Source organism: Candidatus Pelagibacter sp. PS_40, assembly GCF_059417765.1.
The window spans coordinates 981924-1039594 of sequence record NZ_CM182064.1; the positions used below are offsets into that span (position 1 = coordinate 981924).

Consider the following 57671-nt stretch of genomic DNA (forward strand, 5'->3'; position numbering starts at 1 on the left):
TTTATTAGATGCTGTTAAAAATTTGGATATCAAGCAAATAGAGGATACAGTAAAAGACAAATTAAAGAACAAGCTGAAAGGTTTGATTAACTAAATGAATACTTTTTTATTTATCAACATTATTATTGCATCATTAAATATATTCATTTTAGTTTATGCATATTCTTTAAATTTTTTTCCAATCAAATGGAGAAAAAAAATAAAACAAGATTCAATTGTTGGTTTGGCAATTATATTTATAACTATGCTTGATATGTTTGTGTGGGTTATATATTCCTATTTTAGGTTGTTTTCAGCTTCTTAGATCCACTTGTGAGAGTGTTATAACTTGAATTAATATCCTGTATCTCTCCAACCACCTGTATTTGACAAGATCTCACCAGGAACAGCTATAACAGAATATAAAGTATCACTGTCTTCACTAGGCCCTGCAACGTTTGCGTAAAGTTTGTCACCAAATATTACTAATTCAGATAAAACCCCTTCTCTAATGAATGTACAGTTGCTTCCGTTAGCTTCTGCGCCTTTAACAAGTTTATGTGAATTATTAGTTCCACATTCATCATCTGCTACACAAATATATGCATTTCCAATATTACATCGATTTGATCCTGGAGGCGGTTCATAAACTGGAAAATATACTTGTCCTTTAAATAAAGTTGGTGGGGCAGATGCTTTTCTGTGTGAATTATTATCACCTTGTGTATCTAAATGGATTACCCAGGCACTTTCTGCAGAATCTGGGCAAAGACTAGCATCAGTATCTCCTGTAACATCTGAGCAAACAGTTGCATCATCAATCGATTTAGCATTATCAGCTCCTTGATGAGCTGTGGATGTAAAAGCTTGATCATCAAATGAAGGAATAGTCACTCCATTTAAATGTTTAAAATAAGGATAATCAAAATCTCTAATCCCATATAAAATATTATCCATATTTCTATCTATATCTCCAAGTTTATTAAAGTCTCCAGTACCACCAAACAACCAAAAATCTTTTGTGGTAACTCCTACACCTGCATCCATTGAGAAAAAAGTATATCTTTTATTGGTAGTACTTGCGTTTAATCTAAATAAGGTTGTTTGATCAAATAATTTAGCATCATTTTTTGTAGAGTCTGTTAAATTTATTTTAGTAATTTTTCCTTCTCTATCATTAATATAAACCATTGCCCCACGCCAAGGAATTCCAAATCCAGTATCAGGAGTGATCACAAGTGGGGACGTTGGAACCGCATTATTAATATTGCTACCGTAAGGTGTTTCAATTATATCATTTCCAAGAGCCACGCCTGATGGCGATGTATCAACAATTGTAATTGGTCCACCATTTTGATCTCCACCGTAAAGTTTTCCTGGCTCATCCATATTGTCTAATTCAACCATAAACAAAGCAGAGCCCGCACATAAATTATTATTAGCCATTCCTGCACCCATAATTGCAACATATTTATCATTTGCTGGGTCTTCTCTCTCTGCTTCAATGTCTGATGGTAATCTTACAATTCTTGGTGTTGACCAAGTTTCACCTAATTTACTATAGTCAAAGAATGGATCAATTCCAGAAGATGATGTGCATGAGGTTTGAACAAATATATTTGTTGTTTCTCTTGTTTCATTTACACTTCCACCTGGATTATAAATTTTATCTTCATCAAAAGTAATTACAAATTGGCCATCGATCATTCTTGCATCTGAAAATTCTACTGGCAAAAATTCACCATCAACCATTTCTGAAACATTTATCATGTTTTCAGGTATGGATTGATTATTTGGGGTATTAAAAGATATATCACTAAAAGTGAAAGTTCTTCCTATGTAACAAGAAGCAGTTCCAGCAGTTTTAAATTCTCCAGTCACATCTGCATCAGACTGACATACAGCAATTGCATCTTGATTAGTAGTCGTCTCCGAGTCGATGGCTTCATCAGCAGTAACAGCTTCATTAAAATTTGATTGCGCTTTTAGGGCTTCATCTGAAGCAGATATTTCTGCAGAGCTTGAAAAATACTCTAATTCTCTAACTTCTCCTTCGTTGTCCATGATATATACAACATTATTAATATAATCATTATATACACTGAACATATGCATTGGTCCTAAACCATCTCTTACTAGTGGAGTGGTTACATCTAATACTGAAAAACCAGATCCACCTCTTCCAAACGGTTGGAATAATATGGTATGCCAACTAGCGGAACCTTCGACATCACCCTCTGGAGTTAAGCCTTTCATAAACACATCATGGACAACTGGAGAGCCGTCTACTCCAAACACTGCATTACTACCTCCCTTAAATCCATCAATTGCTCCATCAAGTCTGGAGTTAATTAATGTAGGTAATTTTCCAATTAAAAAGGGTGGTAAGAATGCCCATTCTTCATTTCCTGTTTCAGCAGAAAAAGCATGGAGTAATCCACTGTTAGAACCTGCATATAAAATATTTCTTCTACTTTGTTGTGAAGCTTTAAAGGCTTGATAATTATTTATAGTTCTAAAGTAAGCTTCTTGGTTATTATCAGTAAATTGGGTATTTCCATCTGGTGCGCCAATTTCAATTAATTGAGAATGATATATATCTCCAAGAACATGGCTTCTTAATTCTGTAGTGTCACAATCTCCATCATAATCAAAAAAATCTTGACCAGCTAAAAAACGTAGAATTCCATCTCGCTCATCATCTGTGGTATCATCTCCACCACATTTTGATGTTGAGGAATGATAATTTCTAAGAACATATCCTAGTCTTTCCATCTCAGGTTCTAAAGTTGGTGCAGTAGCCTCATTAACGTTATCCCAATTTCCTAAATAATCTAAACTTTGATCTGCAATGGGTGTCCATATATTTCTGCTATCAGCTGTACCAGGATCTGTAGGCCCGCCAGCTGCTTGCGTTCTTACTCGAGCTGCTGCATCCCAGTTTCCTGGTGCGTTAGGATCATGTTCAACTGTTCCATCTGCATTTAAAGTTTTCCTCAATATGGTTCCTTTCCACTCTCCAAATTGTTCATAAGCAAATTGCGCTTGGTATAATGAACCCCCTTGTTGAATGGTTGCTGTAATGGATGGTGCGGTAAATGCTAATCGCTCAGCTAAAATTTGTCTAATTTTCTGCTGAAGCTCAGTCTGAAGTTCCAGAGGTGTAGTGGCTACAATAGTTTGTTCACAATCTTCACCACCTGCTGCATCACATGAACCAACTAAAGCTAATTCATTAAATCTATTCATACCACTAGCTTTTATTCCATCTCCATAAGCAACCATCAAAGTTTTAATTCCTAATTCCTCTCTCATTCTCGTAAGTCTGCCTGCCGTCCGCCCTTGAAAACTAGTTGAAGCAGTTCCTGTACCAGACATCTCACCATCACCAATAACAATTACATAATTTAACTGACAGTCAGAGTTTGGGTCATGAGGAGAAACTGGACCAAAAAAATAATCATGAGCAATCTGAGAAAATGCTTCAGAGTCTGTGCCCCACTCCACTCCTAATCTCTCAACAACAGGAATAGCGTTATTAGCACCCTCTGGACCAATTCCAACATTTAAACAAGAATTACCAGTACATATTCTGCTTCGACCAGCAGGATGATTGCCGGACCAACCTCCATAATAATTGCAAGAAGTACCACTACCATGGCAATATTTGCCACCTCTTATACCAGTTTTTCCCTGACTACCTTCGCCAGCGTTCCAGTGACCAAAACCAAAATTAGCACCACTAGTTAAAGTACTATCTGTCAAAACGGCAATAATTGCTGCTTTTGCTCCGTCTAGTCTTGTTATTTTTGGCCCACCATATTGAATTTGCCAAGCTGTATTTCTATTTGCAGATGTAAAATTAGCTTCTGTTAATTCATCAACATAACTATTATGACTAAATAAAATTCTCCCACCAGATTTACTTATAGCAGTTAGTGCATTTGTAACTCTAACGCTATCAGCAGCTAAATTTCCAGCAGCTTGACCAGCGTTTGAAAGTGAGCTAGCGGTTCCTAGACCGGTAATACGTGTACAAATGTTGTACCCAGCAGTCCATTGTACTCTTACAAGTTCTCTTCCGCTACCTCCTACAAAAAAAATATCATCGTCATTGCTAGATAACTCAAATTGTGTAATTTGGTTTATAGTTGAGTTACGGCTAGCACGACACTCCTTTTTTTCACCCCAGGCATATGAAATTACATTTTGTCCTCCAACATTTCTTGTTGCATATTCATAAAGATTCCCATCATCAGAAATATACATTCTTGTAGAGTCGCTATTTAATCTATAACGGTTTCCGTCATATATTCTGCCAAACACATCCGTTTGACCTTTACCTCTACCTGTAATTTCTTCGCAATCAGCTTGATTTAGATTACAGGTCATTTGAAAAGCATTTTTTCTACCCGATCTACCAAAAACTCCTACAATAATATGTCCTGCTGCATTAGCACTAATGTCCATACCGCGAATATGTTTTACACTATTTACCGTTAGTGCAAGTCTACATCTATATTGTGTATCAAGGGCAATAACTGCAACAGAAGAGGACCTATCATCAAATTGAACAGCAAATAAAAGATTTTCGTTACTGATATTAGTTCCTGGAACAGTTACTCCTGTTACATAGCGAGCTTCATGATATTTTCTAGTTGTAGAAATAAGATGATTAGTTGTTCTGGATCCATCCCTTAAACGGTAATCACATCGTTGATCAGTATTACTTCCTGCCCACCAAGTATCTCTTGTATAAGATCCGCCTGATTGATTGGTTCCAGTAAAGTTAATTCTCTCACCGGCAGAATTAAAAAGATATAATCCTCCCAGCGATTTATCGGCACTTGTTAAAACCCTATTTCCATTTCCATCGATTGCAGCAGAGCTTATAACAGGAATACCATCTCCTAATGTACGTCTCATACTAGCGGAGCTATCTAATAAAATTAAAATATTAGCTGGTACATCCCCTTCACCTGATCCAGGTGGCAATGGTTTTGCATAAGATGTTTGATTAAAATTAATAATTAAAATTAATAAACTAAATAATTTAAATAATATTTTCATAAATTAAAAAAACTTTATGACATTAGGTCCGAACAAAAATGAATCAAACTCTGGCTTTGTAATAATTAACATTTCATAAATTCCACTTGAATCACTAACTCTACCATAAATGACGTCATCACCAAAAGATGACAAAGATATAGCCCCTGTCCACTCTTCATCAAAATCTACTTCACTTTTGTACCCTAAATGTGTTTTTGCAAAGTCTATGATTTTGTTATTTTTTGCTTCACCCAAAGCACCTTCAATTTCAGTTCCAATGAGTTTTCCTTCTTTAATAAATACTTTTAAAACACTATTTTCTAATTGAGAATTTTCACATAAATTTAAACTGTCATATTCTTTAACGTAGGTAGCAGTTGGATCACCACCACCCGGAGGCTCGTCTAAATTATCATATTTTTCAATGATGCTTGAAACTGGGGTACCAATTTGTTCTTTTAAAAATTCACACGCCCCACTCATGGTTAATGAACTGAAATATAAAAAAAGTGATAACAATCCAATAAAGATATTTTTCATTATCATTAATAATAGCCAATATTTTAAAAGATTGTAATTAAAGTAATGATTATGGTGCTCATTTTGTGTTTAACTAGATAAAATAATTAAAGTTTCTAAAGGAATTAATATTTCAGGATCCTCAAATTCGCCTAATTCTGCGCCCTTAGGCATTAAATATCCACAACCATATATTCTATAAGCTGTTCCTTGTCTTTGAGCGTTAGTAGAGGTTTTTTTAAGACTAGCCCCCGCTCCTTTAAAGGTAGAGGAACCAACATTAATTGAAAAAAACTCATATCTATACCTTTTTAAATATTCTTTTTCTTTTTCTGCATCATCTGCCTCTAATCCTACATCACTTGGGGTATTTAAAATTGGCTCAATTAAACTTCCAAAATTTTGATTAGTAAAATGATCTGTAACTAAAGATAAATTTCCCCCACTATCATTTCTGATTAAATTTCTAAAACTTTTAAAACAAGGAGTTTCTACAGGAGTAAGAGTATTTCTAGGAGTATCTCTTCCATCTGTGTTTCTTGCAAAGCCATCAATTGCTGTAGCTGTAAGTTGCTCAATATAATTATTGTGAGCAGTGATCTCTGTAGGTGTAGATCCAACTGGTGGTGTGGTAATCGTACTCACTTCTGTCCAAGGTCCAATCATTCTATTAATTATTCTTTTCTCTGCTTCAATTAAGGCATGTTCAGCAACATAAAAAGTTTGTTGATATTGATCACTAGTATTATTGCTTTGATGATCCCCTGAAGAAATTACAATTAAAGCGCCTCCCATCAACGACATTACTAATAACATCACAAGTGATAAAATTAGTGTAAATCCATTTTGATTATTTTTTTTCATTAAAATATATCCTGTCCAACAATATTTCTTGTGTATACGGTCACCACTACATTATCCCTTAAGTTTCTATCTGAAAAAGATCTTATCGCTCTAGAAAATCCACTTAATTGTCTTTCATTTCCTGTCCTACTTTCAAATCTAAAGAAAGGCTTTTCAGAAATAAATGCGATCCTAATATCTACTGCTCTAATTTTATATAAATTTCCCCTCGAAGCTTCAGAATTTGTATTTGGGTAAGGACTTAAAACTTTTCCATTTTGATCTAATGCAATAAATTCCATATCTTCAACATAATCTCTTACTAATTCATTGTGATAACACTCGGAACAATCTGAAACCCAACTTCCAGTTTCTTGACCAATATTTTGTTGCCAACTAATTTTGGATTTGTATATGCCGTATCTTGGATTTATAGGGCCATCAGCATTAGAACCATCTGATAATGGATTTGCAAAATAAGTTAGCTTATATCTTTTGTAAGGTTGAGTAGCATCATTTTGATTAAAATCATCATAAACAATATGAATTTTATCACAGCAAGTATCATCTAAGTTATGTTTTGGAGTTGGAGTAGCAATAGCATCACCAAGTGAATGTCCAAGTTCATTTGGAATTATCACAATTGGGTCATGGCTATCTTTCACCGTAGTAGCACCACCAACGAACTCTAAATAACTTTCTACTGGAAAACCCAAATCATTATCACCTAAATAATATTTAAATCCTGCCATTCGTGTATCACGAATTAATAACTCGATTAAATCTCTAGAGGATCTGCTTACTTTAGCTTTTTCTAACACTTGAGTATAAGTTGAATTTACAATTGAATAAGTTGTATAAATTGCAGCCATCATTATCGATGACACCACCACACTAATTAAAATCTCAATTAATGTAAGACCAGCAATAGATTTTAAATTTTTTTTATTCATTGTTTAAGTTTATAGTCTGACTGAAAATATATAAATTTTCTTTTTTTACCTTCATTTAATTTCATCTCCACTCTACCAATGTACAAAGGCTCATCTGTTATAGAATCTAATTTATAATCACAAGCATCCCACTTACATATTTCAAATACTTGCAATTTTTTTTCTTCAGTTGTGCTTTTACATTTTAAAAATCTATTTTCTTCAAATATAGTATTCCACTTAGCTTGTTTATTTCGAGGAGCATCCACTTGTTGAGTTTCATAGATGTTTTGTTTATTCTCAACTGGTGTAGTGGTATCAGAACTACTTCCACCACAGCTCAGATCTGCACTCCAACTATTGTCACTTAGATGCTTTGAAAATGTATTTAATGTGTCTCCATCTAGTGATGCGGTCCCATCAGTACTATAGATTATATTTTCATTATCAGAATTTACTCCATAGAAAGAATTTTTACTTCCAATGACGTCTTCTACTATCATCTCAGTTAAAAAATTTGCCTTAGTTCTATCTCCTGAATTATCTATTGATTGAACGGAAAAATTTGTCATTTGTAAAATTGAAACAAATCCAATTCCAATAATCACAACTGAGACAAGTGCTTCTATTAAAGAAAGTCCAGAAATATTATGTTTTTGTTTTTTCATCTTGTTATTGTTTAACCCAATCAGAATTTCTTGTATCCCATTTTTCAAGTATCACATTGCCAAATCTTGACCATTCAATAACATATAAATGATCATGCTCTGAAGCAGGTGTTCCATCGCTATCAACATCGCAACTTGATCGATCATTTGTTCTTCTGCAAATAAATAAAGTATTATCTACAGATCTTGCTACATCCCCCTCTTCAGGCAAGGATGATTGTAATTTACCTGCGCCACTGTACCATTTCTCATTTTTACTAAAACAAATAGCTCCGTCATCCCCTTCCCAAGAAGTTGCCATATTATCATAAGTAATTTGTCTTACTTCAACATTATCAGCACCTTGATCTGGATCATCATCCCAATATGCATCGTCTGTTATATTACATCGATCACCAATTTTTGCCCACCAGTCACTAGTTCCATCATTTAACAAACTTGCTAGTTTTTCTGGTTTCATTCCTTTTGATGTAACAATTAAATTTCTTTCTGCGCCATTCACTTCTTCTAATATATGTACTTGAACAAATGCATATTGACCTCTTTGAACTTGTGAATTTATTCCTTCGATTAAAGATTTTATGCTAAGTACTGCGCTTCTAGTCTCTCTATCTTTTCGCCATTCAGAAAAATTGGGATAACCTATGGCTGAGATGACGCCAATAAGTACAACGACAACAATTAATTCAAGGACGTTAAATCCTTTAATCTTCTCGTCCTGCACTCGCATCTATCTTACCTGCCTTAACTAATTCTTCTAATGATTTAGTCATAGTAATCATACCATCTCTCACAGAAGTTTGCATGATGCTAGGTATTTGATGAATTTTAGCTTCTCTAATTAAGTTTTGAATTGGAGGCGTACACTTCATCACTTCAAACGCTGCACAACGGCCTTGACCATCTTTTGTTTTAAGAAGTCTTTGAGTAACCACCATCTTTAAAGAAGAAGATATCTGTGCTCTTATTTGAGCTTGTTGCTCAGGTGGAAAAACGTCAATAATTCTATTGATGGTATTAGGAGCACCACTAGTGTGAAGGGTTCCAAAAACTAGGTGTCCTGTTTCAGCAGCAGTTAATGCAAGTGAAACTGTTTCTAAATCTCTCATCTCCCCAACTAGAATTACATCTGGGTCTTCTCTAAGTGCAGCTTTTAATGCACTAGAAAATGTTTTGGTTTGTTTTCCTACTTCTCGATGAGACACAATACTTTTTAAATCTTTATGAATAAATTCAACTGGATCTTCAACTGTAATAATATTTGAAGTTCTAGTTTTATTAATCTCATTTACAATTGCTGCAAGTGTTGTGGACTTACCAGACCCTGTTGGTCCAGTTACTAAAACTAATCCTTTATGCATATCGACAATATCATAAAGAACTTGGGGTAAATCAAATTGATCCATTTCAGGAATAACGCTCTCTACTCTTCTTAATACAGCAGCTGGTCCTTGAATAGTTTTATAAAAATTAGCTCTAAATCTTAATCCACTTAATGTAACTGATGAATCTAACTCATGAGTTTCACTAAACTTTTTCATTTCAGTTTCGTTACAATTAGTAGATATTAGATCTTGAAGATCTTGTTCTTTAACAACAATTTCTTGAATTTTGTGTATTTCTCCAGTTTGCCTAAACGCTAATGGCCAACCAGTTCTAATATGAAAATCTGAAATTTTTTTATTATTTTTTGCTAATTCTTCTAATTTTTCAAACATGATGAATTTTTACATACAAATATTAACAAAAACAATGTTTACTTAGTCATCTGTGTTCAAAATAAGTTTTTTCTTTTATTTGGAGGTAATGAAGCAATCAGAATGGGGACTAATAGATGTTATTGTTAATAATGAAAGAGTTTTAATTTAATTACAGAACTTTCCAATCTGTTTCAAAAGTAACATAGTTAACCTGAATGCATCGTCTTTCCTTAACTATTTTTTTCTTTTCCATACCATGCCAAGTGTTGGGCCCACTAGTAAACATGTAGCCATAGTTATTTTTGTAAGGAACTGTTTTAACTTTTTCTAATTTTTCATTATAAAAATCTGTTCCAAGATCTTCAGACTCGTTAGCATTATTTATAAAAATTAATCCAGACATCAGTTTTTCTTTGATATCGCAGTGGGGCTTTAACCAAAAACCCTCCCTATCACAAATAACTTCAACTCTAACATATGAGTTCGATAAATCTCTATCGATCATTTTTGAAATAGTTCCATGAACTTCCTTGGATTGAAGTTCTTTAATAAATTTTACTAAGTTTGGAAATTTTTTTTCATTTTCTTTTGTTACAAAACATCTAAATTTAATTGCCTCACCGCCCGAAGCTATTCCCTCTCTAAACTCTGCAGCACCACCATCAATTGCTCTGGTGCCATCATAATTAAGATTGTGCTTACTGACATCTGGAATATCAGCTTTAATAATTTCCTCAATGGCCCCGTCAGATAGTGCATTATTATATTCCCAGTGATCAAAAGGAAATTCATGTTTTTTTGCCTGATTTTGAATTGAATTTAAGAATGACATTAAGAATTAATTTTTTGTTTAATAATATTTGCTACTCTATTCGTTTCATCCAATTTTTGATAGTTCCAATTCTCTACTTCTTCACCTAAATTTCTAATGATATTTAGTTCTCTAAATAAATTTCTAAATCTTTGAAATCTTTTGTCATTTTTTTTAGGTGAAATATTAGCTACGTAGATTGGTTTTCCAGTTAAAGCAGCTTCTGATATCATGGAGCTAGAGTCACATGTTACTACAATTTTTTCTGAAATTGCTAAAGCTGATAGATAAGCTTTCTTATCAATAGTTTCAATAACTATATGATTTTCACCAAAATAATCTTTTGCATATTGAATTATATTTTTTGGTGTTCTCATTGAAGGGATCACAACTAATTGAAAGTTGTTCTGTTTATTTAAGTTGTTTAAATTTTCAAAAATAGCTTTAATATTTTCTCTTGAATATTCATAATACTTTGTAGGACCACCCATTATTAAAGTCCAAATTTTTCTTTCATCTTTTTTAATAAATGAATTTAAATAATCTTTATTTTCATTTATTTCACTTTCAGTAAGGTAATGAATTGCACCTTTTGTACTGATAACATTTTGGCCTTCAATTCCATCATGTTCTGGTGCCACAATGAAATCAAAATTTTTAAAATTAACTTTTGGATTTTGAATATGAATATTAATAACTCTTTTATTAGAATTCTTTTTTAAATGAATAGATGGAATTACACTTTTTCTTCCACATGAAATGATTACATCAAAATCAGAAGATTCTACTTTTTTATAAACATTACTTGAAACTGGTGTTAGCTTTGGGGGAAATAATTTCCAAAAATTATTAAGTTCAATCTTCTCGTGTATAAAATCTAAATCTAGGGCCTTTGCTAAACCTTCTACTTGGCTGATCATGCCGTGCATACCCTCAGTCAATAATATCCCTTTTAATTTTGTCATTTATCCTTATATAACTTCTGCATGAGTGAAAATCCAATTAAACACACAAAAGTGTTAATAATAGGGTCAGGTCCAGCTGGCTATACAGCCGCTGTATATGCTGCCCGAGCAATGCTAAATCCTATTCTAGTTTATGGAGTTCAGCCTGGTGGGCAATTAACGACAACAACCGATGTAGAAAATTATCCTGGGTTTTCAGATGTAATTCAGGGTCCATGGTTAATGGATCAAATGAGAGATCAAGCAAAAGCAGTTGGAACAGATCTAATTGAAGATCATATTTCTTCAGTTAATTTAAAATCTACACCCTTTGAAGCTATTGGAGATAGTGGACAAAAATATACAGCTGACAGCATAATTATTTCAACTGGTGCTCAAGCAAGATGGTTAAACTTAGAATCAGAACAAGCTTATAGAGGCTTTGGAGTTTCAGCATGCGCAACATGTGATGGTTTTTTCTTTAAAGAAAAAGTTGTAGCAGTTGTTGGTGGTGGAAACGCTGCAGTTGAAGAGGCAATGTTTCTTACAAAATTTGCATCAAAAGTAAAATTAATTCATAGAAGAGATACTTTAAGAGCAGAAAAATTACTTCAGAAAAAATTAATGGAAAATAAAAAAATTGAAATAATTTGGGATAGTGCTGTTGAAGAGGTTATTGGGGATAGCGAACCTAAAAATGTTAAAGCTATTAAGATTAAAAATTTAAAAACTAATAAAATTGAAGAAATGAAAATAGATGGCTTATTTATTGCAATTGGTCACGACCCAGCAACAGCTTTATTTAAAGAACAGTTAGAAATGGATAAAGAAGGTTATTTATTGACCAAACCAGATTCAACAGAGACGAATATCCCTGGAGTTTATGCTGCGGGTGATGTTAAAGACAAAACGTTTAGACAAGCTGTAACAGCTGCAGGAATGGGTTGTATGGCTGCACTTGAAGCTGAAAAATTTTTATCCCACTAGATAGTTGGATCTATTTTAAAGATCCTTCTAAAATATATTTTAATATACGAAAAGCTTGTTTTTGATCTGACGCAACAGCAGCAGCAGAGCTATCCACTTCTTTAAGGGCATGTTGGTGATCATCGTTATGAATAACAATCATAGATTTATTAAGTGCAGTAGCATAACCTGCATCAAAAGCTGCATTCCATTGTTTAAATTTTTCACCAAACTTAACAATAATTACATCACAATCTTGAATAGATTTTTTGGTTCTAATTGAATTAATATTAGCGCCTTTTCTATCTTTCCAAAAATTTTTTTCTTCAGCTCCTAGAATTTCTACACCACAATTGTCAGAGGCTTCATGGTCAGTGACAGGAGAGGTAAATTTAACATCTAATTTCTCTTTTTCACAAAGTTGAATAATTTCTTCTCTCCAATTACTGTGAATTTCACCTGCTAAATATACGTTTAACATTAGTTTAAGCTTTTACAAAAAGTAGATATTTTTTCTAAAGCTTTTTTAAGATTGTCCATTGAAGTTGCATATGAAATTCTAAAAAAACCTTCTAACCCAAATGCAGAGCCCTGAACAACTGCTACACCACTATTTTCTAATAAAGACTGAACAAAATCAGTATCTGTCTTAAGCTCTTTACCACTTGTATCTTTTTTTCCCATCAATCCTTTGCAGCTTGGAAAAACATAAAATGCTCCATCTGGATTTAAACATTCAATCCCATCAATTCCATTTAATGCTTTAACAACAAAATTTCTTCTCTCTTGAAATGAAGTTGCTCTCTCTTTAATAAAATCTTGAGTTCCATTTAATGCTTCAACAGCTGCAGCTTGACTAATTGAAGATGGATTTGTTGTTGATTGCGATTGTATTTTAGCAATTGCTTTAATAATATCTTTAGGACCAGCCGCATACCCTATTCTCCAGCCTGTCATTGAGTAAGCTTTACTAACCCCATTCATTGTAAGAACTCTCTCTTTCAAGCCATCAATTTGTGCAATAGTAAAAAATTTAAATCCTTCGTATGTTACGTGTTCATAAATATCATCACTTAAAATATGAACATGAGGATGATTTGCTAAAACATCTGCAATTTCTTTAATGTCACTTTCAGTATAACAAGCACCCGTTGGATTTGATGGTGAATTTAATATTATCCACTTTGTTTTTGGTGTTATAGATTTTTCTAATTTAGCTGGATTAATTTTAAATCCTTGTTTTTCATTACACTCTAAAATAATTGGAGTTCCACCAGCTAATAAAACCATGTCAGGATACGAAACCCAATAAGGCGCAGGAACTATAACTTCGTCTCCTTCATTTAGAGTTGCCATCATGGCATTATAAATTACATGTTTTCCGCCAGCACCAACTGTAATTTGATCAGTTGTATAATCTAGATTGTTTTCTCTTTTAAATTTTTTAACAATGGCATCTTTTAAAGCAGCAGTTCCATCAACTGCTGTATATTTAGTATCACCATCATTAATGGCTTTTATAGCCGCTTGTTTGATATTATCTGGTGTATCAAAGTCAGGCTCTCCTGCTCCAAGCCCTATCACGTCTTTTCCAGCAGCTTTTAACTCTCTTGCCTTTTGAGTTACAGCAATAGTTGGTGATGGTTTAATCTTTTTTAGACTGTCTGATATAATGCTCATTGAAATAAATTTTTATTCTAATAGTTTTATAGATAATGCAAAATACTTATCAAGATTTAATTACTGAAATCCAAAGCAAAAACCCAGAAATTCACCAAAAACTGGAAGGTGGGCAAAAGTTTAAACTTGTAACAGATTTTAAACCGGCAGGTGATCAACCTGAGGCAATTAAAAAATTAGTTAAAGGTGCAAATAAAGAAGAGTTAAGTCAGGTTTTACTTGGTGTAACTGGTTCTGGAAAAACTTTTACAATGGCTCAAGTTATTGAACGAACTAATAGACCTGCTCTTATACTTGCTCCCAATAAAACATTGGCTGCTCAACTTTATGGAGAGATGAAATCATTTTTTCCAGAAAATGCTGTTGAATATTTTGTCTCTTACTATGATTACTACACACCAGAAGCATACGTTCCAAGATCAGACACTTATATAGAAAAAGAGGCCTCTATTAATGAACAAATAGATCGAATGCGTCACTCAGCAACGAGGTCGCTACTGGAGAGAGATGACGTAATTATTGTATCCAGTGTTTCTTGTATTTATGGACTAGGCTCAGTTGAAGCTTACAGTAAAATGACTTTAAGTTTAAAGAAAGATTACGACTACAATAGAGAACAATTAATAAAAACTTTAGTACACCTACAATACAAAAGAAATGATCAAAGTTTTTATAGAGGCACTTTTAGAGCACGGGGTGAATATATCGAAATATTTCCATCACACCTTGAAGATAGAGCATGGAGGTTAAGTTTATTTGGAGATAAACTAGAAAAAATCGAAGAATTTGATCCTTTAACAGGAGATCTATTAAAAGATTTAGATGTTATAAAAGTTTATGCGAATAGTCACTACATCACTCCAAAACCTACTATCGAACAAGCAGTAATAAAAATTAAAAGAGAGCTTGAGGTTACTCTTAAGAAATTTAAAGAACAAAATAAACTTCTTGAGGCTCAACGATTAGAAGAGAGAACAAAATTTGATTTAGAGATGATTGAGGCTACTGGTTCTTGTGCTGGTATTGAAAACTATTCTAGATTTTTATCAGGACGAAAACCTGGAGAGCCACCTCCTACTCTATTTGAATATTTTCCAGACAACACACTTATATTTGTAGATGAATGTCACGTTACTGTTCCACAATTAAATGGAATGTACAAAGGGGACAGATCAAGGAAAAGTAATCTTGCAGAATATGGTTTTAGACTACCCTCTTGTATGGATAACAGGCCACTTAAATTTGAAGAGTGGGACGCAATGAGAACGCAGACAGTTTTTGTATCAGCAACACCTGGTCCATGGGAGTTAGAACAGACTAAAGGTAAGTTCGTTGAACAAATAATAAGGCCTACTGGCTTAATTGATCCACCAGTTGAAATCAAACCAGCTAAAAACCAAGTCGATGACGTAATGCATGAGTGTAAGAAAACAATCGATAAAAATTTTAGAGTATTGATTACAACTTTAACTAAAAAAATGGCTGAAGACTTAACTGAATATTTTCACGAAAATGGTATTAGAGTTAGATATTTGCATTCTGACATTGATACACTTGAGAGAATAGAAATTATGAGAGATCTAAGACTAGGAGTTTTCGACGTCTTGGTTGGTATAAATCTTTTAAGAGAGGGGCTTGATATACCTGAGTGTGCATTAGTTGCAATTCTAGACGCTGATAAAGAGGGATTTCTAAGATCTGAAACATCACTAATCCAAACCATAGGAAGAGCAGCAAGAAATTTAGATGGTAGAGTCATTCTTTATGCTGACAAAGAAACTAAAAGTATAAAAAAAGCAATTCAAGAAACTGATAGAAGAAGAACAATTCAGGTAGCCTATAACAAAAAACATAACATTGATGCAACCTCAATTAAAAAAGAAATTAGCGATGTTTTAGAAAGTGTTTATGAAAAAGACTACCTAAAAGTTGGAACAGGTGACAATATTGGTGGCAATTTAAAGAAACATTTAAAACAATTAAATAAAAGAATGAAAGATGCTGCAACAAACCTTGAATTTGAAGAAGCTGCAAAAATTAGAGATGAAATAAGAAACCTTGAAGCGTCAGAGTTAGAAATTGTATTAAATCCAAAAGTAAAACACTATAATCAAGAAAATAGAGTGTATCCAAAAGGTAGATCAAAGATGGGCTTACCTGGTACAAGAGCACAAAAAGGTAAGAAAAAATGGAAGCAAACAAAATAATTATTACAGGGGCTGCAACAAGAATAGGTGCTGCTATTGCAAAGAAACTCTCAGGTCCAGGAGTTGAAATGGTTATTCATTACAATAGCTCTAAATCTGAAGCTGAAAAATTACAAAAAGAATTATCAAAAAATAAAACAAAAGTTTACTTGGTAAAAGGTAATCTTGCAAAAGAACAAGATTTAAAAAAAATTATAAAATTCTCAAAGTTAAAATTAAAATATTTTGATTGTTTAATTAATAATGCTTCATTATTTGAAAATGATAGTCTTAAAAATTTTTCTTCTAAAAGCTGGAATCAGCATATTGATGTAAATTTAAAAGCACCCGCGTATCTTACAAAAGAATTTTCAAAAAATGTTAAGGGTAAAAATAACAATATTATAAATATAATTGATCAAAGAGTTTTTAAGTTAACTCCCTTTTTCTTTTCTTATACTTTAAGTAAAACGGGACTTTATACTCTAACAAAAACTAGTGCCATGGAATTAGCTCCAAATATAAGAGTTAATGGAATAGCTCCTGGTCCTACTATTAAAAATAAAAGACAAACTGACATGCATTTTAAAAAGCAGTACTTGGCAACTCCTTTAAAACAGCAGGTAAATGTACAGGATATATGTTCTGCTGTTGACTTTTTTATCAAAAACAGTTCAATTACAGGTCAAGTAATAGCAATAGATAGTGGACAAAGTTTAAACTGGCAAACACCAGATGTAATCGGAAAAGAATGAAAAAAACTAATTTAAATATTATTAAAATAGATAAAAATAAAAGTTTATTTAATTACGAAAAAAAAATTCTTATTAAAGAGTTAATTCTAGATTTAAAGCTTGGTTATTATGAATTTGAAAAAGAAAAAACTCAAAAAGTAAAATTCAGTTTAGAGATTGATTATGAAGATAGAAAACCAACAAATGATAAGGATATTAAATCAATTGTTAATTATGGTCAGGTTGTAAAATTAATTACAAAACTCGCAAAAAAGAAACATTATAATTTTTTAGAAACACTTGCAGAGGATGCTTTTGATGTACTGTTTAAAGACAAACGAATTGGAAAGATTATGCTTCAAATTGAAAAATTAGAAATTATTAAAGAATGTGCATCTGTTGGTATTCAAATTACCAAAAAAAGAAGTCATGAAAAGTTCTGAATTAGGCAAAGACGTAATTAGAAAAGAGCTCCCATTAATTCCTAAAAGCCCTGGAGTTTATCGAATGCTTGATCATAAAGATGTGATTTTGTACGTAGGTAAAGCAAAAAACCTTCCTAATAGATTAAAGAGCTATGTGGCAGAAAAAAACCATATTATTAGAACAGCAAGAATGCTCTCTCAAACTTTTAAGCTAGAGATAACAACTACTGCCAATGAAAGTGAAGCTCTACTTTTAGAGGCTAATTTAATAAAAAAACATAAACCTAAATTCAATATATTACTCAAAGATGACAAGTCATTTCCCTTTGTTTTCATCAGTAATAAAGACCAATGGGCACAAGTTACAAAACATAGAGGGAAAAAAGATAAAGAAGGATTTTACTTTGGACCGTTTGCTTCAGCAGGAACTGCTAATTGGACTATTAAGATGCTTCAAAAAATATTTCAAATTCGAGTTTGTGATGATAGTACCTTCAAGAATAGAAAAAGACCCTGCATTCTTTATCAGATAAAAAGGTGCTCTGGTCCTTGTGTCGATTATATTGATAAAGAAGATTATAAAAAATCAGTAGATCAAGCAATTCAGTTTGTATCGGGAAAATCAAGGGATATACAAAAAAACCTATCTAAACAAATGGAGGAAGCTAGTGAAAAGCTAGATTTTGAAAGAGCTTCTATTTTTAGAGATAGAATTAAATCTTTAAATATAATTCAATCCTCACAAAGAATTAATGAGGCAAATTTAATTGATGCAGATGTAATTGCTGCATACAAAGAATCTGGTAAAACGTGTATTCAAGTATTTTTTTATAGGTCTAAACAAAATTGGGGCAACCAAGCTTATTTTCCAAAACATGATCCTGATCAAAGCTTATCTGAAATAATGTCTTCGTTCTTGATGCAGTTTTATGAAAATAAAAATGTTCCAAAATTAATAATCATTAATACAGAAATAGAAGACAAAAAATTAATTGAAGAAACTTTAAGCAAAAAAGAAAATAGTGCGATTTCTATTAATGTAGCAAAAAAAGGCACTAAAGCTAAAGTAATTGCTATGGCAGAAAAAAATGCCAAAGAGTCACTTAATAGAAAAATTTATGAAACAAATAATAATAAAAATTTATTTGAGGGTGTTGCTAAAAAATTTGATCTTAAAAATGGCCTAAACTTAGTTGAGGTTTATGATAATAGTCACATCTCAGGAACAAATAGTGTGGGTGCTATGATTACTTTTGGAAATGAAGGATTTGTTAAAAAAAGATATAGAAAATTTGATATTAAGACAAAAGGTAATGAACAAGACGATTTTGCAATGTTAAAAGAAGTACTTACGAGAAGATTTAAAAGAGCAATGTTAGAAAAAGGAAATTATTTAACTCTTCCTGATTTAATTTTAATTGATGGTGGTAAAGGTCAATATTCATCTGCCAAAGAAGTGTTAGATGAATTTGGTTTACATGATCTTCCTATGATAGCCATTGCTAAAGGTAAACTAAGAAATAGTGGAGATGAAACTTTTTTTTACAAAGGAAAATCATTTAAATTTGATAAGAATGACCCCACTCTATTTTTTATGCAGAGACTACGTGATGAAGCACATAGATTTGCTATCACCTCTCATAGAGCAAAAAGAGCAAAAGGAATTACAAAATCCTTGCTGGATCAAATTGATGGTATTGGATCGATTAGAAAAAGAGCACTATTGAACCATTTTGGCTCTGCTAGAGCAGTAGAATCTGCAAGTTTTGATGAAATTAAATCAGTTGAAGGTGTTGAGGAAAAAGTTGCAAAAAAGATATATAACTTTTTTCACGAATAATTATGCTTAAAAAAATTCCAAATATTTTAACAATAGGTAGGATAATAATTGTACCTTTTTTTGTTCTAGCATTTTATTTACCTGGTTTTTATGGTGATTTAACTGCATGCGTATTGTTTGTAATTGCTTCATTTACTGATTTTTTGGATGGAATGTTGGCGAGAATGATGGGTGAAGAGTCTAAGTTGGGTGAATTACTTGATCCTATAGCAGACAAAATTATTGTTGCTACTGCACTTATATTGCTTGTCATGAGTGGAACAATTAAACATTACGAGGTTATTGCAGCAATTATAATACTTACACGAGAAATACTAATTTCAGGCTTAAGAGAGTTTTTAGCTAGAGGACAAATTAAATTACCAGTAACTAACTTAGCAAAATTAAAAACTTTTTTACAAATGGTTGCTATAGCTCTTTTACTAACTGGTGAAACTGGTAATAAAATTTTAAATTTTCAAGATTATAATGCTCAAACTATTGGCATAATCCTGCTTTGGCTTTCTGCATTTTTAACTTTGTATACTGGTTATGAATATTTAAGAAAAGGCATTGACCATGCAATATCTGAAGATAACAAAAACTAAGCTGCTTTTCTTTTTCTAACTAATGCTTGGTAACTTTCATTTAAGTCAATTATAGTTTCGCAAACTTTAAACTTATTTTCAGCAATACATGAAACTGGCGTAACCTCTGCTGCCGTACCTGTTAAAAAACAGCCTACAAAATTTGATAATTCAGCTGGTGCAATTTTTCGTTCATTGACTTTTATTCCTTTAGATTTTGCAATTTCAATTACCGTTCTTCTTGTAATGCCGTCTAAAAAAGAATCTGGAATGGGTGTGTGAATTTCTCCATTTTTATCTTTAAAAAAAATGTTAGCACCTGTTGCTTCTGCAACATTTCCTTCATGATCAAGCATTAGAGAATCTGTATAGCCTTGTTGTTCAGCTTCATGTTTTGATAAAGTACAAATCATATATAATCCAGAAGCTTTCGTATCCCAAGGTATCGTATTTGGCGCAGGTCTTCTCCAATTTGATATATTCAATTTAATACCTTCTATTTTTAGTTTTGGATCAAAATATGAACCCCACTCCCAAGTTGCTATGGCAACATGAATTTTTGTTTGTTGAGCAGATATAGCCATCATCTCGCTACCTCTCCATATTGTTGGTCTAACATATCCATCTTTGACACCCTGAACTGAAATTATTTTTTTTGATGCTAAATTTATTTCTTCTTCAGTATAAGGAATTTTAATACCCATTCTTTTTGCAGAATAAAAAAGTCTAGATGTGTGTTCTTCTAATTTGAAAATTGAATTATCATAGACTCTTTCACCTTCAAAAACACAACTAGCATAGTGAAGGCCATGATTTAAAACATGAATTTTAGCATCAGCCCAATCAACGAGCTCGCCATTAAACCAAATTTTACCTGATCTTTTATCGTATGGTATCATGAATGAAATAATTTAAATTTTATCTAAAATTATCTTTGTATCTATAATATGTCAATATAACTTACCCATAATGAAAGAACTTTTATATTTAAAGGATACTCAGTTAAAGCAGCTGATTGAAAAGTTATTTACAAGTTACCGTGAGTCTTTTTCAGATGCCAAGAAAACATTAGATAAATACTCTATAGGTATAGCTCACCACAAAGTTTTACATCTTTTATCAATGTATAAAGGGATTACAATTTCTGATCTATTAAAGAAGTTAAAGGTTACCAAGCAGAGTTTAAATAGAGTTTTAAAAGATTTAATTAAACTTGATGTGGTTTTTTTTGAAAAAGACCAACAAGACACAAGAGTAAAACACATTTTTTTAAATGAAAAAGGAGAAAAAATTTTTGACGAAATATTTTCGATACAAAAAAAAAGAATTTATAATGCTCTTTTAAATTCAAGTTCAGATCAAGTCTTAAACTTTGACAATGTTTTAAAGAAAATAATTAATGAATGATTTTGTAGCCCATATTTTAGTTGTAGATGATGATGAGGGAATTAGATCCCTAATTAAACAATATTTAAATGAAAATAATTTTCTGGTTACTACATCAAATAGTGCAGAAAATGCAGAAGAAAAAATTTCAATAATTAAATTTGATTTAATCGTTTTGGATATAATGATGACAGGCAAAAGTGGGTTGGATTTTATCAAACAAAATAAATCTAAAATTGATACCCCTATAATTTTATTAACAGCTAAAGGAGAAGCTGAAAATAGAGTTGAAGGTTTAGAGATAGGCGCTGATGACTATTTACCAAAACCTTTTGAGCCAAAAGAACTTATTTTAAGAATAAAAAATATTTTAAATAAAACAAAAAGAAATGATGAAAAAAGAATTATAACCTTTGATAATATTAAAATTGATCTTAACAAACTTTTAATCATAAAAAATGATATTGAATATAAAATAAATAGTACTGAAAAAATTATATTAGAAAAAATGATTAACAATCCTGGCAAAACCTTTTCAAGAGAGGATATTGGCAAACTAACCGATCTTGATAAAGAAAGGTCAATAGATGTGATAATTACAAGACTTAGAAAAAAAATTGAAATGGACCCAAAAAATCCAAAATACTTACAAACTTTAAGAGGTGCTGGCTATGTTTTATGGATTGAATAATTTTGTAAAAAATTTACTGCCAAAAAGATTATTTTATAGAGCTTTATTAATCGTAGCAGTTCCAATAATTGTTCTTCAAGTAGTCATATCGATTGTTTTTTTTGATAGTCTTTGGATTAAAACAAATAAAGGTATGACAAGAGCCTTAATCGGTGAGATGAAAACATTCATAACAGCTTACGATAATGGAAAATATAATAATAACGATCTGTCAGGGTTATTTTCAATTTATTTAGATCTTAATGTTCAATTTAAAAAAGATGATTTATTTGAAAAAGCTCAAAAAGAAAGATGGTTTAGTCCAATAGATAGAACACTTAGAAGAGAACTGAAATCTAATATGGGCACTCAAAATTTCTGGTTCGATACAACAAGTTATAAAGAGCTTATTCATATAAATATTAAACATAACGAGGGTTACTTTGAATTTTTTATTCCAAAAGACAGGGTTGCAAGCTCATCTGCTAGAATATTTGCGTTATGGATCACTATACCAGCTCTACTAATGATAACCATAGCTATACTATTTCTAAAAAATCAAACCAGACCAATTATAAACCTGGCTAAAGCTGCAGAAAGATTTGGTAAAGGAGAAAACATTGATGAGTACAGGCCATCAGGTGCCTTAGAGATCAGACAAGCAGGTTTGGAATTTGATAAAATGAGAAAAAGAATAATGAGACACCTCAATCAAAGATCTGAAATGTTATCTGGCATAAGCCATGATTTAAGAACACCCTTAACAAGACTAAAACTTCAGCTATCTTTTATGAAAGATAAAGATTTATCAAAAAAAATGTCTTTAGATATAGATGAAATGGAAAAAATGCTTAATGAATATCTGCAGTTTACAAGTTCATCATATTTAGAAAAAGATGAAACCTTTGATATTTCAGAATTAATCGAAACTACAATAAAAAATTATAATAATGATAAAATAACCAAAAAAATAATTCCAAGAGTTTACATGAATGGAAGAAAGAATTTAATACAAAGATCTTTAAATAATTTAATTGATAATTCAATTAAATATGCTGAAAATATAAATTTTCATTTATCAAAAAAAGACAGCAACATAATAATTACTATTGATGATGATGGAGTCGGTATTCCTAAAGAAGAGTTCGAGAATGTTTTCAAACCATTTTATAAAGTAGATAAAAGTAGAGGGGATTCTAAATCTAGTGTTGGTCTTGGATTGTCAATTACATCTGACATAATCAAATCCCATGGAGGAAATATTTTATTAGATAAATCTCCTTTAAACGGCCTTAGAGTTAAGATTTTTTTACCTTTGTAGATTTTTTATTTGGACTTTTTTTTTCAAATTTGTTGATTTTTTTTTCTAAATTTTCAACTCTTTTAATTAATATATCCATTTCTTCTTTGCTAGTTAATTTCATTTTAAAAATGATCTCTTCTCTTTTAGATCTTAAAACATTTATTATTTCAGAACTTAAATCTTTATAAGAAATTAGCCCTTGTTCAAATAGCTTTGTTAATTTATCAATTACAAATTTTGATTTTGTCATATATTCGCTTATAAAATTAATATACTTTATACGTAGTTTTTTAAAAATGTTTATTAATAATTTTGACCCAGTTGCGTTTCAAATATTTTCATTAGAAATCAGATGGTATTCTTTGGCTTATATTGTGGGTATTGCACTTGGTTGGCTGTATTGTAAAAAAAAATTAATAAAAGACTCTCATATTCTTCAGCTATTTGATGACTTTATAACCTATCTCATTATAGGTATGATTTTGGGAGGTCGGCTTGGTTATACTTTATTTTATAATCTAAAATATTATTTAGATAACCCTATAGAAATATTGATGGTTTGGAATGGAGGAATGTCATTTCATGGTGCTTTAATTGGAATTATAATTGCATCAATATTGTTTTCAAAAAAACACAATACAAATTCGTTTATATTTTTAGACTTGGTTGCCCTATCTGCTCCAATTGGAATCTTTTTTGGTAGAATTGCCAATTTTATAAACTCAGAGCTTTATGGAAGAGCTACAGACCTTCCTTGGTCAGTTCAATTTGTTCTAATAGATAATATCAAAAGGCACCCTTCACAATTATATGAGGCTTTTTTTGAGGGAATAATTCTTTTCTTTGTACTTGGGTATTTTTTTAAAAAAGATTATTTAAAAGTACCTGGAAAAATCTCTGCTTTATTCCTGATCTTTTATTCTCTATTTAGATTTTTTATAGAATTTTTCAGATCTCCAGATCCACAAATCGGTTACTTAGTTTTAAATCTAACATTAGGTCAATTGATAAGTGTTCTTTTTTTTCTGACTGGGGTTTACCTTTTATCTTTAAAAAATGAAAATTAAGAATAATCAGTCGTTTACCCTAGATAAGTTTATAGAGGAGTCTCTTTATAATAAAACATCAGGCTACTACATGAAAAAAAATCCCTTTGGCAAAAAGGGTGATTTCATAACTTCACCCAACATATCTGTATTATTTTCAGAAATGATTGCAATTTGGGTGGTTTCATTTTGGCAAAATCTAGGTTGCCCTAAAAAATTTAATTTAATCGAATTAGGGGCCGGTAATGGTGAAATGATGAAAGTTTTAGTCAATACCTTTGAAAAATTTCAAATATTTAAAAATTCTTGTCACATTAAGATTTTAGAAAGAAGTAAATTGCTTCGAAAAAAACAAAAAATTAATATCAATAAAAAAAATATTCAATGGTTAAATGATTTAAGCGAATTAGATAATTCGCCATGTATTTTTTTGGCAAACGAATTTTTTGACGCCTTACCTATTAAACAATTCATAAAGAAAGAAAGAAAATGGTTTGAAAGACATGTCAGATTTTTTAACAATAAATTTGAGTATTTTGATGTTCCTTTTGATATGGAAAAATTTGTAAATAAAATTAAATTTAAAATTACAAAACAACAGAACTTTATTGAGTATTCACCACAATCAACCGAATACCTAGAAATTATCTTCAATAAGATTAAACGTAATAATGGTGGAATTTTAATAATAGATTATGCGTATACTGATAAAAAAATGAAAAATACCCTGCAAGCTGTATCGAAACATAAATATTGTGATGTACTAAAAGGGTTTGGTAATTCTGATATTACCTACAATTTAAGTTTTAGTTTATTAAATAGAATAGTTAAAGAATTAAGCTCACTTACCTCAATGAATACTACTCAAGGTGAATTTTTAACAAAACTTGGTATTCTTGAAAGAGCAGAAATATTGTCCAAGAAAATGTTATTTAGTGAAAAAGCTGATATTTATTTTAGAATAAAAAGACTTATAGATAAAAATCAAATGGGTGAATTGTTTAAAGTAATGCTAATAACAACACATAAAAATAAATTTAAATTGGGGTTTTAAACTGATTAAGTCAAAGAAACTCAGTAAATTTAAAAACTTACAGCATGCTTTCTTTAATAGAAAGGGTGGAAAATCTCTAGGTATTTTTAAGAGCTTAAATTGTGGCCCTGGGTCCTCAGACAATAAAAAAAATGTTTTAAAAAATCTTCAAATCGTTCAAAGGAAAATTAAAACTAAGCTTAAAAAAATTATTTTACTCAAGCAAATTCACAGCAATAAATTTCATTTTATAGATAAAAATCTAAAACTTAAAAATTATAATTTTGAAGGAGATGCGCTAGTCACAAATAAAAAGGAATTTCCTATAGCTATATTAACTGCAGATTGTGCTCCAATACTTGTTTATGATGAGAAAGAAAAGATGATTGCTGCAATCCATGCTGGCTGGAAGGGTGCTTTCAAAGGGATAATTAAAAGAACCTTAAATTTTATGATCAAAAAAGGATGTGATCCTAAAAATGTTACTGCAGTTATTGGTCCATGTATTTCAGTAAAAAATTATGAGGTAAAAAAAGATTTTATTAAAAAACTCATTAAAAAGGATGGAAAAAATAAAAAATTTTTTAAAAAAATTCAAAATAAAGATTTCTTTGATTTAAAGAAATACGTCCTTTCTCAATTAAAAGCCTTAAATATAAAGAAAATTGATATAATTAATAATAATACATTTAATCCTAAAAATAATTTTTTTAGTGCACGAAGATCTATTAGCCGCAATGAGAATGATTATGGTAGAAATATTTCTGTAATTATGATTAATTCATAATATCTCATGAAATTATTAACTGGAAACAGCAATAAACCTCTTAGTAAAAATATTGCAAAATATTTAAAAACTAAGCTTGTAAACTCAAGTATAAAAAAGTTTTCTGATGGAGAAATTTATATAGAAATTAATGAAAATATTAGAGGTAATAGTATCTTTATAATTCAGTCTATTTCATCACCTGCAAACGACAACCTAATGGAATTACTACTTTGCATTGATGCTTTAAAAAGATCTTCAGCAAAAAATATTACTGCCGTCATTCCTTATTTTGGATATGCACGACAAGACAGAAAAGTAGTGCCTAGAACTTCTATTTCTGCAAAACTGGTTTCTAATTTAATTACTAAAGCAGGTGCTGACAGAGTTGTTACTGTAGACCTTCATGCAGGACAAATTCAGGGCTTTTTTGACATTCCTGTAGATAATTTATTTGCTACACCAATTTTTGCAAGACATGCTAAAAAAAATATTAAAAGTAAAAATATTATTTGTGTTGCACCAGACGTTGGTGGAACTGAAAGAGCGAGAGCACTTGGTAAAATTTTAAATGTGGAACTTGCTATTGTGGATAAAAGAAGACCTAAACCAGGACAATCCAAAGTTATGAATGTTATAGGAAATGTTAAAGGGAAAACCTGTATTATAGTTGATGATATAATTGATTCAGGTGGAACTATAGTAAACGCTGCGAAAGCTTTAAAGGATAGAGGTGCTAAAGAGGTTTATGTTTATATTACTCACGGAGTTTTAAGTGGAGAAGCAGTAGATAAAATTAAAAAATCAGTTATTAGAAAATTAGTAATAACGGATACAATTGATAATCACGATAAAATTAAAGATGTTAAAAATATAGAAGTTTTGCCTATTTCAGCACTTATGGGTGAGGCAATTAAAAGGATCTCTAACTCAACATCTGTATCCGATTTATTTAAATAATTATCTTGAGTTATTAAGAAACTTGGGCTAAAAGCCATCTTTTTATGAATTCACTTGATGCAAATACTAGAAATACTAAGTCAAAAGGAGATGTCCGTTCTCTTAGATCGGCTGGAAATATCCCTGGCATAATCTATGGGGGACCAGATCAAAATCAAAAAGTTACTGTATTAAAAAAAACATTAAAATCTTTAATAGATAAAGGAAGTTTCTTATCAAACATAATAACTCTTAATTTAGATGGCAAACCTCAAAATGTTTTACCAAGGGAAATTACTTATAACGTAATATCCGATGAGCCAACTCATATTGATTTTCTAAGAGTTGTACCAGGTGTAAAAATTAGAATAGAAGTGCCTGTAGTATTTATTAACCATGAAACTTCACCAGGCCTAAAAAGAGGTGGAGTACTAAACATTGTGAGAAGAAAAATAGAATTAAAATGTCCAAGTGAGAAAATTCCATCTGCAATAACTATTGACTTAGATGGAGTGGATATTGGGGAAAGTTTCAAAATATCTTCAGTAAAATTAGAAGAAGGTGTTACACCAACTATTATTGGAAGAGATTTTGTAATTGCAACTTTAGCAGCACCTACAGTGATGAAAGAGCCAGAAAAACCAGCTGAAGCTGAAGCAGAAGCAGCAGAAGATGGTAAAGAAGCAGCACCAGCAGCTGAGGGTGATAAAAAAGATGGTGACGAAAAAAAAGCCACTGAAGAAAAAAAATAATCAACTTATCATAGTGAAGACTCCTAGATACGATTTAAAAAAAATATGCTTTTATTTGTAGGCTTAGGAAATCCAACACCTGATAGCGAAAACAACAGACACAATATTGGTTTCAAATTAATTGATGCTCTTAATCAAAAATTTGGTTTGTCTAAACAAAAACCAAAATTTAAAGGATTATTAACAACAGGCAATATTGAAGATAAAAAGGTTTATGCAATAAAACCCTTAACCTTTATGAATAATTCTGGAATTTGTATAAGGGAATTAATTGAATACTTCAAAATTGATGCTGAAGATGTGATTGTCTTCCATGATGACCTTGACCTTGAATTTGGAAAAGTGAAAGCAAAATTTGCAGGATCAAGTGCAGGACATAATGGAATTGAGTCTATAGATAAATTTATTGGTAAAGATTATTCAAGAGTTAGAATAGGAATTGGAAGACCCAAAACTAAGGCTGATGTTGCAGATCATGTATTAAAAGATTTTGATGAAGATGAAATGATACAACTAGAAAAAATTACTAAAAATATTATTGATTCAATGGCTATATTAATTGATAAAAAATTAGATTTATTCTCAAGCACTGTAAATAATAAATAATGAGTTTTAAGTGTGGAATTGTTGGCTTACCTAACGTTGGTAAATCTACACTATTTAATGCACTTACAAATTCTAGTAAGGCACAAGCTGCAAACTTCCCTTTTTGCACGATAGAGCCAAATGTTGGTGTGGTTCCTGTGCCAGATGAAAGACTAGACAAATTGGTAGAAATATCAAAATCAAAAAAAAAAATTAATACTACTATTGAGTTTGTCGATATAGCCGGACTAGTAGCGGGCGCCTCTAAAGGTGAAGGCTTAGGAAATAAATTCTTATCTCATATAAGAGAAGTCGATGCAGTCATTCATATGATCAGATGTTTTGACTCTGATGATATTCAAAATGTGAACCCAACTGTTGATCCAATTAGAGATTTGGAAATTATTGAAACAGAAATGATGTTGGCTGACCTTGAGTCAATACAAAAAAGATTAGAAAAAAATAATAAGAAAAATGTAGATGAGGAGCAATTAAAAATATTAGAAATTGCTTCTGACTGCATAAATAATTCCAAAGATATTCAAATACTTTATGAACAATTTGATAAAAAATTAATAAGCCAAAGTGGTTTATTGTCTTTAAAGCCTAAAATTTTTGTATGTAATGTTGATGAGGCAAGTGTTCAAAATGGAAATAAATACACTCAAGCATTTATTGATAAATATGGTGAAAAAAATACCTTAATAGTTTCAGCCGATATTGAGAACCAAATAAATCAATTAGAAAATGAAGAAAAAGAAAATTATATGGAGATGATTGGATTAAAAAGAACTGGTTTAAATATGTTAATTCAAAAAGGTTACAATATTTTAGAGCTAGACACTTATTTTACATCTGGGCCTGAAGAAACTAGAGCTTGGACTATCCAAAAAAATTGTACTGCACCAAAAGCAGCTGGTGAAATACACACTGATTTTGAAAAAGGTTTTATAAGAGCTGAAACAATTGCTTATGAAGACTTCATAGCTAATGATGGTTGGGTCAATTCAAAGACAAATGGAAAAATGAGACTTGAAGGAAAAGATTATATTGTCAAAGATGGTGATATATTAAACTTCAGATTCAATACGTGACCAAATTTTCTTCATACTAAAGTAAACTAGAATAGTTAAAATAATTAAATACAAGATAGCCTTAAAGCCCATCTTGTGTCTGCTTTCTAAATGAGGTTCAGCTGCCCACATTAAAAATGTTGTAACATCTTTTGCCATTTGCTCTTTAGATGCTGTAGTTCCATCACTATATTCTACCAAACCATCTGATAATGGTTCTGCCATCTTAATATTATTTCCATACATAAACTTGTTATAGTAAACACCATCATCAAGCGTTACACCACTCGGTGGATCTTCGTAACCAAGTAGCAATGAGTAAATATAATCAACCCCACCAGTTCTAGCTTTTGCTAGCACAGACATATCAGGAGGATAAGCTCCTCCATTTGCTGCTTGAGCTGCTTTAACATTTTCATAAGGCATGACAAATTTATCAGATAACTTAGCGGGTCTTACAAACATTTCTCCATCATTATTGGGTCCATCTGTAACTTCAAAACTTGCAGCTATTGCTTTAGCCTGCTCTTCTGTAAACTCTGGTCCACCTGGCTCAAATAAGTTTCTATAACTTACATATTTCATTGAATGGCACGATGCACAAACCTCAGTATAAACTTGATATCCTCTTTGAAGTGAACCTCTGTCAAATTTTCCAAATAATCCCTTAAAACTCCAATCTGTTTTTAAAAGATCGACTTTTTCTGCAGCATTAACTGTAAGAGTTCCTACTAATAAAAAAATAATTGAATAACTAATTTTTAAAATATTTTTCACTTAATTAATTTAAACTTTCTTTTTTTTTAACAGCTGATGCCATTGGCATCCCTCCAAGCACTGGTTCTGTAATACTTAAGGGTAATGGTATGGTTTTTTCTTTAAATCCTAATACCGGTAAGATTATTAAAAAGTGAATAAAGTAGTAAGCTGTGGCAACCCTGGCAATCAATAAGTAAAGCCCTTCAGCTGGCATCGCACCTACGTAACCTAGAACTAATACATCCACTACTAGTATCCAATAAAATTGTTTGTAAAGAGGTCTAAATACTGCTGATCTAATTTTTGAAGTATCCAACCAAGGCAGTGCAGCTAAAATTAAAATTGCCGATAGCATTGCAACTACTCCCATTAATTTATCAGGAACTGATCTTAGGATTGCATAAAATGGTAATAGATACCACTCTGGAACGATATGGGCTGGTGTTACCATTGGGTTTGCTTCTATATAATTATCTGCATGCCCTAAAATATTTGGTGAATAAAAAACAAAAAATGCAAATACAATCATAAACATTAATAGTGCAAAGCCATCCTTGATCACAATATATGGATGGAATGGTACTGTATCCTTAGAAGGTTTTTTAACATCAATCCCCACTGGGTTATTGTTTCCAGGAACATGAAGCGCCCAAATATGAAGAACGACTAAGCCCAAGATTAAAAATGGTATTAAGTAATGTAATGTGAAAAACCTTGTTAAAGTTGGGTTATCTACAGAATAACCTCCCCACAACCAATTAACTATTCCCTCACCCACTAAAGGTATGGCGCTAAAAAGATTTGTAATAACTGTTGCTCCCCAAAAACTCATCTGACCCCATGGTAAAACATATCCCATAAATGCTGCTGCCATCATTAAAAGGTAAATTATTATTCCAATAATCCAAATAATTTCTCTTGGAGATTTATATGATCCATAAAACAAAGATCTAAATATGTGAATATAAACTGCTAAGAAAAACATTGAAGCACCGTTTGCATGAATATATCTTATTAACCAACCATAGTTAACGTCCCGCATGATATGTTCAACACTTTCAAAAGCCATGTCAGCATGAGCAATGTAGTGCATAGCCAAAGTTAAACCGGTAACGATTTGTGTAATTAAACAAAAAGTTAAAATCCCACCAAATGTCCACCAATAATTTAAATTCTTAGGTGTTGGATAATCAGTTAAATGACTAGCGAGTGATAAAAGTGGAAGCCTGTCATTAAACCATTTTCCAAATTTTGAACTAGGAACGTACTCGTGATCACTCATAATTATTTATTATCCAATTTTAATAGTGTTGCTGTTAACAAATTCATATTTTGGAACTTCCATGTTTGTTGGAGCAGGACCTTTTCTAATTCTTCCAGAGATATCATAATGTGAACCATGACAAGGACAAAACCAACCATTGTAGTCTCCTTTATCATTTAAAGGGACACATCCTAAATGCGTACAGACACCTAACATAACTAACCATTCTGGATCTTTTGCTCTATCCTCATCTTTTTGAGGGTCTTTTAAATCTTCCATTTTAACAGCTCTTGCTTCAGCTACTTCCTCGGGTGTTCTTCTTTTAATAAAAACTGGTTTTCCTCTCCAGAGTACAGTGATTGTTTTTCCAGGTTGAACTGAACTTACATCAACTTCTGTGCTAGCTAATGCTTTAACAGATGCATCTGGGTTCATTTGATCAACAAGTGGCCAAACAACAGCTCCTACCCCAACAGCACCTACCGCATATGAGGCTGTAAATAAAAATTCTCTTCTTTCAGGTTTTTTTTCAGACATCTTTAATTTTTTGTATATTGTTATCTAATATATGATTTCATATAAGAAAAAAGTTTTTTTTCCACTGAAACAATGACACATAAAACATGAATTTGAGACCTAAAATAGCCTTATATGAACCTGATATTCCTCAAAATACAGCTGCTATTATCAGAACATGTGCATGTCTAGGGGCTGATTTAGAAATAATTGAACCATGTGGTTTTTTATTCAGCGATAAAAGATTTAAAAGAGTTGTGATGGATTATATGGATGAAAAAATGATAAGATTTTATCAAAGTTCAGATGAATTTTTTAAATCAAAAAAGAATGAGAGAGTAATATTATTAACAACTAAATCAGCAGATTCTTATACTGACTTCAAATTTGAGAGTAATGATACACTTTTATTTGGAAGAGAAAGTGCTGGCGTACCAGACCATGTTCATAATTTAATTAAGTATAGGTTAAAAATACCCATGATGGACAATAAAAGATCTTTAAATATAGCCTCTTCAGTTGCTATAATTCTTTCAGAAAATTTAAGGCAAACTAACTTTAATAAATAATGGACAAAGAAATTAAAAAAAAACTTGCTTCTAATTGGTTTAAGTTGCTGCAAAACACAATTTGTAATGACATTGAAAAACTAGAAGGTAAGAAATCTAAGTTTAAATCTAAAACTTGGAATAGAAGTGAAATTAAGGATGAAGGTGGTGGAGAGTTTAGAATTTTAAAAAATGGTAAGATTTTTGAAAAAGTTGGTGTAAATTTTTCAGAAGTGCATGGAAAGTTTTCAAAAAAAATGAGTAAAAAAATCCCAGGTGCCTCTAAAAATCCAAATTTTTGGGCATCAGGAATTTCTATTGTAATGCATATGAAAAATCCTCATGTTCCAGCAATTCATTTTAACACTAGATTTATCTACACAACACATGGATGGTTTGGTGGTGGTATGGACGTAACCCCTTGCATCCAAGATCTTAAAGAAAAAAGCTTCCTTCATACTGAATTAAAAAAAATGTGTGATCGACATGATAAAAAATTTTATAAAAAATATAAAAAGTGGTGTGATGAATATTTTTATTTACCCCATAGAAAAGAAACAAGGGGAATTGGTGGTATTTTTTTTGATTACAAAAAAAAAGATTGGGAGAAAGACTTTAAATTTGTAACAGATCTTGGAGTTACCTTTCAAATGTTATTTAACTCGATAATACAATTGAAACACAAAAAGAAATGGACTGTAAAACAAAAGGAGATACAATATATTAAAAGAGGTAGATATGCTGAGTTTAACTTACTATATGATAGAGGAACAAAATTTGGCCTACAAACAGGTGGTAATGTTGAGGCAATATTAATGTCTTTACCTCCAATAGCAAAATGGAATTAAAATGGATAAAGAACCAATAACAGCAGATGGTCTTGAAAGTTTAAAGGAAGAGTTAATTTTTTTAAAAGAAAAAAAAAGACCTCAAATAGTTGCTGCGATATCTGAAGCAAGATCTCATGGAGATCTGAAAGAGAATGCTGAATATCATGCTGCAAAAGAAGAACAATCTCATAACGAAGGAAGGATTACAGAAATAAATGATATTATTGCAAGAGCAAATGTTATTGATGTAACCAAAATGAGTAATGATGGCAAAGTCATCTTTGGCTCAACTGTAGATTTAGAAAATTTGGATACTGGAGAAAAAATTACCTATAAAATAGTTGGAAAAGACGAGGCTGACCTTCAAAAAAAACTGATATTTTTTCAATCACCTATAGGTAGAGGTTTAATTGGAAAAAACAAAAATGATTTAGTTGAAATTAAAACTCCCGCAGGTGTAAAAAACTTTGAAATTAAAGATGTAAAGTACGTTTAATTACTTACTATTTTTTGAAGTTCTTTATCTGAAATTTTAAAATCATTACTAGTCCAGACTTCTTCTATTGCTTTTAACTTCTGTCCCAGCTCCTTTCCCTCAGGAATTTTATATTTTTCCATCAAAGTACTAGCTTTAAATGGCATAACAGGCATTTCTTTTTTTTTAAAAATTTCAATCATTTTAATTAACTTATTGTCTACTTTTTTGGATTTAAAAATTTTAAAATAAAGAACATCTAATAATGCCTCCCTGCCATTAAAATAAAAAATTTTATTTAGATTTTTTTCTGAAAAGGTTTGGTTCGTATTTTTTTCTAAATTAAACTTATTTAAAAATATAAGTCTTTTTTGATCTTTTTTGGATAAATTAAATTTATAAATAAAGTAATCTACATTATCAGTTCCATCAATAATCATTAAAGATAATAAGAAAATAAAGTCCATTTCAAGAAAGTTTTTTTTTGCAAAACTATTCATTTTATTGAATAGAGAAATATTTTTTATTTGTGGAAAAATAAGATTTATAATCTCTAAACAATCCTTATCCTTAGTTAACTTTAGAAAACCATTTGATTTTAATAATTTTTGAAATTCATCTATTAATCTTTCTGAGGAAATACTTGAAACACCACTTAGGTTTTTTTTAATTGCTTTAATAACTTGTGGGTCATGACTATGCTTAGAATAACTAAGAAAAAATCTGACATATCTTAATACCCTTAAATAATCCTCTTTAATTCTGGTTTCTACATTTCCAATAAAATTAATTTTTCCTCTTTCTAAATCTTTTTTTCCATCAAATGGGTCAAATAAACTTCCTTCAATATCCGCGTAAATAGAATTGATAGTAAAATCTCTTCTAGAAGCATCTTCTTTCCAGCTATCAGAGAACTCTACTTTTGCATGTCGTCCATCTGTATCAATGTCTTTTCTCAATGATGTAATTTCAAACTTTATATCATTAATTAACGCTGTAATTGTTCCATGTTCTATTCCACTCTCGTAATATTTTATGTCCTTTTTAGTAAGAGCCTCACAAACCTCTTTTGGATTTAAATTAACTGCTAAATCTATGTCATCATATGCTTCTTTATTAATAATCTTTCTTACACATCCACCTACATACCGGATTTCACTATTGCTAGAGTATGAATGAATTGCTTCAAATATTTTTGAAACCTCTGTTTCCTTTTTAATATTTTTGAAGCCTAAATTTATGTGATTAAGGTTTTGAGATCTAAAAAAAATTTTATCTAATAAGCTATTCATATATGGCTGGCCCACAAGGATTCGAACCTCGGATCTCTGTACCAAAAACAGATGTGATACCACTTCACCATGGGCCAATATTAGTTGCATATATCACAAAAAAAAAAAATTATATAGTTTTTGATTCAATACACCAGTGGTTATTAAATTTTCGTTTATATTGGCTGCATGCTTTTTTGCAGGCCTTTTTGGAATGAAAATAAGCCACTATTGAGGATCCTGATCCGGACATTCTAACAAATAGGGTGTTGGGTAAACCATTGAGGTAGGATTTAATTCTCTTAAGTTCTGGATATTTATTTAAGGCAACCTTTTCAAGATCATTGTCCAAATTTTTTAAATATTTTGCTTCAAATAGTTTCTGTTTAGGAGGGTTAAATTGAGGTTTAGAGAATGAATCAACTTTAGAATAAATATATTTTGTAGAACATCCAAAGTTAGGTTTCGCAACCAATATATGAAATTTAATTTTATTTTTGAATTTTTTAATATCTCCATTAGATAAAAGAATAGCAAGTGATGGCTTTATACCTAAAATCACATCTGATCCTATTTCATTACTTATTTTTTTTGAGTCATTTTTTTTTATTTTAATTAATTTTTTTTCAATAAAAAAATTTAATAGACTGGCAGCATTCATAGACCCACCTCCCATTCCGGCTTTTTGAGGTATATGTTTTATAACTTTAATTTCAAATTTTTTATTATTCAAAAGTTTTTTGTTATCTAAAATTTTTAACAATTTTGAAATAGTATTAATTTTACTGATGTTTTTAGAAAATCTTCCAATAAAATTGATTTTATGCTGTTTTGTATTGCTTTCTGTTATTGTAATTGAATCATGTAAATCGATAAAAGAAATTAAACTTTCGATATTATGAAGCTTTGATTTTTTTCCTGTAACGTTTAGAGCTAAATTTATCTTTGCATAAGACTTTATCTTAAAACTATTCATAATTTAGGAATTTTTTAATCCCTCTAATAATTTATTTTTAATAGTTTTTTTCATGGCATCTTCAGTCTCATCTAAATTTAAAACAGCTTGCCAAAAATATCTTGCTTGAATTTTTCTATCAAGCTGCCAAAGAATATCACCGTAATGATCATTAACTACTGGATCCTGAGGCATTAATTCAACTGCTCTTTTAAGAAAATTTTCTGCTTTTTCATATTCGTCAACTAAGTAATATGCCCAACCGATTGAATCAATAATGTATGGATCGTTACTTCTGGCTTCATAAGCTTTTTCAAGCATTTTAAGAGCAGTATCAATTTTATGCTCTCTTTCCAACCATGAGTAAGCTAAATAATTTAATACATAAGCATCATCTGGGTTGGCTTCTAGAGACTTTAATAAATCTTTATCTGCTTTTACATAATCTCCAGATCTCTCGTAACTTCCTCCACGCCTATATAATATTTCAGCGTATAAGTCAGAATTAGCGTTCATTTTTAAAAGTATTTGATCATAAAAATTTATTGCTTCAATATATTTTTTTGCATTTTTATGCATATTTGCAATATCAAATATAATTTTTTTATTTGGGTTTTTAATTTCTTTAAATTTTTCATTGATAAATTTTAGAGATGCTTCTTTATTATTTTTTTTTAAAATAATTTGAGACTCTTTTTTTAACTTAAACCAATAATAAAATTCATGCTTTTTATCAAATGCTTCAAGAGTTTTTAATGTATTGGAATAATCATCACTCAAATAATAATTTTCAGCTAATAAAGACAAATTGAAAATAAATTTAGGATTTAAATAGTTTGCTATATTTAAATAAAAATTTGATTTCTCATAATCATTCTGAGAGGAATAGAGATTTGCTATTAGAAAAAATAGTTCACTAACAATGTCATTCGAATTTGTACATGAAAAAATTTCTTGGAAATTATCTAAGTTTTTATCTTCTATCCATTTTTTACCTTGAGAAATTAATACTGATGAATTTAAATAATCAAAATTATTAGTAACTTTTTTTGCCTTATCGTAATTATCTTTCTTGATTAAATAACTGATCAAAAAAAATACATACCTTGAATAATCAGCATCGTTTTGTGAATTAATTAATGTATTGAAATATCTCTCTGTATCTTTATCATTTAAATAACATCTTTGAAAAACTTCGTTAATAAATGAAAAATTTCCAAACGTATTTGTTTGTTTCACTAATTTTTTTTCTTCAAAAACTGATAAATATTGCTTGAAGGTTTCTGCAATGATTAATGAAAGTCTATCATTGTTAATAAATTCATATGATCTATCAATATAAACTTTACTTTTTTTAAAGTTTTTTTTCTTTAAACTATCAACCGCCAGCAACAAATTAGCCTGAAAAAAGTCAGAGTTGTTTTTTGTTGAGTTCTGTTTAACTTGATTAATTGCTTTCTCAACTTTGCCATCAAGTACTAAGGAAAATACATACCTCTCAAGATAGGCATCATGCTGTTTTATTAATATTTTTGATGAATTAAAAAATTTTAAAGCTTCTGTATTATCTAGATTTTCATAAGCTACAATTCCTGAAAAATAATTAGACAAATACCTTGCATTAAAATCATTTAAACTGGTATTTTTTGAGTATAATGGACTCTGATAAAGTATTAATATTAAAAAGAATTTAAAAAACTTTACCAACATTTGGCCATTCTATGTCTAAAAAAGTAATAAATCAAAAAACGAATTTTGACTCTGAGTTCTTAAACTCTACTGGATCTGACTTTATTTTTGATGAAAAACCAATCAATAGACTAAAAAATACTAGTAATGACTTAAAAAAAGATCTGAGTATTCAAAAAATAGATAAAGTTAAAGAGCTTGAGAATCTTAAAGAACAAATAAACTCAATTAGTGATTGTAACTTAAAGAATAATTCAAAAAAAATAATTTTAGGAGATGGAAATATTAATAGCCCTATAATGTTAATTGGTGAAGCTCCAGGCGTTGAAGAAGATAATGCCGGATTAACTTTTATGGGTGAGGTAGGAGATCTTTTAAAAAAAATGCTAATTGCAATAAATATTGAAAAACAAAATATTTATACAACATATGCTGTAAACTTTAGGCCCCCTGAAGATCGAAAGCCAAACTCTACAGAAATTAAAAGATATTCTCAATTTTTACAAAAACATATTTCAATAATAAATCCTAAAATAATAATTCTTATGGGTAGTACTGCTATGGAATCTTTAACTGGTTTAAATAGTAAAATTTCTATTGAAAGAGGAAAATGGAAAGAAGTAATTGTAAAGAATACAAGTTACAACGTTATCATAACTTTTAACCCCTCTTATCTTTTAAGAGCTCCTGAAAATAAAAAACATTCATGGGATGACTTAAAAAAGATTAAACAAAAAATCTTAGAACTAAACCTATCCGTTTAATGAAAATCTTAGCAGGTGTTGATGAAGTTGGTAGAGGAAGCTTAATCGGACCCGTTTATGCAGCAGCTGTCATATTAAATAATTCTATTGATAAAAAATTATTAAAAGATTCAAAAACTCTAACAAAAGACAAAAGAGAAGAGCTTGAAAAATATATTAAAAAAAATTCTATATGGGCTATAGGTCAGGCGTCGACTAAAGAAATTGAAAAAATTAATATATTGCATGCAAGTTTACTTGCAATGAAAAGAGCCATTCTTAAATTGAAGATAAAACCTTCACTTGTTTTAATTGATGGTAACAAACTACCTGATTTAAAAAACTATAAATTAGAATATGTAATTAAAGGAGATCAAAAAATTCCAAGCATTTCTGCTGCATCAATTATTGCAAAAGTCAGTAGAGATAAATTTATTACAAAACTTTCAAAAGAATTTAATAATTATGGATGGGATACAAACTCTGGTTATGGAACCAAAGAACATTTAAAGGCAATTAAACAATTTGGTATTACCAAATATCACCGTAAAACATTTTCTCCTGTTAGTGATCTTCTATAAATCCTAATAATAGCAACACAAGATCTGGTTGTTTAAGAAATAATAAACACAAATTGAATCCATTTAATTCAATCACAGGTTGACCGTGGAATCTGTTTGGAGTCTAATTGTTTTATACAAAATGGAAAACAATTTTAAAAATAAGATTATTAATGGTGACAGTCTCGAGGAATTAAAAAAAATTCCAAGCGAAACCTTTGATCTTGTTTTCGCTGATCCACCATACAATTTACAATTAAAAAATTCCCTTACAAGACCAGACAGAAGCAAAGTCAGTGCTGTCAATGATAAATGGGATCAGTTTGAAAGCTTTAAAAAATATGATGACTTTACAGTTGCTTGGCTTTCTGAATGTAAAAGAATATTAAAAAAAGATGGAGCCATCTGGGTTATCGGAAGCTATCATAATATTTTTAGAGTAGGCACTGCAATACAAAATTTGGGTTTTTGGATTTTAAATGATGTTATCTGGAATAAGAATAACCCAATGCCTAATTTCAGAGGAACAAGGTTTACAAATGCTCATGAAACTTTAATTTGGGCTTCTAAAAGTGAGAAGTCAAAATATACTTTTAACTATCAATCTTTGAAATGTTTAAATGACGATCTTCAAATGAGATCTAATTGGAATTTACCTATTTGTAATGGTGCAGAAAGACTTAAAAAAAATGGTAAAAAAGTTCACTCTACTCAAAAACCAGAATCTTTATTACATAGAGTTTTATTGGCATCATCAAACAAGGACGATTTAATTCTAGACCCATTCTTAGGATCTGGAACAACTGCAACGGTTGCAAAAAAATTAGGTAGAAAATATTATGGTATAGAGAAAGAGAAGACTTATTTTAAAGCAGCAGAAGAAAGGTTAAAAAATACAAAACCTTTAGAGGATAATTTCTTAGACACTTTAAAAAATAATCGATCTAAGCCAAGAATACCTTTTGGATCACTAGTAGAGCTTGGAATAATAAAGCCTGGAACAAGTATTTTTGATCAAAAGAAAAAAATAGTTGCTAAGATTATGGCAGATGGAAGTATCAAGCATAATCAAGCTGAAGGATCAATTCATAAAGTTGCAGCAACAATACTTGGTTCTGAAAGCTGTAATGGATGGACTTATTGGCATTGTACAGTGAATGGTGTTTCTGTGCCAATTGATAATTTAAGACAAAGATTAATTTCTAAAAATTAGTCTTTATAAATTTTACCAAGATAACTGTTAATAAATTTTTCATTTTTAACCAATTTTTTTATTACTAGATTTCTAATCCAAATTATTAATGGATTGGATAAATGAAAAGCAAAATAATTGAGTTTTGATTTCATATCAATCATCCTTACTCTTTTAATTCTTTCATAGTTAAATTGAGTGTATTCATTTTCTAAATTTTTATAAAGTTCATTGGCAACCTCTATTGATTGAGAGGCGCCTTGAGCAAAGGTTGGAGGTAAAGCAAAAAAGGCATCTCCAATGATAAAAGTATCTTTATTTTTTGGTTCATTGACATCGGAACTCACAAATATTGGAAAACATTTAATACTTTTTAGATTGTTCATTGTTTCGGTGGGTACTTGCTTTGATATTTCAGATACAATAGATGCAGCAAAATCTTTGTTCTCAAATAAAGAATAATCAGATAACTCTTTAGTGCTAAGCTTTTTTCTAAGAATGGTAATAAAATTAAACTGTCCTTTGCTATTAACTGGATAAAGAACTGAGTGTAAATTAGACCCTAAAAACAAAGATATATTCTCTGGGTTAATACCCTTAAGGGCACCCTGGTCTATTGTTGCTCTTAAGGCAATAGAGTTAAAATACTTTGGTTTAGTTTCTTTATTGGCAATTAATGATTTTGTTTTTGAAAAAGTTCCATCAGAGATAATTAAGTAATCACATTTAACAGATAAACCATCCTCAAAAGAAACTTCTTTATTTTCTGCTTCTTCATTAATTTTTATAACTTTTTTATTATAATGAATAATATTTTCATGAAGCCCATCTTTTAAGAAATTAACTAAAGTAGAGCGCTGTAAGGTAGTATATTTTGTATTAGTGCTGTTAAACATGGATATATCTAAATCACATATTTTTTTATTATTTTTTAAAGAATAAAAATCTAGTTTATTGGGGTGAAATTTATCTTCTATCCTGATTTTTTGAAAATTTATTTGATTTAACAGTTTGATGCTATTAGCTGAAAGTTGAATTCCATATCCTTTTTCCAAATTAACAGAAGCATTTTTCTCATAAATTGTGACTTGATAATTAGAGTTTTGACTTAAAAGATTTGCAATATACAGACCTGAAATACCGGCTCCTATTATTGCTATATTTTTCATTAAATCTTTTTTAAATAATTAAAAATTTTTTTAGTAAATGTGGGCAAAGTATAATCTTCAAGCTTAGAGCTATCAATCCAAGAAGAGTTAGAAATTTCACCTTTTAACTTGGAAAACTTGATTATTACATTCATATTCATATTGGATATCTTGAAGTTTAAAGCTTTTGCTAAATTATCAGGTTTGGATATTTGCTTCATGGGAAATATTTGCAAATTCTTTAAAAAATTAAATTTAGTATTTTTGATTAACAAAAATTTATTATTTTTTTTATAAACTTCTAATAAATAAAATTTATCAATCTTCTTTTTTCTTTCTTTTATTATTTCAAAATCTTTTTTTTTAAAAGACTTACAATTTTTAATTAAAGGGCATTGGTGACATAAGGGATTTTTAGGTCGACAAATCAATGCGCCTAGCTCCATTAGTGCTTGAGCATAATCGCTTGCTCTAGTTGAATTACCTAATATTTTTTTATTCTTAACAAGATTATCTTTTGTAATTTCTTTGGGTAATTTTAAATTTAATAATCTTTTAATTACTCTTTCAATATTTCCATCTAAGGGAATAAATGGCTTGTTAAAGGCAATTGCCATTATTGCATTAGAGGTATAGTCACCTATTCCAGGTAATAATTTTAATTCATCAATCGTGTTTGGTAACCTTCTATTAAAATTTTTTTCTAATATTTGTGCAGTCTTTTTTAAGTTTTTTACTCTTGAATAATAACCAAGGCCCTCCCAATATTTTAAAAGCTTATGTTCCTTAATTTTTGATAGAGATTTAATATCTGGAATATCTTTTATAAAATTATTAAAGTATGGAATCACAGTTGCAACCTGCGTTTGCTGTAACATAAATTCACTTACTAACGTGTAATATTCTCGCTTAACTTGTGATAACTCTTTTCTCCATGGGAGTGATCTTTTATTATTATCGTACCAATAAAGAATTTTTTTTGTTAGTATGGATTTGGTCATATGCAATTTAAAAATAATACTAAGCAGAGGTTTAAAACTATTCAAGGCTTAAGGTCTTTTAAAGACACTTTGCCAAAAAACATTAAAAAAATAATCAAAAAAAAGGGTCATATATTTTCTGAAACACTTAATAACTGGAAGTACATAGTTGGAGATGATCTTTTTCAAATATGCTATCCCAAATCCTTTAAAAATTCGAATAAATTTGGAGTAAGCACTCTTCAAATAATGGTAAAGAGAGGACATGAGATTGATTTAGAGTATTCTAAAAAAATAATAATGGATAAAATGAATAGTTTTTTTGGCTATGCCGTTGTTGAGAAATTGAAATTCATAAGCTTTGATGACGCCCAAACAAAGTTCAAAAAATTAGACACTAATGAAAATCATGTGACAAATATTAAATATGCAGATAGGATAAATAGTATTAAGAATGATAAAATTAAAAAATCATTACTTGAATTAACAAAACTATTTAAACAACGATGAAAAAATTCACCTCAACATTATTTATAATATTTTTAATCTTCTCCACTAAAGCGCTTGCTGCAGATAATGAAATGGTCAAAAGAATTTCTGAAGGAAAAGAAAGTGCGAAAATAACAATAATTGCATACGAGTCATTGACTTGTGGTCACTGTGCAAATTTTCATAAAGATGTATTACCTGAACTTAAAAAGGACTTCATTGATAAAGGATTAGTAAAAATAGAATTTAGACATTTTCCATTAGATTTAGCAGCTTTTAATGCATCAAAAATTGCTCAGTGTAATAACGATGGTAATTCAAATATTTTGAATATTTTATACTCTGGGCAAAAAAAATGGGCTAGAGGAAAAACTCCAGAAGAAGCAACGGGTTATTTAAAAAAATTCTTAGAAAGTGAAAGTGTAAACTTAGATTTTGAAAAATGCTTAAGTGATAAAGCTATAGAAGATTACGTTTTAAATGATCGAATCGATGGGGTAAAAAAATTTGAAGTTAATGCTACTCCTACGATAATAATTAATGATAAAAAGTTTGATAAAGCCCTAAATTATAAGAATTTAAAAAAATATCTGGAAAAACTGATATAAGTTAGTCCATGGAGTTTAAAAAAATCCAATTAAACGGATTTAAATCATTTGCTGAAAAAACAAATTTTCTTATAGAGCACGGCTTAACCGGCATCGTTGGTCCAAACGGTTGTGGGAAATCTAATATTGTGGAATCCTTAAGATGGGTTATGGGTGAAACCTCAGCTAAGAGTATGCGTGGTTCAGGTATGGAAGATGTTATCTTTAATGGCACATCTAATAAATCTTCTAAAAATATAGCAGAGGTTTCTATTAGTGTAGATAATGCAAGTCATGATGGTCCAATGCAATATAAAGATTTAGATCATATTGAAGTTAGAAGAAAGATTGAAAAAGATAAGGGTTCAAAATTTTATATAAATGACAAAGAAGTTAGAGCTAGAGACGCTCAAATGTTTTTTGCAGATTTATCTACGGGTGCTCATTCACCATCAATGATTAGTCAGGGACGAATTGGAGCTTTAGTAACTGCTAAGCCTACTGACAGGCGTGCAATCTTGGAGGAAGCAGCTAATATTTCAGGGTTACATGTGAGAAGACATGAGGCTGAACTTAGATTAAATGCTGCAGAGACAAACTTAAAAAGAGCTGATGAATTAAGAAGACAACAAGAAAAACAATTAGCAAACCTTCAGAAACAAGCTGAAGAAGCAACGAAATATAAACTTATATCTGAAGAAATAAAAAAAATTGAAGCAGGGCTATATTATTTAAAATTATTAGACATTGATAATGAGATTAGAATAGAAAATGAAATTAACAATGAAGCTGAAGAAGAGGTAAGTAACTTCAATCAACAGATTGCTCAATTTGAAAATTTAATTAAAAATGAAACAGATAAAGTTTCTCCCTTAAGAGAAAAAAATATAGAAAATCTATCCAAAATTCAAAGATTAAATTTAGAGCTACAAAATTTAGATGAAGAAAATGTTAGAACTCAAGATGAAATTGAAAATATTAAAAAATCCCTAAAAACTATCGAGGAAGATATAGATAGAGAAAAAGGGATTGTAATTGATGCTAACTCAAATGAAAGACGCCTAAAAGAAGAGAAAGCTGAATTAATAGAAATAGATTCTAAATATTTTGAAACAGAAAAATTATCAAATGAAGATCTTGAGAAGGCAAAAAACCTATTAAAAGATGAACAAAAATCTGTTGATGAAATTATAAACATTTTTGCTGATGGAAATATAAATATTGCTATTGGGCCAATTAAAAATGTTAAAAATACAATTACCAGAGCTAAAGAATTGATTAATAACAATGAAATTAATCAAGCACTTACTTTACTTGATAGATGTCAAATTGAAATAGATGGTTTTTTAGATAATCTTGAAGATGAAGAGAGTAAGAAAAAGCTTTCTAATATTAATGAAAAAAATGAAAATATAAAATTATTGCAAGAAAAATATGCTGATAGTTTTAGTAAAAATCAATCAATAAAAAAAGAGTCTGTAAAAAGAAATGAAAGAATTAAAGCTATAGAATCAGAAGTTGAAAGTTGGAAAAACTTACTCTCTAATTCTGAAAAAATGGTTTCTGAGCTAACTGAAAGAAAAAATAAATTACTATCACAGTTAAATGAGCGTGATCAACAACCCAAAGCCCAAGCAGAAAGAAAAGGGCAAATTACTGAGGGTCTAAGAATTTCACAAAATGAAAAAATTGAAAATGAAAAAATAATTGAAGAAACAGATAAAAAGATAAACTCTTTAAGACTTGAGTTAAATGACGTTCAAGAAAGATCTATTCAAATCAGAGAAAGAAAAGCAAGCTCAGGAGCAACTGTCGAAGGTTTAAAAAAACGTAAAGAAGATCTGTTAGAAAGAGTTAGTTCTGAACTTAATCTTGAAGAAAATGATATTCTAGAAAATTCTAATTTAAATGGTGTTGAAGAGCTACCTGACTCTGTTGCGCAAGAAGATGCTTTAGATAAAAAAAAAAATGAAAGAGAAAAATTGGGATCAGTTAACCTTAGAGCTGATGAAGAAACTAGTAAATATGAAATAGAAATTAAAAAAATGGAACAAGATAGAGAAGATCTTGTATCTGCTATTATAAAATTAAAAGAAAGTATTAATGAATTAAATCAAAAAGGAAGAGAAAGACTGTTAGAAGCTTTTGAAAAAGTTAATAGAAAATTTAATGAAGTTTATACAAAATTATTTAACGGTGGAAATGCAAAACTAGAGTTAGTAGACTCTGATGACCCTCTTGAAGCTGGTTTAGAAATGCTGGTAAGTCCTCCTGGTAAAAGACTTCAGTCTATAACTTTATTATCTGGTGGTGAACAAGCTTTAACAGCCTTGTCTCTTATTTTTGCAGTGTTCCTTACTAACCCATCTCCAATCTGTGTTTTAGATGAGGTTGATGCTCCACTAGATGATGCTAACGTAACAAGATTTTGTGGACTTCTTGATGATTTAACTAAAATAACTGACACTAAATTTATTATCGTAACTCACCATGCTCTAACTATGTCAAAAATGAATAGACTTTATGGAGTTACAATGCCTGAAAAAGGTATTAGCCAACTTGTTGCTGTTGATTTACAAAAAGCAGAGAGCATGGTTGCTTAACAATTTGAATGCCAAAAGATAGCCTTAAAACTCGCTTGGAGATTGCAAAAAATAAGCTTTCTAAGAAAAATCTGTATAAAAATGAAGAGGCACCCTCTTCTATTGGGACTGCCTTTAAATTAAGTACAGAATTAGTGTCCGCGGTGGCAGTTGGGACAATTATAGGGTTTATTTTAGACAAGACCTTTGGTACTAAGCCCTGGTTAATATTAATATTTTTTTTTGTAGGTGTTGTTGCTGGAATTATAAACGTATTCAGATCTGCAAAAAATATGCAAAAATAGACTTAAAAAATTATGGCTACAAACCCAATGAACCAATTCGAAGTTTATAGAATTGGACCAGAAATTAAATTAGGCGCAATAGATATTTCTTTCACAAATGCAAGCTTGTTTATGGTGATTAGTTCTCTTGCAATCTTACTAATTTTTAATTTAGGGTCAAAAAAAAATTCTTTACTACCAAGCAAGATGCAACTTCTTTCTGAATTAAGTTACACTTTTGTTTCCAAAATGATTAGTGATACCGCAGGATCAAAAGCAAAACCTTACTTTGCGTTTATCTTCTCAATATTTATGTTTGTGCTATTTTGTAATATGTTTGGGATGATCCCTTATGCCTTTACAGTAACTAGCCATATCATTGTTACTTTTATCTTGGCTTCATTTATTTTTGTGGGTGTAACAATTATTGGATTTATGAAACATGGATTAGGATATTTAAAACTATTTGTACCTAGCGGAGTACCTGCAGTACTATTACCACTAATAGTTGTTATAGAAATAATTTCTTACTTAAGTAGACCGGTTAGTCTTTCAGTTCGTTTATTTGCAAACATGATGGCTGGTCATACAATGATGAAAGTTTTCGGAGGCTTTGTAATAAGCCTTGGAATAGTTGGTGGATGGCTTCCACTGAGTTTTTCGGTTGCATTAACTGGCTTGGAAATACTAGTTGCTTTTCTTCAAGCATATGTTTTCGCAATCTTAACCTGCATCTACTTGAATGATGCATTAAATTTACACCATTAACTAACATAAGGAGGATATAATGGAATTAGAAGCAGCAAAAATGATCGGAGCAGGACTAGCAGCAATAGCTCTAGCGGGTGCCGGTGTTGGGATCGGAATTATCTTTGGTAATTACCTTTCTGGCGCGATGAGAAACCCATCTGCAGCTCAAAAACAATTTCCTAATCTTTTATTAGGTTTTGCTTTAGCTGAAGCAACGGGCCTATTTGGATTAGTTGTAGCGTTAATTATTTTATTTGCATTTTAAATTTAATGATTAAAAAAATATTTTTTCAGTCGATATTTTTAAGCTTCCTGTTTTTTATGGAAGCTTTTGCAGCTGAAAGCGGTGGAATGCCTCAATTAAATCCAGAGTTTTGGGTTTCTCAAATTTTTTGGTTAATTATTACTTTTGGAATTTTATATGTTGTTTTATCTAAACTTATACTTCCAAAAATAAGTGCCAATCTAGAAACTAGAAAATCTCAAATTTTAGAAAATATTGAGGCTGCGGAAAAACAAAGAGAAGAAGGTGAACAAAAAATTGAAGAATACGAAAAGATAGTACAATCTAGCAAGAATGAAGCAAAAAACTACTTTAAACAAGCTAGAGAAAAAGTACTGAAAGATATTGGTGTAAAGAAGGAAATACTGGAAAAAGAGCTTGATGAAGAAGTTAATAAAGCTGAGATTGAGATAAAAACTTTTAGAGATAATGCACCAGAAAAAATCAAAAAAATTGCTGTAGAGACCTCTTCGGACTTACTGCAGGAGCTAATAGGAGCTGAAGTTAACAGTAGTAGTATTTCTGCAATAGTAGAAGATCTTTCAAGAAAAAAAATGGATGAATATTATGGTAATTGATGCAACTTTTTGGGTAGCTATATCCTTTTTAATATTTATTGGAGCTTTAGTTTATTTAAAAATACCTCAAAAGATTAATGAACTTTTAAATAAGCTTATCCTTGATATTAAAAATGAAATAGATGAAAGTGAAAAACTAAGACAAGAGGCAAAGGTTTTATTAGATAACGCTCAAAATAAACTTGATACCGCACAAACTGTGAGCAATGATATTTTACAACAAGCCAAAAAAGATAGCGATCATCTTATAATCGAAATGAATGATAAATTTCATAAATCTTCAGAAATTAAAAAAAGTTTAGCAGAAAATAAAATTTCACAAATGAAAGAAGCTGCACTTAAAGAAATAAAAGATGTTTCAATTAAAATTGCTGTTGATTCTGTTAAAAAAATTATTAACACATCTGTTGATAAATCAAAACTTGATGGTCTTTTTGAAAAAAACCTTGAAGAAACAAAAATAGCTTTAAAAAAAATAAGCTCATAATTACCTTACAATTTTTTAAAAAAACTATAAATTAACCCAATGAAATCTATTGTCATTGGTTCTGGATTTGGTGGTATAGCTGCAGCATTAAGATTAAGAGCTAAAAATCATAAAGTAACTCTAATTGAAAAACATCCTGATTTAGGGGGAAGAGCCAGGGTATTTAAAAAAAATGGTTTTACTTTTGACGCTGGTCCAACAGTAATTACTGCGCCATATCTAATTGAAGAGCTTTTCACTTTATTTAATAAGAAGTCTCAAGATTACATAAAACTCACTCCCTTAAAAATTTGGTATAGATTTATTTATGAAGATGGAGGTGTATTTGATTACTCTGGTGATGAAGATCAAATGAAAAAACAAATTGAAGAAATAAATAAAGATGATGTCAAAGGATATGAACAACTTGTAAAATTTACAAAAAAAATATTTGATAAAGGCTTCACAGAACTAGCTGATGTTCCATTTGATAAGCCTCTTGTGATGATGAAACAATTGCCTTCTTTACTAAAACTTAAAAGCTATAAATCAGTTTATTCATTAGTTTCTTCATATATAAAAAATGAAAAATTAAGACGTATGCTAAGTATGCATCCTCTATTAGTTGGCGGAAACCCCTTTACTACAACATCAATATACGGATTAATTCTATATCTCGAAAAAAAATGGGGCATACATTACTCAATGGGTGGAACTGGGAACATAATCAGTGGCTTAGAAAAATTAATGATTGAACAAGAAATTGAATTAATCAAGGGACATGAGGTTACTGAGATAATTTCTGATAATGGGAAAATTAGTGGAGTAAAATTAGACAATCAAAAAGAAATACTTTCAAATAATGTAATATGTAATGCTGATCCTCCTGCTGTATATGAAAAACTTCTAAGTCTAAATAAAACAAGCCCTCTATTTAAATGGAAACAAAATCGAATGCAGTATTCTATGGGTCTATTTGTTTACTATTTTGGAACAAAAAAAACATACCCAGATGTTGAGCATCACACAATCAAATTTGGTGATAAATATAAAGAACACCTGTGTGATATTTTTGATAATAAAAAATTAAATGATGACATAAGCTATTACCTTCATAGACCATCAGCTACAGACAAATCAATGGCGCCTGAAGGAAATGATTGCTTTTATGTTCTTGTACCCGTCCCAAACAATCAATCCAAAATTGATTGGAAAATTGAAGGTGAAAAAATGAAGAATTTAGTAATAGATAAAATGGAAAAAGCATTACTACCAAATCTTAGAGAAAATATTATTGAAGATTTCTACTTAACGCCAGATTATTTTGAAAATGAATTGAATACCAAATTTGGATCAGGTTTTTCGATCCAGCCAAAATTTACTCAATCTGCATATTTTAGATTTCATAATAAATCAGAAATTTATGATGGATTATACTTTGTTGGAGCAGGAACGCACCCAGGTGCAGGGGTTCCAGGTGTACTCTCTTCAGCAAAGGTTTTAGATAAAATATTATAATGTCAAAAAATAATTATTTATCTATTTATGCCAAGTCGTTTAACTGGGCAGGTTTTTTTTTACCAAAAAATATTTATGAAAAATGCTCATCTCTTTATGATTTTTGTCGAACAATAGATAATATTGCTGATGATAAAAATGAACTAAATATTAAAAAGAAAAATTTATTAATTTTTAAGAATGATTTTATAAATAAAAATTTTGATAATTTGATAATAAAAAATATGTGGATCCTTATGGAGGAAAATAAAATTTCAATCAAGATTGTTGAAGATTTATTTGATGGTATTGAGTCTGATTTAAATGAGGTAGTTAAATTTAACAAAAAAAAAGAATTGTTAATATACTCTTATAGGGTTGCTGGTACTGTAGGCTTAATGATGGCAAAAATTTTAGGGGTACAAAATAAAAACTCCATGAAATCAGCAATAGATCTTGGTATTGCAATGCAATTAACAAATATTTCAAGAGATGTAATTGAGGATATGAATAATAATAGATTTTATATTAATCATGACTTCGAGACTATAAAGAATACATTAAGTATGGCTGATTTGTTCTACGAAAGCTCTTTTGCCTCTATAAAAGAAATTCCTTTTAGGTTTAGGTTTGCAATACTTGTTGCTAGAAGAATTTATAGAAAAATTGGTGCTAAAATTTTACAAAAAGAAAATATATACAATTACAATAGAAGCGGAAAAATCTATGTAGCTAATTTAGGTAAGTTGTACCAAACATTTCTATCTATATTAGACTTGATAAAACTCATATTTATAAATGAAAAAAACCACCTTAGAAATAAAGAGCATCTTTTAATCAATGAAGAAATAGATTTAAATGAAAGAATTTGATTATATCATAATTGGAGGTGGATGTGCAGGATTGTCACTTGCGTATGAGCTAGACCTTCATAACAAACTAAAAGATGCAACTTTAGCAATCATAGAGCCACGATTAGAATACAAAAGAGATAAGACTTGGTCTTATTGGAAGACCATAGATCATAACTTTCAGGATTGTGTTCAGAAAAGTTGGAATAATTTTTCAATAAATATACCTGGAAAAACAAAATTTTTAGAGTGCAACGGATTACCTTATGAAGCTATAGATAGTGATTTATTTTATGAAAAAATAAATACACGATTAAAAAAAAATAAAAATATTAGCTTTTACAAAAATACTAATGAAATAGACCTAAATAGTGCTTTTATCTTTAATAGCGTTCCCCTACTGGATTCTAAAGAGGATAAGCTCTGGCAACATTTTAAAGGTATTGAGATCGAAACTAAAAAAAATGTATTTGATGATGAAATTTTTAATTTGATGGATTTTGATTGTGATCAACGTGATAGTGTTCATTTTTTTTACACATTGCCTTATACAAAAAATAAAGCTTTAATTGAAACTACATGGTTATCTAAGATAAAAAATGATTCTTTAAAAGATTATGATGAACAATTAAAAAATTATATAACAAATCATCTTAATATTAGAGATTATAGGGTTACCTATAGCGAAGTAGGTGCAATCCCATTATTTCATCCCACAATTTCTAATGAAAGAAATAAAATGAACATTGGTACTGCTGGGGGAATGACTCGATTGAGTACTGGTTATACCTTTTTAAATATACAAGAGCACAGCAAATACATAAGAAAAAATATTCACACTATCAAAGAGAGTAAAAGATATGAAATTAATAAAAAATATAAATTTTTGGACGAAATATTTTTAAAAGTTCTTAATTACCATCCTGAAAAAATGGCAAATATATTTTTTGATATGTTTAACAATTCGCCTGAGACAATTATTAAATTTTTGTCTAATAAAAGTACTTTATTACAAGATTTATTTATAATACTTAAAATGCCTAAATGGCTTTTTATCAAAATATTTTTTAAAAATGATAAATAATCAAATTAAAAAAATTAATTTCTTTCATTCTATTATTTTTTTATTTTTTTCTACTTCACTTGCTCTTATTTTTGATCAATTTAAAAGTCTGTCTATATCTCCAATTATTTGTCTATTACTAATCCTATCAATTGGAATCTCACATGGTGCATTGGATAATCAAAAAGGTAAAAGGCTGATAAAATTATATAATATTAATAATATTTATTATTTTTACTTAATTTATTTAATAATTGCTGCTACTATAATTATTATTTGGCTGCTTGCGCCAACTTTATCACTGATTATTTTTTTAGTTGTTGCTGCCTATCATTTTGGTAAAGAAGATACAGAATTTCTAATAACTAAAAAATCTAACATAGATATAATTCTTTATTTTCTAAAAGGAATATTAATTATTATTGCACCCTTAATGTTTCATTTTGTTGAAACAATCAATATTTTTAAATTATTATTAATACAAAATGAAAGTTTTTATTTATTTTTAAATTTTATAGAAAATAATTATATAATTTCTTTTATTTTTTTAATCTCCTTACTCACAAATATTTATTTTTTTTTAAAAGATTTTAAACTAGTTAACTTATTAATATTTTTTGACTTCACTTCAATTTTAATTTTAAATTACTTCTTTACACCTTTGGTCGCCTTCACATTATATTTTTGCTTTTTGCATTCTTTTAGGCACTCTCTCTCATTAATTACTGAATTAGATAAATATAATTTTAAAAATGGGCTATTAATTTTTATCAAAAAAGCTGCGCCCTTGACGATTTTGACTGCTATTTTCTATTTGTTAAGCTTATATTATCTTTCAAATCACTACCTAGTAAACGAGGCAATATATAAAGTTATATTTATTGGTTTGGCGTCCTTAACCTTTCCACATATATTGCTTGAATACTTTCTAGAAAAAAATGAAAAATAAAGAAATTAAAATATTATTATCAGCACCACGTGGCTTTTGCGCTGGTGTTGAGCGAGCTATAGAAATTGTCAAAAAAAGTATTACAAAATATGGAGCTCCAGTTTATGTGCGTCATGAAATAGTTCATAACAAACATGTTGTGGATAGTCTTAAGGCAATTGGTGCAATATTTGTAGAAGAACTTGATGAGATTAAAGATAAAAGTAGGCCTGTAATATTTTCCGCTCATGGTGTTCCAAAGTCAGTACCACAACAAGCAAATAGCTATAAAATGGAATATATAGATGCTACTTGTCCACTTGTATCCAAAGTACATAGAGAAGCAGAAAATCTTTATAAAGCTGGATACCATATTGTCCTTATAGGACATATTAATCATCCCGAAGTTATAGGAACTATGGGGCAATTGCCTGAAGGCTCAATTGATTTAATTCAGGATGAGCATGATGTTGAGACTTATGAGCTAAATGATAATAAAAAAATTGCTTATGTTACCCAGACAACACTCTCAGTTGATGACACAAAAAATATAATTAAAGCTTTAAAAAAAAAGTTTCCTAAAATTAAAGAACCATTTAAAGAGGATATTTGTTACGCAACTACTAATCGTCAATTTGCTGTAAAAAATATAGCTAAAAAATGTGACATGTTTTTTGTTTTAGGAAGCAGAAATTCTTCAAATTCTGTGCGCCTAGTTGAGGTAGCTGAACAATCAGGGTGTCCTCATTCTGAATTGATACACTCCGATAGTGAAATTCCATTTGAAAAATTAGAAAATTGTAAAGTTATTGGTATTTCCTCTGGAGCTTCTGCACCAGAAATTTTAGTTGAAAACTTTATTAACGAAATTAAAAGTAAATTTAAAGTAAAAATTGAAATAGTTGAGATCATAAAAGAAAACATTGTATTTAAAGTTCCAGGAAAATTGAATTAAATGGCTGTATACACGAAGTTAATTAAAAAAGATATTTCATCATTAATTAACAATTATCAAATTAATAAAATAGAAAAATTCCAAGGTATAAAAAAAGGAATTGAAAATACAAATTATTTATTAAAAACAAAACAGAATAAATTTATTTTAACAATTTTTGAAAAGCGGGTTAAAAAAAAGGATCTACCTTTTTTTATGAATTTAATGGAGAAGTTAAATCATAAAAAAATTATTTGTCCTAAACCTTTAAGAACTAAAAAAGGAACACATATAACCAATATTAAAACAAAATCAGCCTGTATTGTAACTTTTTTAGAAGGCAAAGATAAAACAATCCTTAACAATAAAAACTGTTTTGAGGTGGGAAAAAATATTGCAAAATTTCATAAAGTTACTACAAAATTAAAATTATATAGGCAAAATTCTATGTCAATACATAGACTTAATGGTTTGTTGAAAACTATAAAATTTAAATCTAATCAAATTACACCTAATCTTAAAAACACGCTCAACCTGTGTCTAAAAGATATCAAAAATAAATGGCCCAAAAATCTACCTCAAGGAATTATTCATGGTGATCTTTTTATAGATAATATTTTTTTTAATAAAAATAAATTTTCAGGTTTTATTGATTTTTATTTTTCATCTAATGACTATTTGATATATGAAATTGCAATCTGCATTAATGCTTTATGTTTCGATAAAAAAAAAATAAGTTTGTAATGAATAGTAGTAAGATTAAAAACTTAATTAATGGATATGAAAGTATAAGAACTTTATCTAAAAAAGAAAAAGATGCACTAAATGTAATGTGTAGAGGCGCTGCGTTACGATATCTTTTAACAAGGATATATGATTATTTTAACACTCCAAAAACTGCTTTGATTAAAATAAAAGACCCTATGGAATATCTACAAAAATTAATTATTCACAATAATCTTGGTCACTATAAAGATTATTATAAGTAATGATTAAAATTTATACAGATGGATCATGTTTAAATAACCCCGGTAATGGTGGTTGGGCTGCAATTATAAACCAAAATGGTGAAGTCAAAGAAATTAGTGGGAGCGTAAAAGACACTACTAATAATAAAATGGAATTGATGGCTCCTATTATGGCTCTAAAACAAATTAAACAAAATGATCAAATTGAAATCTATACAGACTCACAATATGTAAGATTAGGAATTACTGAATGGGTGCATAAATGGATAAAAAATAATTGGCAAACTTCAAAGAAAGAACCTGTTAAGAATAAAGAACTTTGGATACAACTATACGAGCTAACAAATCAATTTGAAATAAAATGGATTTGGGTTAAAGCACATGCAGGTAATGCCCTAAATGAAGAAGTAGATTTACTCGCAAAAAAAGCTGCTGAATTAAACTAATGATAGAAAATTTTGTGCTGCTGAAATTTCACAAGCACCAGCGTCTTCCTCTTCTTGTAATTTAATAACTTTAAGATTATCAATTAACATTGTGTATCTATTAGATCTAATTCCCAATCCTCTGGCACTTTTATCTACATCTGCACCTATTGCTTTTGTAAATTCTAAGAAAGGATCTGCCATCATTATAATTTTATTTTCTACATTTTGGCTTTTCCCCCAAGAGTCCATTACAAACGGATCATTTACAGAAATACAGACGATGTGATCTATGCCTTTTTCTTTATATTTTTCATAGTTATTTACGTATCCAGGCAAGTGTTTAGCTGAACAAACGGATGTATATGCTCCTGGTAAACCAAAAAGAACAATTTTTTTATCCTTATAAAATTCATGCGTATTTTTTTTAGTAGGATTACCATCTTCCATAATAAAAAATTCTGAATTTGGTATGTTATCGTTCTCTTTTAATTTCATTATAATTTTTCCTTAATATATTTTTGAGTTTCATTTATATTATTTGAAATTATATCATAATTTTCTTTTTCATTCATTATATATTGTAATTCATTTGGAAGACTTGACTTGATACCAATTGATTTATCAATTGCGTCTGGAAACTTACAGGGGTGTGCTGTTGCTAAAACAATATTGTTACCTTCTATGTTAATTTTTTTTAATGCACCAAAGCCTATTGCACTGTGGGGGTCTAATATAACATTATATCTATTATGAACATCTTTAATAATATTTAAAACTTCAGTTTCACTCATATTTTCTGAAAGAAAATCTTTACTAATTTTTTGTAATTTATCTTTTGGAATAATATATTTTCCCTCTTCTTTAATTTTTTTCATAACATTGCCAGTTTCAACATCATTAAAATCATTTAAATCATAAATTAATCTTTCAAAATTACTTGCAATTTGAATATCCATACTTGGCGAATTTGTTTCAATCACTGTTTCAGCTTCATATTTTCCATTTGTGATTGCTCTATGCAAAATATCATTTTGATTTGTCGCTACTATAAGTTTATTTATTGGTAGACCCATTTTTTTAGAAAGATAACCAGCATAAACATCGCCAAAATTACCAGTTGGAACTGAAAAATTAACAAGCCTGTCATCCCGTATTTGAAAATATGTATAAAAATAATAAACAGCTTGTGCAATAATTCTTGCCCAATTTATTGAATTTACACCAGACATGTTTATTGAATTAGAGAATTCTTTATCTGCAAACATTGCCTTAACTAAATTTTGACAATCATCAAAATTACCATTTATAGCAATATTAAATACATTTTTTTCTTTAACTGTAGACATTATTTTTCTCTGAACCTGTGAAACTTTATTGTGTGGGTGTAGAACAAATATATTTATATTCTCTTTACCCTTAATTGCATCTATAGCAGCAGCACCAGTATCTCCTGATGTTGCAACTATAATATTAATTTGTTTACTATTTTTACTTAGATAATATTCATAAAAATTACCAAGTAACTGCATTGCTATATCCTTAAAAGCAAGTGTTGGACCATGAAATAATTCTAAAATCTTAGCATCACCAATTTTTATCAAATCTACGACGTTATCTTTTCGAAATGAAGAATATGACTTGTCTACAATTAATGACAGCTCTGCTTCTGTCATGAAATCACCAATAAATGGGAAAATTATTTTTTTTGCTAAGTCTTGATAGCTTAAATTACTTAAAGAGTTTAATTCTTCAGTAGTGTATTTTTTTATTTTTTTTGGGATAAATAGACCACCATCATCTGCTAGTCCTTTGATAAATACCTCCTCAAAACTGTACTCTTTTGAGTTATCTCTAGTGCTTATATATTTCATCTAATAATTTTTTTTTCTCAAATATAAATATATTAAAAGAATTGAAATCGCTAACGAAAACCAAGTTAATGCATATTTTTTATGATTATTTGAAATATTTGCTGTAATTGATTTTGGTTTAGGAAATTCATTATTTCCAGAAAGATAAATTACATAAGGAGAAAAATTTTTACCTGTGAATTTAAAAATATCATCTCTATCTAATGTAAACCAGTAATTTTCAGATAGATCGTTTTCAGGCTTAAATATATTGGGTTTGATTTGTTTTCTCAAAACTCCATTAATATAGTTTTCATCTATTACGTTTATAGTTTCATCTTCTTTTTTATTAAATGGTATCCAGCCTCTATTTAATAAATAGTTATTATTGCCAACTTTTAATGGGTTAATAACTTCAAAGCCCGGTTTCCCTTTTTCATTTAAGTTATAAAGATAAATTTGTTTTTCAAAATCAATTGATCCTCTAGTTTTAACTCTAAGATAATTTTTATGTTTACTGTTTGATAAATTGACAGGTATGTCTTTCAGAGATGTCTCTATTTGATTAATTAATTCTAATTTCCAATTAAGTCTAATAATTTGCCAACTCCCTAATGCTAGAAAGACAGAAATGAAGAAAAATACAAAAATAGAAAATAAAAATTTATATCTCAAGAGCTAAAAATTAACTTCCCCAAATATAAATGGCAGCAAATAAAAATAGCCACACAACATCTACAAAGTGCCAATACCAAGCAGCTGCTTCAAATCCAAAGTGATGCTCTTCAGTAAAGTGGCCTTTTCT

63 protein-coding genes, 1 tRNA gene and 1 pseudogene (2 of these 65 cut by a window edge) are annotated in these 57671 nt (G+C 29.8%); 39 read left to right on the plus strand and 26 right to left on the minus strand.

Going from position 1 to position 57671, the window contains the following annotated elements:
- Positions 1-94: the 3' portion of an AsmA family protein gene (locus AC5SLW_RS05195; protein WP_006997842.1), read on the plus strand. Its footprint begins 620 nt before the window's first position; only the last 94 of its 714 coding nucleotides appear in the window; the start codon falls outside the window, past its left edge; it ends in the stop codon at positions 92-94.
- A complete protein-coding gene (locus AC5SLW_RS05200; RefSeq protein ID WP_006997841.1) occupies positions 95-304 on the plus strand; it encodes a hypothetical protein in 210 nt (69 codons plus the stop codon).
- A gap of 29 nt (positions 305-333) precedes the next feature.
- On the opposite strand, the gene AC5SLW_RS05205 is transcribed toward AC5SLW_RS05200, so the two are convergent.
- The 9 genes from AC5SLW_RS05205 to AC5SLW_RS05245 all read right to left on the minus strand — a co-directional run bounded on the left by AC5SLW_RS05205 (position 334) and on the right by AC5SLW_RS05245 (position 11469).
- A complete protein-coding gene (locus tag AC5SLW_RS05205) occupies positions 334-5049 on the minus strand; it encodes a PilC/PilY family type IV pilus protein (protein ID WP_494574824.1) in 4716 nt (1571 codons plus the stop codon).
- Between the two features lie 3 nt (positions 5050-5052).
- Positions 5053-5571, minus strand: coding sequence for a pilus assembly protein (locus AC5SLW_RS05210; protein ID WP_494573926.1), 519 nt, complete (start codon positions 5569-5571; stop codon positions 5053-5055).
- A gap of 69 nt (positions 5572-5640) precedes the next feature.
- A complete protein-coding gene (locus AC5SLW_RS05215) occupies positions 5641-6414 on the minus strand; it encodes a pilus assembly protein (RefSeq protein ID WP_018413518.1) in 774 nt (257 codons plus the stop codon).
- Entirely contained in the window at positions 6414-7346 is a 933-nt protein-coding gene (locus AC5SLW_RS05220) for a PilW family protein (protein WP_494574826.1), read from the minus strand. The genes AC5SLW_RS05215 and AC5SLW_RS05220 overlap by 1 nt, the downstream gene beginning before the upstream one ends.
- Positions 7343-7993 carry a prepilin-type N-terminal cleavage/methylation domain-containing protein gene (locus tag AC5SLW_RS05225; RefSeq protein ID WP_006997836.1) on the minus strand — a complete coding sequence of 217 codons (651 nt, stop codon included), beginning with the start codon at positions 7991-7993 and terminating at the stop codon, positions 7343-7345. The genes AC5SLW_RS05220 and AC5SLW_RS05225 overlap by 4 nt, the downstream gene beginning before the upstream one ends.
- Before the next feature lie 4 nt (positions 7994-7997).
- The gene (locus AC5SLW_RS05230) at positions 7998-8723 is read right to left on the minus strand and encodes a prepilin-type N-terminal cleavage/methylation domain-containing protein (RefSeq protein ID WP_018413520.1); all 726 of its coding nucleotides are present in this window, start codon (positions 8721-8723) and stop codon (positions 7998-8000) included.
- Entirely contained in the window at positions 8698-9711 is a 1014-nt protein-coding gene (locus AC5SLW_RS05235; RefSeq protein WP_006997834.1) for a type IV pilus twitching motility protein PilT, read from the minus strand. Before AC5SLW_RS05235 ends, AC5SLW_RS05230 begins: the two co-directional genes overlap by 26 nt.
- A gap of 151 nt (positions 9712-9862) precedes the next feature.
- Positions 9863-10525, minus strand: a complete 663-nt coding sequence (locus AC5SLW_RS05240) for a hypothetical protein (RefSeq protein WP_006997832.1) — start codon at positions 10523-10525, stop codon at positions 9863-9865.
- A complete protein-coding gene (locus AC5SLW_RS05245) occupies positions 10525-11469 on the minus strand; it encodes a mitochondrial fission ELM1 family protein (RefSeq protein WP_494574828.1) in 945 nt (314 codons plus the stop codon). The genes AC5SLW_RS05240 and AC5SLW_RS05245 overlap by 1 nt, the downstream gene beginning before the upstream one ends.
- A 21-nt stretch (positions 11470-11490) precedes the next feature.
- On the opposite strand from AC5SLW_RS05245, the gene trxB reads away from it, so the two are divergent.
- The gene (trxB, locus tag AC5SLW_RS05250; RefSeq protein WP_011281457.1) at positions 11491-12435 is read left to right on the plus strand and encodes a thioredoxin-disulfide reductase; all 945 of its coding nucleotides are present in this window, start codon (positions 11491-11493) and stop codon (positions 12433-12435) included.
- 10 nt (positions 12436-12445) lie between these two features.
- Here trxB and AC5SLW_RS05255 read toward each other — a convergent pair whose 3' ends face one another.
- Together AC5SLW_RS05255 and AC5SLW_RS05260 are read right to left on the minus strand one after the other, a co-directional pair.
- Positions 12446-12895: a YtoQ family protein gene (locus tag AC5SLW_RS05255; protein WP_006997829.1), complete on the minus strand. Its 450-nt coding sequence runs from the start codon at positions 12893-12895 to the stop codon at positions 12446-12448.
- Positions 12895-14094 (minus strand): pyridoxal phosphate-dependent aminotransferase, encoded by a 1200-nt coding sequence (locus AC5SLW_RS05260; RefSeq protein ID WP_494574831.1) that lies wholly within the window; start codon positions 14092-14094, stop codon positions 12895-12897. The genes AC5SLW_RS05255 and AC5SLW_RS05260 overlap by 1 nt, the downstream gene beginning before the upstream one ends.
- 35 nt (positions 14095-14129) lie before the next feature.
- On the opposite strand from AC5SLW_RS05260, the gene uvrB reads away from it, so the two are divergent.
- The 5 genes from uvrB to pgsA are packed head-to-tail and all read left to right on the plus strand — an operon-like array spanning position 14130 to position 19866.
- Positions 14130-16301, plus strand: a complete 2172-nt coding sequence (gene uvrB / locus AC5SLW_RS05265) for an excinuclease ABC subunit UvrB (protein WP_006997827.1) — start codon at positions 14130-14132, stop codon at positions 16299-16301.
- Complete coding sequence (locus AC5SLW_RS05270; protein WP_494574833.1) at positions 16283-17035, plus strand: SDR family oxidoreductase; 753 nt, start codon at positions 16283-16285, stop codon at positions 17033-17035. Before uvrB ends, AC5SLW_RS05270 begins: the two co-directional genes overlap by 19 nt.
- Positions 17032-17457, plus strand: a complete 426-nt coding sequence (locus AC5SLW_RS05275; RefSeq protein WP_494574835.1) for a dihydroneopterin aldolase — start codon at positions 17032-17034, stop codon at positions 17455-17457. Before AC5SLW_RS05270 ends, AC5SLW_RS05275 begins: the two co-directional genes overlap by 4 nt.
- A complete protein-coding gene (gene uvrC, locus AC5SLW_RS05280) occupies positions 17444-19279 on the plus strand; it encodes an excinuclease ABC subunit UvrC (protein ID WP_006997824.1) in 1836 nt (611 codons plus the stop codon). Before AC5SLW_RS05275 ends, uvrC begins: the two co-directional genes overlap by 14 nt.
- Before the next feature lie 2 nt (positions 19280-19281).
- Positions 19282-19866, plus strand: coding sequence for a CDP-diacylglycerol--glycerol-3-phosphate 3-phosphatidyltransferase (pgsA, locus tag AC5SLW_RS05285; protein WP_006997823.1), 585 nt, complete (start codon positions 19282-19284; stop codon positions 19864-19866).
- Here the strand turns inward: pgsA and AC5SLW_RS05290 are convergent.
- Positions 19863-20744, minus strand: coding sequence for a branched-chain amino acid aminotransferase (locus tag AC5SLW_RS05290; protein ID WP_006997822.1), 882 nt, complete (start codon positions 20742-20744; stop codon positions 19863-19865). The two genes, pgsA and AC5SLW_RS05290, sit on opposite strands and share 4 nt — an antisense overlap.
- 70 nt (positions 20745-20814) lie before the next feature.
- On the opposite strand from AC5SLW_RS05290, the gene AC5SLW_RS05295 reads away from it, so the two are divergent.
- The 3 genes from AC5SLW_RS05295 to AC5SLW_RS05305 are packed head-to-tail and all read left to right on the plus strand — an operon-like array spanning position 20815 to position 23222.
- On the plus strand, positions 20815-21252 hold the full coding sequence (locus AC5SLW_RS05295) for a MarR family winged helix-turn-helix transcriptional regulator (RefSeq protein ID WP_006997821.1): 438 nt from the start codon (positions 20815-20817) through the stop codon (positions 21250-21252).
- On the plus strand, positions 21245-21922 hold the full coding sequence (locus tag AC5SLW_RS05300) for a response regulator (RefSeq protein ID WP_006997820.1): 678 nt from the start codon (positions 21245-21247) through the stop codon (positions 21920-21922). The genes AC5SLW_RS05295 and AC5SLW_RS05300 overlap by 8 nt, the downstream gene beginning before the upstream one ends.
- Positions 21903-23222 carry an ATP-binding protein gene (locus tag AC5SLW_RS05305; RefSeq protein WP_494574837.1) on the plus strand — a complete coding sequence of 440 codons (1320 nt, stop codon included), beginning with the start codon at positions 21903-21905 and terminating at the stop codon, positions 23220-23222. The genes AC5SLW_RS05300 and AC5SLW_RS05305 overlap by 20 nt, the downstream gene beginning before the upstream one ends.
- On the opposite strand, the gene AC5SLW_RS05310 is transcribed toward AC5SLW_RS05305, so the two are convergent.
- Positions 23200-23454, minus strand: coding sequence for a hypothetical protein (locus tag AC5SLW_RS05310; protein WP_006997818.1), 255 nt, complete (start codon positions 23452-23454; stop codon positions 23200-23202). The two genes, AC5SLW_RS05305 and AC5SLW_RS05310, sit on opposite strands and share 23 nt — an antisense overlap.
- Positions 23455-23500: 46 nt before the next feature.
- Between AC5SLW_RS05310 and lgt the strand changes: the two genes are divergently transcribed.
- Genes lgt through ychF form a run of 7 tightly spaced genes read left to right on the plus strand, consistent with a single transcriptional unit; the run spans position 23501 to position 29419 of the window.
- Positions 23501-24271, plus strand: coding sequence for a prolipoprotein diacylglyceryl transferase (gene lgt, locus AC5SLW_RS05315; RefSeq protein WP_006997817.1), 771 nt, complete (start codon positions 23501-23503; stop codon positions 24269-24271).
- Positions 24261-25304 (plus strand): SAM-dependent methyltransferase, encoded by a 1044-nt coding sequence (locus AC5SLW_RS05320; RefSeq protein ID WP_011281465.1) that lies wholly within the window; start codon positions 24261-24263, stop codon positions 25302-25304. The genes lgt and AC5SLW_RS05320 overlap by 11 nt, the downstream gene beginning before the upstream one ends.
- A 4-nt stretch (positions 25305-25308) precedes the next feature.
- The gene (gene pgeF, locus AC5SLW_RS05325) at positions 25309-26070 is read left to right on the plus strand and encodes a peptidoglycan editing factor PgeF (protein ID WP_494575827.1); all 762 of its coding nucleotides are present in this window, start codon (positions 25309-25311) and stop codon (positions 26068-26070) included.
- A gap of 6 nt (positions 26071-26076) precedes the next feature.
- Positions 26077-27009 carry a ribose-phosphate pyrophosphokinase gene (locus tag AC5SLW_RS05330; RefSeq protein WP_494574839.1) on the plus strand — a complete coding sequence of 311 codons (933 nt, stop codon included), beginning with the start codon at positions 26077-26079 and terminating at the stop codon, positions 27007-27009.
- A gap of 44 nt (positions 27010-27053) precedes the next feature.
- On the plus strand, positions 27054-27740 hold the full coding sequence (locus AC5SLW_RS05335; RefSeq protein ID WP_027307156.1) for a 50S ribosomal protein L25/general stress protein Ctc: 687 nt from the start codon (positions 27054-27056) through the stop codon (positions 27738-27740).
- A gap of 45 nt (positions 27741-27785) precedes the next feature.
- Positions 27786-28346 carry an aminoacyl-tRNA hydrolase gene (gene pth / locus AC5SLW_RS05340; RefSeq protein ID WP_271486918.1) on the plus strand — a complete coding sequence of 187 codons (561 nt, stop codon included), beginning with the start codon at positions 27786-27788 and terminating at the stop codon, positions 28344-28346.
- Complete coding sequence (gene ychF, locus AC5SLW_RS05345; RefSeq protein ID WP_006997811.1) at positions 28346-29419, plus strand: redox-regulated ATPase YchF; 1074 nt, start codon at positions 28346-28348, stop codon at positions 29417-29419. Before pth ends, ychF begins: the two co-directional genes overlap by 1 nt.
- Here ychF and AC5SLW_RS05350 read toward each other — a convergent pair.
- From AC5SLW_RS05350 to petA, 3 genes are read right to left on the minus strand one after another with little or no spacing between them, the layout of a single operon-like run.
- Entirely contained in the window at positions 29396-30175 is a 780-nt protein-coding gene (locus AC5SLW_RS05350) for a cytochrome c1 (protein WP_011281469.1), read from the minus strand. The two genes, ychF and AC5SLW_RS05350, sit on opposite strands and share 24 nt — an antisense overlap.
- Before the next feature lie 4 nt (positions 30176-30179).
- A complete protein-coding gene (locus AC5SLW_RS05355; protein ID WP_011281470.1) occupies positions 30180-31439 on the minus strand; it encodes a cytochrome b in 1260 nt (419 codons plus the stop codon).
- A 9-nt stretch (positions 31440-31448) separates the two neighbouring features.
- Positions 31449-31958 carry a ubiquinol-cytochrome c reductase iron-sulfur subunit gene (gene petA, locus AC5SLW_RS05360; RefSeq protein ID WP_011281471.1) on the minus strand — a complete coding sequence of 170 codons (510 nt, stop codon included), beginning with the start codon at positions 31956-31958 and terminating at the stop codon, positions 31449-31451.
- An 86-nt stretch (positions 31959-32044) separates the two neighbouring features.
- Here petA and AC5SLW_RS05365 point away from each other — a divergent pair, with 86 nt between their 5' ends.
- The 3 genes from AC5SLW_RS05365 to greA are packed head-to-tail and all read left to right on the plus strand — an operon-like array spanning position 32045 to position 33811.
- Complete coding sequence (locus AC5SLW_RS05365; protein WP_006997807.1) at positions 32045-32506, plus strand: tRNA (cytidine(34)-2'-O)-methyltransferase; 462 nt, start codon at positions 32045-32047, stop codon at positions 32504-32506.
- Positions 32506-33333, plus strand: coding sequence for an oxygen-dependent coproporphyrinogen oxidase (gene hemF / locus AC5SLW_RS05370; protein ID WP_006997806.1), 828 nt, complete (start codon positions 32506-32508; stop codon positions 33331-33333). The genes AC5SLW_RS05365 and hemF overlap by 1 nt, the downstream gene beginning before the upstream one ends.
- A 1-nt stretch (position 33334) precedes the next feature.
- On the plus strand, positions 33335-33811 hold the full coding sequence (greA, locus tag AC5SLW_RS05375) for a transcription elongation factor GreA (RefSeq protein WP_006997805.1): 477 nt from the start codon (positions 33335-33337) through the stop codon (positions 33809-33811).
- On the opposite strand, the gene AC5SLW_RS05380 is transcribed toward greA, so the two are convergent.
- The 4 genes from AC5SLW_RS05380 to AC5SLW_RS05395 form a co-directional block, all read right to left on the minus strand.
- A complete protein-coding gene (locus AC5SLW_RS05380; protein WP_011281472.1) occupies positions 33808-35082 on the minus strand; it encodes a CCA tRNA nucleotidyltransferase in 1275 nt (424 codons plus the stop codon). The genes greA and AC5SLW_RS05380 overlap by 4 nt on opposite strands.
- A gap of 3 nt (positions 35083-35085) precedes the next feature.
- Positions 35086-35159 (minus strand) — tRNA-Gln (locus tag AC5SLW_RS05385).
- 32 nt (positions 35160-35191) lie between these two features.
- Positions 35192-36037, minus strand: coding sequence for a 4-(cytidine 5'-diphospho)-2-C-methyl-D-erythritol kinase (locus AC5SLW_RS05390; RefSeq protein ID WP_011281473.1), 846 nt, complete (start codon positions 36035-36037; stop codon positions 35192-35194).
- 3 nt (positions 36038-36040) lie between these two features.
- Entirely contained in the window at positions 36041-37726 is a 1686-nt protein-coding gene (locus AC5SLW_RS05395) for a tetratricopeptide repeat protein (protein ID WP_494574844.1), read from the minus strand.
- Between the two features lie 11 nt (positions 37727-37737).
- On the opposite strand from AC5SLW_RS05395, the gene AC5SLW_RS05400 reads away from it, so the two are divergent.
- The 3 genes from AC5SLW_RS05400 to AC5SLW_RS05410 all read left to right on the plus strand — a co-directional run bounded on the left by AC5SLW_RS05400 (position 37738) and on the right by AC5SLW_RS05410 (position 40221).
- Complete coding sequence (locus tag AC5SLW_RS05400) at positions 37738-38469, plus strand: uracil-DNA glycosylase (protein ID WP_494574846.1); 732 nt, start codon at positions 37738-37740, stop codon at positions 38467-38469.
- Positions 38469-39029, plus strand: a complete 561-nt coding sequence (rnhB, locus tag AC5SLW_RS05405) for a ribonuclease HII (RefSeq protein ID WP_494574848.1) — start codon at positions 38469-38471, stop codon at positions 39027-39029. The genes AC5SLW_RS05400 and rnhB overlap by 1 nt, the downstream gene beginning before the upstream one ends.
- A 121-nt stretch (positions 39030-39150) precedes the next feature.
- The gene (locus AC5SLW_RS05410; protein WP_494574850.1) at positions 39151-40221 is read left to right on the plus strand and encodes a site-specific DNA-methyltransferase; all 1071 of its coding nucleotides are present in this window, start codon (positions 39151-39153) and stop codon (positions 40219-40221) included.
- On the opposite strand, the gene AC5SLW_RS05415 is transcribed toward AC5SLW_RS05410, so the two are convergent.
- Both AC5SLW_RS05415 and AC5SLW_RS05420 read right to left on the minus strand, forming a co-directional pair.
- On the minus strand, positions 40218-41369 hold the full coding sequence (locus AC5SLW_RS05415) for an FAD-dependent monooxygenase (protein WP_494574852.1): 1152 nt from the start codon (positions 41367-41369) through the stop codon (positions 40218-40220). The genes AC5SLW_RS05410 and AC5SLW_RS05415 overlap by 4 nt on opposite strands.
- On the minus strand, positions 41369-42349 hold the full coding sequence (locus tag AC5SLW_RS05420; protein ID WP_018413538.1) for an A/G-specific adenine glycosylase: 981 nt from the start codon (positions 42347-42349) through the stop codon (positions 41369-41371). The genes AC5SLW_RS05415 and AC5SLW_RS05420 overlap by 1 nt, the downstream gene beginning before the upstream one ends.
- On the opposite strand from AC5SLW_RS05420, the gene AC5SLW_RS05425 reads away from it, so the two are divergent.
- The 15 genes and pseudogenes from AC5SLW_RS05425 to rnhA all read left to right on the plus strand — a co-directional run bounded on the left by AC5SLW_RS05425 (position 42350) and on the right by rnhA (position 55034).
- On the plus strand, positions 42350-42838 hold the full coding sequence (locus tag AC5SLW_RS05425) for a DciA family protein (RefSeq protein WP_011281480.1): 489 nt from the start codon (positions 42350-42352) through the stop codon (positions 42836-42838). It abuts the gene before it with no gap.
- On the plus strand, positions 42835-43425 hold the full coding sequence (locus tag AC5SLW_RS05430) for a thioredoxin domain-containing protein (RefSeq protein WP_494574854.1): 591 nt from the start codon (positions 42835-42837) through the stop codon (positions 43423-43425). Before AC5SLW_RS05425 ends, AC5SLW_RS05430 begins: the two co-directional genes overlap by 4 nt.
- 8 nt (positions 43426-43433) lie before the next feature.
- Positions 43434-46007, plus strand: coding sequence for a chromosome segregation SMC family protein (locus tag AC5SLW_RS05435; RefSeq protein ID WP_494574856.1), 2574 nt, complete (start codon positions 43434-43436; stop codon positions 46005-46007).
- 8 nt (positions 46008-46015) lie between these two features.
- Entirely contained in the window at positions 46016-46291 is a 276-nt protein-coding gene (locus tag AC5SLW_RS05440) for an AtpZ/AtpI family protein (RefSeq protein WP_006997793.1), read from the plus strand.
- A gap of 12 nt (positions 46292-46303) precedes the next feature.
- Entirely contained in the window at positions 46304-47038 is a 735-nt protein-coding gene (locus AC5SLW_RS05445; RefSeq protein WP_006997792.1) for a F0F1 ATP synthase subunit A, read from the plus strand.
- 19 nt (positions 47039-47057) lie between these two features.
- Positions 47058-47285 (plus strand): F0F1 ATP synthase subunit C, encoded by a 228-nt coding sequence (locus AC5SLW_RS05450; protein WP_006997791.1) that lies wholly within the window; start codon positions 47058-47060, stop codon positions 47283-47285.
- Between the two features lie 5 nt (positions 47286-47290).
- The gene (locus tag AC5SLW_RS05455; RefSeq protein ID WP_494574858.1) at positions 47291-47881 is read left to right on the plus strand and encodes a F0F1 ATP synthase subunit B family protein; all 591 of its coding nucleotides are present in this window, start codon (positions 47291-47293) and stop codon (positions 47879-47881) included.
- Positions 47862-48368, plus strand: a complete 507-nt coding sequence (locus AC5SLW_RS05460) for a F0F1 ATP synthase subunit B family protein (RefSeq protein WP_006997789.1) — start codon at positions 47862-47864, stop codon at positions 48366-48368. Before AC5SLW_RS05455 ends, AC5SLW_RS05460 begins: the two co-directional genes overlap by 20 nt.
- A 39-nt stretch (positions 48369-48407) precedes the next feature.
- Positions 48408-49865, plus strand: a complete 1458-nt coding sequence (gene crtI / locus AC5SLW_RS05465; RefSeq protein WP_271741444.1) for a phytoene desaturase family protein — start codon at positions 48408-48410, stop codon at positions 49863-49865.
- A complete protein-coding gene (locus AC5SLW_RS05470; RefSeq protein ID WP_494574860.1) occupies positions 49865-50716 on the plus strand; it encodes a phytoene/squalene synthase family protein in 852 nt (283 codons plus the stop codon). The genes crtI and AC5SLW_RS05470 overlap by 1 nt, the downstream gene beginning before the upstream one ends.
- A complete protein-coding gene (locus AC5SLW_RS05475) occupies positions 50703-51779 on the plus strand; it encodes a lycopene cyclase family protein (protein ID WP_494574862.1) in 1077 nt (358 codons plus the stop codon). Before AC5SLW_RS05470 ends, AC5SLW_RS05475 begins: the two co-directional genes overlap by 14 nt.
- Complete coding sequence (locus AC5SLW_RS05480) at positions 51769-52707, plus strand: Brp/Blh family beta-carotene 15,15'-dioxygenase (protein ID WP_011281488.1); 939 nt, start codon at positions 51769-51771, stop codon at positions 52705-52707. The genes AC5SLW_RS05475 and AC5SLW_RS05480 overlap by 11 nt, the downstream gene beginning before the upstream one ends.
- On the plus strand, positions 52697-53641 hold the full coding sequence (gene ispH / locus AC5SLW_RS05485; protein ID WP_494574864.1) for a 4-hydroxy-3-methylbut-2-enyl diphosphate reductase: 945 nt from the start codon (positions 52697-52699) through the stop codon (positions 53639-53641). The genes AC5SLW_RS05480 and ispH overlap by 11 nt, the downstream gene beginning before the upstream one ends.
- Positions 53642-54609: pseudogene (locus AC5SLW_RS05490) on the plus strand (homoserine kinase).
- Positions 54609-55034 (plus strand): ribonuclease HI, encoded by a 426-nt coding sequence (gene rnhA / locus AC5SLW_RS05495; protein WP_011281491.1) that lies wholly within the window; start codon positions 54609-54611, stop codon positions 55032-55034. Before AC5SLW_RS05490 ends, rnhA begins: the two are co-directional and overlap by 1 nt.
- Here the strand turns inward: rnhA and AC5SLW_RS05500 are convergent.
- The 4 genes in view from AC5SLW_RS05500 to AC5SLW_RS05515 are tightly spaced (at most 10 nt apart) and all read right to left on the minus strand, a layout consistent with a single transcriptional unit that may run on beyond the window.
- Positions 55026-55511: a peroxiredoxin gene (locus tag AC5SLW_RS05500; protein WP_006997781.1), complete on the minus strand. Its 486-nt coding sequence runs from the start codon at positions 55509-55511 to the stop codon at positions 55026-55028. The two genes, rnhA and AC5SLW_RS05500, sit on opposite strands and share 9 nt — an antisense overlap.
- Positions 55511-56887: a threonine synthase gene (gene thrC / locus AC5SLW_RS05505; RefSeq protein WP_494574866.1), complete on the minus strand. Its 1377-nt coding sequence runs from the start codon at positions 56885-56887 to the stop codon at positions 55511-55513. The genes AC5SLW_RS05500 and thrC overlap by 1 nt, the downstream gene beginning before the upstream one ends.
- The gene (locus AC5SLW_RS05510) at positions 56888-57541 is read right to left on the minus strand and encodes an SURF1 family protein (RefSeq protein ID WP_011281492.1); all 654 of its coding nucleotides are present in this window, start codon (positions 57539-57541) and stop codon (positions 56888-56890) included.
- A 10-nt stretch (positions 57542-57551) separates the two neighbouring features.
- A protein-coding gene (locus AC5SLW_RS05515) for a cytochrome c oxidase subunit 3 (protein WP_006997778.1) crosses the window boundary here: on the minus strand, positions 57552-57671 show its 3' portion. Its footprint extends 669 nt past the window's final position; 120 of the gene's 789 nt are visible here — the last part of the coding sequence; the start codon falls outside the window, past its right edge — the gene reads right to left on this strand; the stop codon is at positions 57552-57554.

Bases quoted from the DNA above. Each gene is read 5' to 3' on its own strand.
- AC5SLW_RS05200 (WP_006997841.1), top strand. From the start codon at position 95: ATGAATACTTTTTTATTTATCAACATTATTATTGCATCATTAAATATA.
- AC5SLW_RS05205 (WP_494574824.1), bottom strand. From the start codon at position 5,049: ATGAAAATATTATTTAAATTATTTAGTTTATTAATTTTAATTATTAAT.
- AC5SLW_RS05210 (WP_494573926.1), bottom strand. From the start codon at position 5,571: ATGAAAAATATCTTTATTGGATTGTTATCACTTTTTTTATATTTCAGT.
- AC5SLW_RS05215 (WP_018413518.1), bottom strand. From the start codon at position 6,414: ATGAAAAAAAATAATCAAAATGGATTTACACTAATTTTATCACTTGTG.
- AC5SLW_RS05220 (WP_494574826.1), bottom strand. From the start codon at position 7,346: ATGAATAAAAAAAATTTAAAATCTATTGCTGGTCTTACATTAATTGAG.
- AC5SLW_RS05225 (WP_006997836.1), bottom strand. From the start codon at position 7,993: ATGAAAAAACAAAAACATAATATTTCTGGACTTTCTTTAATAGAAGCA.
- AC5SLW_RS05230 (WP_018413520.1), bottom strand. From the start codon at position 8,723: ATGCGAGTGCAGGACGAGAAGATTAAAGGATTTAACGTCCTTGAATTA.
- AC5SLW_RS05235 (WP_006997834.1), bottom strand. From the start codon at position 9,711: ATGTTTGAAAAATTAGAAGAATTAGCAAAAAATAATAAAAAAATTTCA.
- AC5SLW_RS05240 (WP_006997832.1), bottom strand. From the start codon at position 10,525: ATGTCATTCTTAAATTCAATTCAAAATCAGGCAAAAAAACATGAATTT.
- AC5SLW_RS05245 (WP_494574828.1), bottom strand. From the start codon at position 11,469: ATGACAAAATTAAAAGGGATATTATTGACTGAGGGTATGCACGGCATG.
- trxB (WP_011281457.1), top strand. From the start codon at position 11,491: ATGAGTGAAAATCCAATTAAACACACAAAAGTGTTAATAATAGGGTCA.
- AC5SLW_RS05255 (WP_006997829.1), bottom strand. From the start codon at position 12,895: ATGTTAAACGTATATTTAGCAGGTGAAATTCACAGTAATTGGAGAGAA.
- AC5SLW_RS05260 (WP_494574831.1), bottom strand. From the start codon at position 14,094: ATGAGCATTATATCAGACAGTCTAAAAAAGATTAAACCATCACCAACT.
- uvrB (WP_006997827.1), top strand. From the start codon at position 14,130: ATGCAAAATACTTATCAAGATTTAATTACTGAAATCCAAAGCAAAAAC.
- AC5SLW_RS05270 (WP_494574833.1), top strand. From the start codon at position 16,283: ATGGAAGCAAACAAAATAATTATTACAGGGGCTGCAACAAGAATAGGT.
- AC5SLW_RS05275 (WP_494574835.1), top strand. From the start codon at position 17,032: ATGAAAAAAACTAATTTAAATATTATTAAAATAGATAAAAATAAAAGT.
- uvrC (WP_006997824.1), top strand. From the start codon at position 17,444: ATGAAAAGTTCTGAATTAGGCAAAGACGTAATTAGAAAAGAGCTCCCA.
- pgsA (WP_006997823.1), top strand. From the start codon at position 19,282: ATGCTTAAAAAAATTCCAAATATTTTAACAATAGGTAGGATAATAATT.
- AC5SLW_RS05290 (WP_006997822.1), bottom strand. From the start codon at position 20,744: ATGATACCATACGATAAAAGATCAGGTAAAATTTGGTTTAATGGCGAG.
- AC5SLW_RS05295 (WP_006997821.1), top strand. From the start codon at position 20,815: ATGAAAGAACTTTTATATTTAAAGGATACTCAGTTAAAGCAGCTGATT.
- AC5SLW_RS05300 (WP_006997820.1), top strand. From the start codon at position 21,245: ATGAATGATTTTGTAGCCCATATTTTAGTTGTAGATGATGATGAGGGA.
- AC5SLW_RS05305 (WP_494574837.1), top strand. From the start codon at position 21,903: ATGTTTTATGGATTGAATAATTTTGTAAAAAATTTACTGCCAAAAAGA.
- AC5SLW_RS05310 (WP_006997818.1), bottom strand. From the start codon at position 23,454: ATGACAAAATCAAAATTTGTAATTGATAAATTAACAAAGCTATTTGAA.
- lgt (WP_006997817.1), top strand. From the start codon at position 23,501: ATGTTTATTAATAATTTTGACCCAGTTGCGTTTCAAATATTTTCATTA.
- AC5SLW_RS05320 (WP_011281465.1), top strand. From the start codon at position 24,261: ATGAAAATTAAGAATAATCAGTCGTTTACCCTAGATAAGTTTATAGAG.
- AC5SLW_RS05330 (WP_494574839.1), top strand. From the start codon at position 26,077: ATGAAATTATTAACTGGAAACAGCAATAAACCTCTTAGTAAAAATATT.
- AC5SLW_RS05335 (WP_027307156.1), top strand. From the start codon at position 27,054: ATGAATTCACTTGATGCAAATACTAGAAATACTAAGTCAAAAGGAGAT.
- pth (WP_271486918.1), top strand. From the start codon at position 27,786: ATGCTTTTATTTGTAGGCTTAGGAAATCCAACACCTGATAGCGAAAAC.
- ychF (WP_006997811.1), top strand. From the start codon at position 28,346: ATGAGTTTTAAGTGTGGAATTGTTGGCTTACCTAACGTTGGTAAATCT.
- AC5SLW_RS05355 (WP_011281470.1), bottom strand. From the start codon at position 31,439: ATGAGTGATCACGAGTACGTTCCTAGTTCAAAATTTGGAAAATGGTTT.
- petA (WP_011281471.1), bottom strand. From the start codon at position 31,958: ATGTCTGAAAAAAAACCTGAAAGAAGAGAATTTTTATTTACAGCCTCA.
- AC5SLW_RS05365 (WP_006997807.1), top strand. From the start codon at position 32,045: ATGAATTTGAGACCTAAAATAGCCTTATATGAACCTGATATTCCTCAA.
- hemF (WP_006997806.1), top strand. From the start codon at position 32,506: ATGGACAAAGAAATTAAAAAAAAACTTGCTTCTAATTGGTTTAAGTTG.
- greA (WP_006997805.1), top strand. From the start codon at position 33,335: ATGGATAAAGAACCAATAACAGCAGATGGTCTTGAAAGTTTAAAGGAA.
- AC5SLW_RS05380 (WP_011281472.1), bottom strand. From the start codon at position 35,082: ATGAATAGCTTATTAGATAAAATTTTTTTTAGATCTCAAAACCTTAAT.
- AC5SLW_RS05390 (WP_011281473.1), bottom strand. From the start codon at position 36,037: ATGAATAGTTTTAAGATAAAGTCTTATGCAAAGATAAATTTAGCTCTA.
- AC5SLW_RS05395 (WP_494574844.1), bottom strand. From the start codon at position 37,726: ATGTTGGTAAAGTTTTTTAAATTCTTTTTAATATTAATACTTTATCAG.
- AC5SLW_RS05400 (WP_494574846.1), top strand. From the start codon at position 37,738: ATGTCTAAAAAAGTAATAAATCAAAAAACGAATTTTGACTCTGAGTTC.
- rnhB (WP_494574848.1), top strand. From the start codon at position 38,469: ATGAAAATCTTAGCAGGTGTTGATGAAGTTGGTAGAGGAAGCTTAATC.
- AC5SLW_RS05410 (WP_494574850.1), top strand. From the start codon at position 39,151: ATGGAAAACAATTTTAAAAATAAGATTATTAATGGTGACAGTCTCGAG.
- AC5SLW_RS05415 (WP_494574852.1), bottom strand. From the start codon at position 41,369: ATGAAAAATATAGCAATAATAGGAGCCGGTATTTCAGGTCTGTATATT.
- AC5SLW_RS05420 (WP_018413538.1), bottom strand. From the start codon at position 42,349: ATGACCAAATCCATACTAACAAAAAAAATTCTTTATTGGTACGATAAT.
- AC5SLW_RS05425 (WP_011281480.1), top strand. From the start codon at position 42,350: ATGCAATTTAAAAATAATACTAAGCAGAGGTTTAAAACTATTCAAGGC.
- AC5SLW_RS05430 (WP_494574854.1), top strand. From the start codon at position 42,835: ATGAAAAAATTCACCTCAACATTATTTATAATATTTTTAATCTTCTCC.
- AC5SLW_RS05435 (WP_494574856.1), top strand. From the start codon at position 43,434: ATGGAGTTTAAAAAAATCCAATTAAACGGATTTAAATCATTTGCTGAA.
- AC5SLW_RS05440 (WP_006997793.1), top strand. From the start codon at position 46,016: ATGCCAAAAGATAGCCTTAAAACTCGCTTGGAGATTGCAAAAAATAAG.
- AC5SLW_RS05445 (WP_006997792.1), top strand. From the start codon at position 46,304: ATGGCTACAAACCCAATGAACCAATTCGAAGTTTATAGAATTGGACCA.
- AC5SLW_RS05450 (WP_006997791.1), top strand. From the start codon at position 47,058: ATGGAATTAGAAGCAGCAAAAATGATCGGAGCAGGACTAGCAGCAATA.
- AC5SLW_RS05455 (WP_494574858.1), top strand. From the start codon at position 47,291: ATGATTAAAAAAATATTTTTTCAGTCGATATTTTTAAGCTTCCTGTTT.
- AC5SLW_RS05460 (WP_006997789.1), top strand. From the start codon at position 47,862: ATGAATATTATGGTAATTGATGCAACTTTTTGGGTAGCTATATCCTTT.
- crtI (WP_271741444.1), top strand. From the start codon at position 48,408: ATGAAATCTATTGTCATTGGTTCTGGATTTGGTGGTATAGCTGCAGCA.
- AC5SLW_RS05470 (WP_494574860.1), top strand. From the start codon at position 49,865: ATGTCAAAAAATAATTATTTATCTATTTATGCCAAGTCGTTTAACTGG.
- AC5SLW_RS05475 (WP_494574862.1), top strand. From the start codon at position 50,703: ATGAAAGAATTTGATTATATCATAATTGGAGGTGGATGTGCAGGATTG.
- AC5SLW_RS05480 (WP_011281488.1), top strand. From the start codon at position 51,769: ATGATAAATAATCAAATTAAAAAAATTAATTTCTTTCATTCTATTATT.
- ispH (WP_494574864.1), top strand. From the start codon at position 52,697: ATGAAAAATAAAGAAATTAAAATATTATTATCAGCACCACGTGGCTTT.
- rnhA (WP_011281491.1), top strand. From the start codon at position 54,609: ATGATTAAAATTTATACAGATGGATCATGTTTAAATAACCCCGGTAAT.
- AC5SLW_RS05500 (WP_006997781.1), bottom strand. From the start codon at position 55,511: ATGAAATTAAAAGAGAACGATAACATACCAAATTCAGAATTTTTTATT.
- thrC (WP_494574866.1), bottom strand. From the start codon at position 56,887: ATGAAATATATAAGCACTAGAGATAACTCAAAAGAGTACAGTTTTGAG.